A 57,671-nucleotide genomic window follows, 5' to 3' on the forward strand; every position below is an offset into this window, starting at 1 on the left:
ACAAAAGCTAGCAAAAGAATTGGACCTGAAACGAGATTAAGACTTCTTGAGAAGCTTAAACAAGTAAATGTGAACATTGTTACGGACCACAAGGTAGAAAGAATACTTCCAAACAGTATTATCGTGGAGGACTTAGTTTCAGGGGAACGCTCAGAATTGGAATCAGAGTATGTCATTGTAGCTATGGGGGTAGAGGCATATAACCCATTAGAGGAAACATTAAGAAATCAGATGGAAAATGTGTTTGTATTAGGGGATGCAGCAGGTTATAGTTCCCTTGGTGACGCAACCCGTGACGGCTTTGAAAAAGCATATTTCCTTGAATCCATCGTTACAAACAGCAGGCAAGAAGAGGTATCGCAAACAGTTTAATTTAGAAAAAAGCAACAATCTTTTTTAACAAGTATAATCGGAGTGCTTTAGACATGGTATAATTATATTCCTTGGCAGGGGCATAAAAAAAGAAGCAAAGGTCAGATAAGTGACCCTTGCTTCTTTTTTGTAATTATGGGGAATGCTTTTATTGAATACCCAAGGGGACGGTTTCACCATATAATCAGCCAGGAGGAATTAAAAGAATGAATGATTCGCAAAAGATAGTATTTCCTGAAGGATTTTTATGGGGTGGTGCAACGGCAGCGAACCAGATAGAGGGTGGATATAATGAAGGGAACAAGGGCTTAAATATTGCCGATGTTCTGCCGGGCGGGAAAGAGCGCCTTAATATTTTAATGTCTGCTGGTTTTAACTTTGAAATCAACCATGAAAAATACACATACCCAAATCATGAAGCCATTGATTTTTATCATCGTTACAAAGAAGATATCGCTTTGTTTGCCGAAATGGGCTTTAAAGTGTTTCGAATGTCGATAGCTTGGACAAGGATTTTTCCAAATGGTGACGAGCCGCAGCCAAATGAAGAGGGTATGGCTTTTTACGATGGAGTTTTTGATGAGTTACTAAAGTATGGAATTGAACCGATAGTAACGATTTCTCACTATGAAATGCCTCTGCACCTTGTAAAAGAATATGGGGGCTGGAGGAATCGACAGGTTGTTACTTTCTTTGAAAAATATGCCAATGTTATTCTTACGCGATATAAGGATAAAGTGAAATATTGGATGACCTTTAATGAAATCAACGGTGCCTTGAAGATGCCCATTATGAGCATGGGCTTTTCACCTCAAAATGAAGAAAATCGTTACCAGGAGACTTTCCAGGCATTTCATCACCAGTTTGTTGCTAGTGCTATAGCAGTAAAGTCCTGCAAGGAAATCATCCCTAATGCAAAAATCGGCTGCATGATTCTTTTTGCACCTGTTTATTCTTACGACTCCAATCCAGAGAACATTATCTTTGCCTTAAAAGAAGAGGAATTGTTTAATTATTTCTGTGCTGATGTTCATGTGCGCGGTGAGTACCCAGCCTTCATTAAGCGCTTTTTTAAGGAGAAAAATATCGAATTAGCGATTCAAGAAGGTGATTTGGACATTATCAAAGAAGGTACCGTTGATTATATTGGGTTGAGTTATTACATGTCCCGTACGGATAAACAAGAAAAGTCTGAAGGGGAAAAAGCACAAGGAAATATTGTTGGCGGAGTAAAAAACCCATTCTTGAAAGCTAGTGACTGGGGCTGGGAGATTGATCCGGTTGGTTTACGAATCAGCTTAAACAAGCTTTATGGAAGATACCAGGTTCCGCTATTTGTAGTAGAAAATGGCTTAGGGGCGTACGACCAAATGGAGGAAGATGGTTCAATCAACGATGACTACCGAATTGAGTACCTCCGCGACCATGTGAGGGCGATGGGAGAGGCAATAGAGGATGGCGTGGAACTGATGGGTTATACAAGCTGGGGATGTATAGACTTAGTCAGTATGTCAACCGGTGAAATGTCCAAGCGCTATGGATTCATCTACGTCGATAAGAACGATGACGGAAGTGGAACACTAGAACGCAGAAGGAAAAATTCATTCTATTGGTATAAAAAAGTGATTGAAAGTAATGGGGGAATCCTATAACATTCCGCCACGAAAAAAACTAAAATAAATCCATTCATAATGAATGGTCTGGTTTAGTTTATTCATATAAGGCAGAAAGTTTAAGGTTTTATGAACCTTTTATATAGTGTATTAACCGAACAGTATTTTTACATAAACCTGAAAAAAGGACTGACCATAAAGTATTAGTTACTAAAACCTTGGGTCAGTCCAAATCTATTAGAATAATAATTGTTGATTAATTATCCCTTGTAGTAGGGTCTTCAATCCTATTAGTTGATTCTGGAATGGCATCATAAATCGCAGGATCTACATCATGAATTGATCCGTCGGCAAGTCCTTTAAATACTTCAAATAATGGTATTTTTACTGTTTCCTTCAACATACCAGCTTGTTTTTGTCCTAGTGTTTGGCTTTGTCCTTTGATTTCAATCAGCATGATGGCTGCATCATTTAAAGCAAACGCTCCAAGTGCTGTCCCTGGAAGGTTAACGTCAGGGTATTTTTGAATGGCGCCATAATGTGAGTTCCCTCGTTGAAGAGCAAGGTTGGCCAGTGCGTTAACTTGTTTACCTAGTTTTAATACGTCCGCATCCACTTCATATTGATTTCCTGTGAAAGGATCCGTGTATGGATCTGCCACAACAGCAGCTACTTGAACAGGAACGGATCTGTTGTCTTCATCAGATAGAGTATTAAATCCACGGTGGTGAACATCAACAAAAACATCAGGTTTAAAATCTTTAAAAACTTGTGTAACCGTTCGTGCTTCGGCTGTTACATAAAAACCGCCATAATTGCTGTTATTGGTTGCTCTATTATTCAGGAATGCAGCTACTTCAGTTGGATCTTCATTTTCCACCCTAAAATCCAAATTTGGATTGTAGTCTCGGTTTTGGTCGTAACCTGGGATTCCATACACCACTCGGCCATCATTTGCTTGCCCTCTTTCACTGCCATCTGCGTTATAGTACCAAGGCGCCAATGTGCCTGCAGGTAGAGTTATATTTTCTGGAAGCCATGTTTGGTGTGTATAACGGGTAGGGTACCATTTTCCTTCAAATGTATTATCTGATCCTTCTGGATTAATTCTAGGCATAATCCAAATAGACACGTTTTCCAGGATTTTATCGATTTCCTGCCCGCCGCTTGATAGTTTTTGAATAATATCAATGGCAGCTTCTGTCCCAATTTGTTCGTTACCATGAATTTGCGTCGTAATTAAAATTCTTTTTTTGTTAGGATCGGCATCACCAAATTTAACTACATACAAAGGATCTCCTTTATCCGCTTCGGTCTGATATCCATCTAATGTATGGTTAGAATATCCGACTACTTCTAACTTCATTTTCCCTTTAGAGGCTGCTTCTAGTTTCTGCAGAGTTTTGGTTAGTTCCTCATTTGACATGTAGCTAGACAAAGAGACATTTTGTTCCCCCTCAATATAGGGTCCGTTTGGATTTGATTGGGGTCCAGCCAGTGCGGTAGTTGAAAGTGTCATGGTTAATGCCATTGCCGCTGGAATAACAGCCTTTGAAAACCTTTTCATAATAATTCCCTCCAGTATGTAGTAGCTACCATTTTTACTATTTCGATTATAGAAATAAATGGTAGTTATTAAGTATATTACCAGAGGAGGGAGTCTGTATTAACTGAAAAATTACTATATTTAGAAAAATGAATCAATAGAACTTGTCTACCATTTTGTTTCATACCATATTACCTAATTTTTCCTTTTGTCCAAATGGGCTTTTAATCCTGTTTTCGTAATTTAGCAGTTAGGATTTTAGCTATTGTTGTTCTGTAAGGTGTCTTTATCTTTTATAGATTGATAGATATTTGTTGCTAAATGAATATTAAATAATGGTTGACTATCATTTAAGTCCGTTAATAGAATTTCTTCAATTCGTTTTAAACGGTAGCTTAAGGTGTTTGTATGAATATGTAAAGTATCAGCTGTTTTCTTGATGTTTTGATTTTGGTCTAAATAGACAATCAGAGTGCTTAACAATTCTCCTTTTCTAGATTGTTCATATTGAATAAGAGGGCCTAATACTTCTTGGATAAAATCAAGCAATTCTTCCTTTGAATTTTGTAAAATAAACCTCTGAACGCCAAGGTCTGTGTAACTAAGAATTCTATGATCAAATTGATAGTTTTTGAGAAACTTTATGCATTTGGTCGCTTCAACAAATGACTCATGGACTAGAGTAAGCCCTTGCTTCATTCTTCCAATACCAATTGATACATCTATCTCCCTATATTTATTTTTAATCTGCACCTGTAATTTTTTTGCAAGTTCTTTTATTTCAGCAACAATATTCGAAGAAACTTTTGAATGCATGGATAGAAGAGCAACTATTTGATTTTCATCCCTTACTGCCGTTACTTGAGAGTTCCCCCCAAGTATGGACATATTGACCATATGGAGTAAATTTCTTATTACATAATCTCCAAAAACCTTTTGCTCGTTTAACTTATCTTCAAAATTAATAATAAGGGCAACATAGTTCCAGTTAGGGTCAAAGTTTAAATTCTTTGCTTTCTGAATGAGTACTTCATCCATCTGTCCTGTAAAAAGCTTCGTCACGAATTCCCCTCTTAAACGCTGCTGTGTTTCAAAAACAGCTTGCTCCTTTACCAGTTCAAGTGAAATGACTGTACACGCATGTTCAAGAGCAGCGATATCCACTTCATTCATTTTTTTTTTAGAAAGGATAATCAGCCCGCCTAAAGACTTTAGTTTGGACCCAAGCGATAATACAACTAGGTGATAGGTGTCATCATTTATCGTTATTTCGGAAACGGTATGTGAGTTTTCTAGTGTTAGAATAATTTGCTTTGCATACGCTTTCATATATTCGGTCATTTCAACAGAAAATGACGGATGACAGGCAGAGGCCTTAAGTTCTCCTATCTCGTCAAAGAGCAGCAGATGCTGTCCAATTGTTTTATGTATTAAGTTCATAATCGATTGAATTCCTTCTCCATTTACAACAAGATTGGATAGGTTTCTATGTATTTCAATGGAATGGGAGAGCTTTCGAACCATTAGTTCCTTTTCGTTATAAAGACTCGATTTTTCCAAGGCAACCGCGGCCTGATGACCAATCGCTTCTAAAAGATGAATGTCCTCTTGCTTAAACTGCAAAGATTGTTCAAAAGAGTCAAGTGTAATTACCCCGATACACTTTCCATTTTGTAAAATAGGTGAAGAAATGACAGAAGTAAAATGAAAGTTACTCGGAATAGCCCGATCTAATAAATCTCGGTTATATGAAGTTAATGTAGAAAGTGCCTGTTTAACCTCTACCTCATCCCAAAAAATCAGGCACTTTTTTGCTGCAAAAGCCATCCCCGTCATGGATTCACCGCTAACTAGTTTAATTTGCCTAAAAATATGTGGATAAAATAATCCTTGAGCTGATTTTGCGATGAGTCGATCCTGGTTTTTGTCAAAAATCCATATAGAGCCTCCTCCAGCGGCTTCAACGACAGATATTGTTTCATTCATGATGGATTCAAAAATGGTATCAATATCTAATTTGGAATTGATAACGTTGGACACATGGATTAAGGACTTTAGCTGCCTATGAGTTAATGTATCTTGCATCATCATCATCCTTCCCTACGCAAATAATTTTTACATTTTGCTCCATTTTTAGTTTTTTGTGTAAAAGTCACAAATTTTCCATACAAATATTCATGGAAATGAACATAGCATTATACTCCTATTAGTTATATTCTGATTATATGAAAATTTCGAAAGTATTGATAGGGGGTCAGCCAAAGAGTTTTAGGAGAGAGTGAGATTTACTACAAAAAACGGTCATTAAGAGTAATTTTGATTTTAAAGATTTTTTTACTAAAAAAACAGAATATTTGGAAAGGGGTTGTAGATAAATGAATTTTGATTTAACGAAAGAACAAGAGATGATACGCAAATTAATTCGAGATTTTGCTGATGCAGAAGTTGCTCCGGGAGCAGATGAACGTGATCGAACGGGGGATTTCCCTAAGGAAATTTTTTCAAAATTAGCGGATTTAGGAATCATGGGGCTTCCTTTCCCTGAACAATATGGGGGTGGAGAAGCAGACACCATCAGCTTTGCCATTGTTGTGGAAGAACTTAGTCGTGTGTGTGCATCAACAGGAATTACATATTCAGCACATATTTCATTAGGAGGGGCTCCACTTAATTTATTTGGTACCCACGAGCAAAAAGAGAAATACTTAACACCAATTTGTACGGGAGAGTCCTTCGGAGCATTTGGATTGACTGAACCGAATGCAGGCTCCGATGCGGGAGGAACGCAAACAACAGCAGTTCTTGATGGCGATGAGTGGATCATTAACGGCTCCAAATGTTTTATTACAAATGCAAGCTATGCCAATCATCTTGCAGTGACAGCGGTAACGGATCGCTCAAAAGGAATCAACGGTATCAGCGCATTTATAGTTCCTACTAATGCTCCAGGATTCACTGTAATCGACAACTACGAAAAATTGGGTCTGCATGCCTCAAATACCACAGAACTTATCCTAGAAAATGTAAGAGTTCCTAAAGAAAATCTCTTAGGAACAATTGGAAACGGTTACAAGCAATTTTTAGCTACACTTGATGGCGGTAGGATTGGAATCGGTGCCATGGCTGTAGGTATTGCACAAGGAGCTTATGATAAAGCTCTTCAATATGCAAAAGAAAGAAAACAGTTTGGAAAAAGTTTATCCAACTTCCAGGCAATCCAATTTAAACTAGCAGACATGGCAATGAATATCGAATTAGCACGGAATATGGTTTTCAAAGCAGCTTGGTTAAAGGATCAAGGACGATCATTTAAAAAAGAAGCAGCATTCGCGAAATTATTTGCTTCAGAAATATGCATGCGTGCCTGTGATCAGGCTGTTCAAATTCACGGCGGATATGGATATATGAAGGAATATCAAGTTGAGCGATTCTTCCGAGATGCGAAACTTTTGGAAATTGGTGAAGGAACATCTGAGGTTCAACGAATGGTCATTGCGAAACAAATTGGTTGTTAATATATGTAGTATTAACTAAAAATTGTAAAGGGGTCATGATATGGATATCAGTGGAATTTTACAAGTTGTTTCAAATAGCAAACTCATTTATCCTTCAGAAGAAAAAGTGCGCTCAACCTCCATTGGGAGTAACGATGCTTTCCAAGAACTTCTTACCTTATCCCAAGAAGATCCTGCGGCCTTTTGGGATCGTGCAGCACGTGAACTTGATTGGTATGAACCATGGAATGAAACCATTAGCGGGCAGCTTCCCGATTTCCGCTTTTTTTCAGGCGGTATTAGTAACCCGAGTGTAAATTTACTTGATCGGCATATAAAAAATGGTGCAGGAAACCGGACCGCTCTCATTTGGGAGGGGGAAAACGGGGACACGAAATTTTACACGTATAATATGCTTCTTGCTGAAGTGAATCGATTTGCGAATGTTCTAAAATCATTTGGTGTAAAAAAGGGTGATTGTGTAGCTATTTTTCTTCCAAATCTAGCTGAATCCATTATTTCCGTATTAGCCTGTTTTCGAATTGGTGCCATTTACAATACGATTTTCTCAGGTTATTCTGAAAAATCATTGACGGATAGACTCATTAATTTCGAGCCCAAAGTATTGATTACGGCGGATGCAACTGAACGACGGGGTAAATGCATTCGTTTAAAGGAAAAAGTCGATAATGTTGTACCAGCTATAGCTTCTATCGAAGCAGTTATTGTTGTAGATCGATTAGGTTCAGAGGTTCAAATGAAAGAAGGCCGGGATTACTGGTGGCACGAGCAGACAAATGCACAAAGCATCCTCTGTGAACCTGAGAGAATAGAAGCTAATGAGAGTGGTATCGTGTTTTATACAAGTGGTACGACTGGTAAACCAAAAGGTGTCGTGCATTCCGGTATGGCTTTTGTCATTCAGAATTACATATATGCGAAGTATCATATGGATCACCGTAATGACGATGTCTTCTGGTGTACTGCGGATATTGGCTGGTTAACCATGCATATTTGGGGGATTACAGGTGCCTTAGCGAATGGTGTCACAACCGTTGTCTTTGAAGGGGCAGTTGATTATCCAACAAAAGATCGTTTTTATCAGATCATTGAAAAATACAGGATAAATAAACTGTTTACTGCTCCAACGGCATTAAGAATGTTAAAAAGTATGGGAGAAAAGGCATTAGAGAAATTTGATTTATCTTGTCTCGATGTCATTTCCCTTGTGGGTGAACCTTTCGATCCAGAAACCTGGCATTGGACCTATGACGTTTTAGGAAAAAAGAAGGTATATATCAATAATACGTGGGGTCAAACCGAAACAGCGGGATCCCCAATAGCTGGAGCAGCTTGGCTGACGCCAATGAAACCGGGTGCCGCGGGTACTGCCTTTTTAGGTGCTATTATGGATGTAGTTGACGAAGAAGGCAATCCAGTTAAACCTGGCAGGTTAGGAAATCTGGTTATTCGAAAACCATTTCCAATGCTATGCCGAACTCTTTGGAAAGAACCTGAGCGCTATTACGCATCTTATTTTAGCCAAGTAGAAGGAAGCTACTATGCCAGCGACCTGGCATTAATAGATGATGATGGATATTTATGGGTAGTTGGCCGTTCTGATGATGCCTTTAATGTAGCAGGACATCGTTTAAGTACCATGGAGATGGAAAGCGCTGTACTAGAAATTCAGGGTGTAGCTGAAACGGCAATCATAGGAATCCCTGACGAAATTAAAGGAGAAGTTCCGCTAGTATTCGTCCGTCTCGCTGATGGCTATCAAGAATCAGAAGAATTAAGACAACAAATAAATGACCAGATTATTCAACAAATTGGTAAGATTGCAGCTCCAAAATCCATTGTTTTCACTGATATGCTGCCGAAAACAGTCAGTGGAAAAATCATGCGCCGTCTATTAAAGGAAATTGTTGTATCAGGAAAGGTTCAAGGGGACATTACAGGACTAGAAGATCCAGCTACCGTAGCACAAATACAAAAACTACTTGCTGATAAAGCATCCGTTAAATAGTTGGTAATAGAGCCAGTTATTTGTCAGAAAATGATTGGCAAATGACTGGTTCCATTTACTAGACTAGAAGTTAAAGATAATCTTAAAGAAGTGTTGCAAAATAAATGTATAGAATTTTACATATCTCCTCAACAGTAAAAGGTTAAAGTTTTCTAATGAAGCTAATGACCATTGAACCTATTATGATAACAGATAGAAAGGGTGAAAGGCATGTTCAAAAAAGTTTTAATTGCTAATCGCGGTGAAATTGCTGTTCGTGTAATCCGTACATGCAAAGCCTTAGGGATTACAACGATTGCAGTTTACTCAGAAGCCGATAGCGATGCTCCACATGTAAAAATGGCAGATGAAGCCTATTTAATTGGAGGCTCTCGGGTTGCAGAAAGCTATTTAAATATCGATAAAATTCTAGAGGTCGCTAAGGGGACAGAAGCGGAGGCAATCCACCCGGGATATGGCCTGCTTTCTGAAAATGCCGAATTTGCCCGCCGTTGTGAGGAAGCTGGCTTTGTATTTATCGGGCCTTCTCCAGAGGTTATTTCTAAAATGGGAAGTAAGATTGAATCACGAAAAGTGATGGAGGAAGCAGGTGTACCTGTCGTTCCAGGAATTACCTATCCACTGGCAGATGCAGAGGAAGCGGTAGAAGTGGCGGATCGTATCGGTTACCCCGTTATGCTGAAGGCCTCCGCAGGGGGTGGCGGTATTGGGATGCAGGTGGTCCATAACGGGGATGAAATCCGAAAAGCTTTTTCGGGGAACCAAAAGCGGGCTACTGACTTCTTTGGAGATGGAGCGATGTATATCGAAAAATTCGTTGAAAATCCAAGACATATTGAGATTCAAATCTTAGCGGATGGTTTTGGTAATACAGTATACCTTTGGGAACGTGAATGTTCGATCCAGCGCCGTCACCAAAAAGTCGTAGAGGAAGCCCCATCATCGTTTATTACTGAAGTAACGCGTACCAAGATGGGTGAGGCTGCAGTAAAAGCGGCCAAATCAATTGGGTATAAAAATGCAGGAACCATCGAGTTCTTAGTGGATGAAGAGCAAAATTTCTACTTTCTTGAAATGAATACTCGTTTGCAAGTGGAGCATCCAGTTACGGAAGAGATTACAGGTTTAGACTTAGTTGAACAACAATTGCAAATTGCTGCAGGGGAAGCTCTTCATTTTACTCAAGAAGCGGTAAAACGTGAGGGGCATGCAATAGAGGTTAGAATTTATGCGGAGGATCCTAAAACATTTTTCCCTTCACCTGGAAAAATAACAAATTTAGAGCTGCCGAACGGACCTGGAGTTCGACATGAATTAGCTATTCACGGTCAATCCGTAGTCACTCCTTTTTACGATCCAATGATTGCTAAGCTAGTTGTTAAAGGCAGCAATCGAGAAGAGGCAATAAATCGACTGCAAGCTGCATTAGCTGATTATCATATTGAAGGGATTAAAACAAATATCCCAATGCTGAAAGAGGTTATTGCTCATTCGGCGTTCCATTTAGGTGATACGACAACAGACTTTGTTAGCAAGTATATTATAACCCCAAAAACAAAATCGCAAAAATAGGAGGAATAAACATGAGTGAAATTATTGCAAGTATGGCAGGTAGTGTATGGAAGGTATTAGTTAAAGCGGGAGACCAGGTAGAAGAGGGTCAAGATGTTGTGATTTTAGAATCGATGAAAATGGAAATTCCGATTGAAGCTGAATTCTCTGGAACGGTAAAAGAAGTAAAAGTGAATGAAGGCGATTTTGTAAATGAAGGCGACGTCATTGTAGAAGTGGAATAAAGCCCTTAAAAAAGGTGGTAAGGAGATGTGACAATGAAGTGGCCGGAAGGTGTAACGATAAAAGAAGTTGGCCCTCGTGATGGGCTGCAAAACGAAAAAACGTTTATTTCAACTGAGGATAAAATCACTTGGATTAATCAATTATCTGAAAGTGGACTAAAACATATTGAAATTACCTCTTTTGTTAATCCAAAATGGATTCCGGCACTATCAGACGCAGTTGCTGTTGCAACTGGCATTAACAAAGTGCCTGGTGTCACCTATACAGCACTTGTTCCAAACCTTCAAGGTTTGGAACGGGCGTTACAAGCGAACATTGATGAAGTTGCATTGTTTATGTCAGCAAGTGAGACTCATAATCTAAAAAATATCAATAAAAGTATTGACCAGACTTTCCCTGTATTAAGAGATTTGGCCAAAGAAACAATTTCAGCAGGGAAATTCAGCAGAGGTTACGTTTCCACTGTTTTTGGCTGTCCATATGAGGGTCATGTTGATATAGAAGCGGTCATAAGAGTTTCCGAAGCATTATTTGAAATGGGGATTGCGGAGCTGTCTCTCGGGGATACAATAGGTGTCGCAAATCCAAAGCAAGTCCAAGAAGTTTTGGATGTCTTATTAAAAAGATTTCCAGCAGAAAAGTTAGCCATGCATTTTCATGATACAAGGGGAACAGCATTGGCTAATATCTTAGTTTCGTTAGAAATGGGGATTACCACTTTTGATTCTTCCCTTGGCGGATTGGGGGGATGTCCGTATGCACCTGGAGCAGCAGGAAATGTAGCGACAGATGATTTACTCTATATGCTTCACGGGATGGGCATCCACACTGGGGTTGATCAGGAAAAGTTACTTCATGCATCCCAATTCATTCAGGAGAAGATTGGCAGAACATTACCTAGTAAAAGCTTCCAAGCCGCAAGTGCTCAACGGAGTGGAGAGCTTGGAAAAAGCGTGTGAGGAAGGTGAGACCATGAGTAAATCCATATTAGTGAATAAGATGGAAAACGGAATCGTGATGATTTCGTTAAATAGGCCAGAAGCTGCCAATGCTTTATCAATAGAGATGTTAGAGGGTCTTCGCGACACACTTCTTACATGTAAATATGATCGAGCAGTCCGCTGTATCGTCATTACAGGTGCTGGGGAGAAAGCTTTTTGTGCAGGAGCTGATTTAAAAGAAAGAGCTGGAATGGATAGTGTACAGGTAAGGAAGACGGTTGCTTTAATCCGCGAAAATATCAACTCTCTAGAATCATTACCGCAACCGGTCATAGCAGCGGTGAACGGCGTTGCTTTTGGCGGAGGAACTGAACTAGCGCTCGCTTGTGATATCCGCATTGCCTCTGAAACTGCGAAACTTGGTCTTACGGAAACATCACTGGGTATTATACCTGGTGCCGGTGGAACACAGCGATTACCAAGATTAGTAGGAAAGGGACGTGCCAAAGAGCTCATTTTCACTGCTAGAAGAATTGATGCAAACGAAGCCCTTGAGATTGGATTAGTAGAATATACGGTCCCTTTTGCAAGCTTAATAGATAAAGCATTAGATATTGCACGACAAATTGTTCGGAATGGTCCAATTGCCGTTACACAAGCAAAGTTCGCAATCGATAAAGGCTATGATGTTGACCTAAATACCGGTCTAGCAATCGAGCAAAATGCTTATGAAGTGACCATTCCGACAAAAGATCGTTTAGAAGGATTACAGGCTTTTAAAGAGAAACGTACTCCAACTTATATTGGAGAATAAGAATATACATGAATCGAGGAGGAAAAATGACTGTGGATATGAAACCTCTCCAAGAAACTTTAAATGATAGAGTCGAACAAATTAAAAAGGGAGGACCTCCCAAATATCACGAGAAAAACCAAGAGCAGGGAAAACTGTTCGTCCGCGATCGTTTATCATTATTATTCGATTCTGAGCTTGAACTAGAGGATGGTCAATTTGCAAACTTCATGGCGGGGGATCTTCCTGCAGACGGAGTTGTGACTGGGATGGGCAAGATTAATGGCCAGACGGTCTGTGTGATGGCCAATGATTCAACAATCAAAGCCGGTTCTTGGGGTGCTCGTACGGTTGAGAAAATCATTCGAATCCAAGAAACAGCAGAAAAACTTCGAGTGCCATTATTATACTTGGTTGATTCGGCTGGAGCGCGGATAACGGACCAGGTGGAAATGTTCCCTGGGCGTCGCGGTGCAGGAAGAATCTTTTACAATCAAGTAAAACTTTCAGGTAAAATTCCTCAGATCTGTATTCTGTTTGGACCATCTGCTGCGGGTGGAGCCTACATACCAGCTTTTTGTGACATTGTCATTATGGTTGATAAAAATTCATCGATGTACCTGGGTTCACCAAGAATGGCTGAAATGGTTATTGGTGAAAATGTAACCCTGGAGGAAATGGGCGGCGCTCGCATGCATTGTTCGGTTTCAGGCTGCGGTGATGTTCTTGCGAAAAATGAGGAAGAAGCCATTTCAATGGCTAGAAACTATCTTTCTTATTTTCCTGCCAATTTTTCAGAGAAACCGCCAGTTCGTGAGGCAGTGGATCCTAAAGAATTGAAGAAACCATTAGAAGAGCTGATTCCGGTTAATCAAAATTCACCTTTTAATATGCATGATCTAATTGGTGGAATTATTGATGAAGGCTCCTTCTTTGAGATAAAAAAACTATTTGCGGGCGAGCTTATTACCGGACTTGCACGCATGGATGGAAAACCTGTCGGAATTATTGCCAATCAGCCGCGTGTGAAAGGCGGGGTATTATTCCACGATTCAGCAGATAAGGCCGCAAAATTTATTAACCTTTGTGATGCCTTCCATATTCCACTTTTGTTTCTAGTTGATGTGCCTGGTTTTATGATCGGTACAAAGGTAGAAAGGGCAGGAATCATTCGCCATGGTGCGAAAATGATTTCAGCAATGGCTGAAGCAAGTGTTCCAAAAATCTCGGTTATCGTACGTAAAGCATATGGCGCAGGTCTTTATGCAATGGCTGGCCCTGCGTTTGAACCGGATGCTTGTCTTGCTTTGCCTTCAGCATCCATTGCGGTTATGGGACCAGAAGCAGCAGTTAATGCCGTTTATGCGAATAAAATTGCAGCACTGCCTGAAGAGGAGCGTGCCGCCTTCATCGAACAAAAACGTGAGGAATATAAAGAGGATATCGATATTTATAATTTGGCTTCCGAAATGGTCATTGACGGTATTATCCCAGCAAACTCATTACGTAAGGAACTTATAAATCGTTTTGAGGCCTATTCTTCAAAATATCTCATCTTCTCAGAACGAAAACACGCAGTATATCCAGTCTAAATAGTAACAAAAACCGAGGGGACGTTTCTCATGGCCACAAATGGCCGGGAGAAACGTTCCCTTGGTTTTATTGTTTATACTGCTCCAGCCTGCTGAAATATTCGATAAGGAATTGATAGAAATTCTTTTCGGATGGTGCAATGTCTCGGTGTTTCGGAGTAATGACCCCAACTGTCCGCATGGCTTTTGGCATTTCTATGGGTACCTTGACTGTGAACCGGGGGACAGAGTCATAGAAAGTACTCTCTGGTAATAGGCTAACGCCGATTCCTGCGGAAACAAGTCCTTTTAAAGCATCCATATCCTCTCCTTCGGACGCAATGTTCGGCTCGAATCCTGCCGCATGACAAGCATCTACAGCAATCTTTCGAAGGACATAGCCATCTGGAAATAAGACGAATCGATCTGTTCGCAAGTCACTTAAATAGAGACTTTTTCGATCGGCCAAGGGGTGATGCTCAGGAAGCAAGACAACGATATTTTCCATAAATAAAATCTTAGTCTCAAGATCTGGTTCCTTCAACGGAACAGGGCCCAGAAAAGCTAAATCAATTTCACCATTTTTAACCGCATTGATTAAGTAGGCATAGGAACCATGCCGCAAATGGAAATTAACATTTGGTGCAACTTTCTTATAAGCCGAAATAAGATTTGGGAGCCAATAGATGGAGAGACTCGAAGGATACCCAATATGAAGCGTTCCTCCAAGTGGATTGAGATATTCTTCTACTTTTTCCTTTCCCTCTTCTAATGTTTTTAAAGCACCTTTTGCAAATTCTAAAAAAATATTTCCGACCTGTGTAATCTTAATATTCCTGCCGACTCTTTCTAATAACTTAACCCCCAGCTCCTCTTCCAGTTTGGTAATTTGATAGCTTACTGCTGATTGTGCCACGTTTAGATTTTCAGCTGCCTCTGTAACATGCTGCCGTTCTGCAACTTCGATTAAATAACGTAATTGACGAAGCTCCAATGCTATTCCACCTTTCATTGATATAAAGATTAGATTGGTTTGATATAAATTATATATTGTTTGTATCAATTAGAAAACCTAAAATAGTTCATATAAATATTTGACCAATTTAACCAATAGGGAGAGATTTGAAATGACGTATCATCAACTACCAAAAGCACAAGGTCTCTACCGTCCAGAATTTGAACATGATGCCTGCGGAATCGGCTTGTATGCTCACATAAAAGGGAATGCCACACATGATATTGTGGCAAAAGGACTAAATATGCTTTGTAAATTGGATCATCGCGGCGGACAAGGGAGTGACCCGCTTACAGGCGATGGCGCGGGACTTATGGTTCAAATACCAGATCAATTTTTCCGCCAAGAATGTTCAACCATAGATTTACCTGAAAAAGGAAAATACGGTGTGGGGATGCTGTTTTTCTCAAAGGATGATACTGAACGGGAGAAAATAGAAACATATATTAATAAAATGGTCGAAAAAGAGGGACAAAGGGTGCTTGGCTGGAGAACAGTCCCAGTCAACGCAGAACCGATAGGGGTAACGGCACAGGAAAGCTGTCCGGTCATTCGCCAGTTGTTTGTTGGTGACAACGAAAATAGTACGGATTCATTAGCGTTTGAACGAAAATTATACGTCATTCGTAAACAAGCAGAAAAATGGGCAAAGGAATCAGAATATCGTTTTTACTTTGCTAGTCTTTCGAGCAGGACGATTGTTTACAAAGGACTGTTAACGCCTGATCAGGTGGATCAGTTTTATTTAGATTTACAGGATGAGAATTTTGTCTCTGCGTTTGCATTGGTGCACTCACGCTTTAGTACAAATACCTTTCCGAGCTGGGAAAGAGCACATCCTAACCGATATTTAATTCATAATGGAGAGATTAATACACTTCAGGGAAACATTCAATGGATGAAGGCACGGGAAAGTGAATTTGTGTCAGAGGTGTTTGGAGCGGATTTGGAAAAAGTACTGCCAATCCTCGATACAGATGGAAGTGATTCCTCGATTCTAGACAATGCGCTTGAATTCTTGGTTCTTGCCGGCCGAAAGCCAGCACATGCAGCAATGATGCTTGTACCAGAGCCATGGTCTGATAATCCTCATATCACAGAGGAAAAGCGAGCTTTTTATGAATATCACAGTTCACTAATGGAGCCATGGGATGGACCGTCCGCGATTTCTTTCACGGATGGGAAACAAATCGGTGCGATTTTGGACCGGAACGGCCTGCGCCCGGCTCGTTATTATGTTACTGAGGATGATTATATTATTTTTTCCTCAGAGGTTGGCGTTATTGATGTAGAGCCAGAAAAGGTATTGTACAAAGAGCGCCTGCGCCCAGGAAAAATGCTATTGATTGATTTAGAAGAAGGAAGAATCATTTCAGATGACGAGATCAAATCACAGTTAGCGAGTCAACAGCCGTATCAGCAATGGCTAAATGATCAGCTTGTTCGATTGGTGGAAAGAGAAGAGGCAGAGGAAGAGATTCCTGCTGATTTACTTGTCCTTCAAAAAGCGTTTGGATATACGTATGAGGATATTCAAAAATACATCCTTCCAGCAGTGACTGAAGGCAAGGATCCGCTTGGTGCGATGGGAAATGATATGCCTCTTGCTGTATTATCTGACCGGCCGCAAAACTTGTTCAACTACTTTAAGCAATTATTTGCCCAAGTAACCAATCCACCGATTGACTCGATTCGTGAAGCCATTGTTACTTCCACCATTTCCTATTTAGGAGCAGAAGGAAATTTACTTCATCCATCAGCAGAAAATTGCCGTCGGATTCAGTTGGAGACACCAATCCTAACCAACAGCCAGCTTGAAGAACTAAAGACGAACGGATTATTTAAAAGCCATGTAATCGACATCCTGTTTACAGAGGATTTAGAAAATAGCCTTAACGAAATTTGCCGCCAAGCAGACAAAGCCATTGCAAGCGGGGCAAGCTTAATTATCCTATCTGACCGGAATATGAATGCAAACGAAGTTGCCATCCCGTCGTTATTGGCAGCGAGCACCCTTCATCAAAACTTGATTCGTGAAGGATTAAGAACGAAGGCAAGTATCATTATTGAAACAGGGGAAGTAAGAGAAGTTCATCATTTTGCTGTGTTGTTTGGATATGGTGTTGATGCCATTAACCCTTATCTAGTGTTCACTACCTATCAGCAAGCTGCCCGGGAAGGAACGATCCCATTCACTTATCAAGAAGCAGTGAAGAAGTATATCGATGCCATGACGGAGGGTGTTGTAAAGGTCATGTCCAAGATGGGGATTTCAACCGTGCAAAGCTACCGTGGTGCACAGATTTTTGAAGCAGTTGGAATCAGTTCAGATGTCATCGACAACTACTTTACTGGAACAGTTTCCCAGCTTGGTGGAATTGGTTTAGACACGATTGCTCAGGAAGCGAAGCTGCGTCATGGTGAAGCTTTTACTGAAACAACTGACAAGACTTTAGAATCAGGCAGTAACTTTCAATGGAGACATGACGGGGAACACCATGCCTTTAATCCAGGAACCATCCATACTCTACAATGGGCTTGTCGCAACGGTGATTATGAATTATTTAAGAAATACTCGGCACAAGCAAATGAGGAAAGACTTGGGTTTTTACGCAACTTATTCTCCTTTAATGGAAAACGTACAGCTATACCGATTGAAGAAGTAGAATCGGTTGATTCGATTGTCCGCCGCTTTAAAACGGGTGCGATGTCGTTTGGATCCATCAGTAAAGAAGCCCATGAAACATTAGCGATTGCCATGAACCGATTAGGCGGAAGAAGCAACTCAGGTGAAGGCGGGGAAGATTCAAGCCGCTCATGTTTAGATGAAAATGGTGACAACAGAGGAAGTGCCATTAAACAAGTTGCATCAGGCCGTTTTGGTGTAAAGAGTCATTATCTTGTTAATGCCAAAGAGCTCCAAATTAAAATGGCACAAGGCGCAAAGCCTGGTGAAGGCGGGCAGTTGATGGGTACAAAGGTATATCCGTGGGTTGCGGATGTTCGAGGGGCAACGCCGGGAGTCAGCTTAATTTCACCGCCGCCGCACCATGATATTTACTCGATCGAGGATTTGGCGCAGCTGATTCATGATTTGAAAAATGCCAATCGTGAAGCCCGAATTAGCGTAAAGCTTGTTTCAAAAGGTGGTGTCGGAACCATTGCTGCTGGTGTAGCAAAAGCAGTAGCCGATGTGATTGTGATCAGTGGTTACGATGGTGGAACGGGTGCATCGCCAAAAACGAGCATTCAGCACACTGGATTGCCTTGGGAGCTTGGGTTAGCAGAGGCACACCAAACACTTATGCTGAATGGATTACGTGACCGGGTTGTGCTGGAAACAGACGGGAAATTAATGACAGGTAAGGACGTTGTGATGGCAGCCTTGCTCGGAGCCGAGGAATATGGCTTTGCAACTGCACCGCTAGTAGTGCTTGGCTGTGTCATGATGCGTGTTTGTCATTTGGATACATGTCCGGTGGGAATTGCCACCCAAAACCCTGAGCTTCGCAGAAAATTCTCAGGTGAAGCTGATTATATTGTTAATTTTATGCGTTTTATTGCACAGGAAGTGCGTGAGCTTATGGCTGAGCTTGGATTTAGAAGTGTTGAGGAAATGGTTGGCCGCGTAGATGTGTTAACGGTAAGTGAGCGGGCAAAAACACATTGGAAGGCACAGCATTTAGATTTAACGTCGTTACTTTATAAGCCTGAAGGACACCGTACCTTCAAAACTCCACAAAATCATAAAATTAACGAATCACTGGATATTAAACACATTCTTCCGGCCGTTCAACCAGCATTACAGCAGGGGACACCTGTAAATCTAAGTTTCCCGATTTCAAACATCAATCGTGTGGCAGGAACCATCGTTGGAAGTGAAATATCCAAACGCTATGGTGAAGAGGGCCTTCCGGAGGATACCATTACCTTACGATTTACGGGTTCTGCCGGACAAAGCTTTGGTGCCTTTGTACCAAAAGGAATGACGCTAGATCTTACCGGGGATGCGAACGATTATGTTGGTAAAGGCCTATCTGGCGGAAAAATTATCGTCAGAGCAGATGAGCAAACGAAGATAGCTTCTGGAGAAAACGTCATTGCTGGTAATGTGGCCTTTATCGGGGCAACAAGCGGTGAAGCTTATATTAACGGACGTGCAGGCGAACGTTTTGCGGTTCGGAATAGTGGCGTTAATGTGGTTGTTGAAGGAGTTGGCGACCATGGCTGTGAGTATATGACGGGCGGACGTGTTGTTATTTTAGGTGATGTTGGCAAAAACTTTGCAGCTGGTATGTCCGGAGGAATTGCCTACGTCTTAGCTGAAGACAAGGATACATTTAAACATTTATGTAATCAAGAACTGATTGAATTTGAATCGGTATCAACCGCTGCCGATCAGGATGAGCTAAAACAGTTAATCCAAAACCATTTCCATTACACTCAAAGTGTAAAGGCTAGCTGTGTTCTTGAAAACTGGAAAAAGTGTGTGAGAAAATTTGTCAAAGTCATTCCGAAGGATTATAAACGGATGATTCATTTGATTGAAGAGCAAAAATTAGCAGGACTAACGGAAGAAGAAGCAGTCATGAGTGCCTTTTTAGCGAACTCCTCTGCAAAACCAATAACACTTAAACAGCAGGAAGCTGCAAATCGCTAAGAAAGGGGAGAGGAACAATGGGGAAACCAACAGGGTTTATGGAATATTCCCGCGAAAAAGTGGGAGAAAGAAATCCGCTGACACGACAAAACGATTGGAGCGAATATACGGTTCCTTTTTCTGATGAAAAGTTACGTATACAGGGGGCGCGGTGCATGGATTGCTCCATCCCCTTCTGCCATACCGGAATGGAGATTCAAGGAGCAACATCAGGCTGTCCGATTCACAACCTAATCCCAGAGTGGAATGATTTAGTGTACCGCGGCCGTTGGAAAGAAGCACTCGACCGGCTGATGAAAACAAATAATTTCCCTGAGTTTACAGGCAGGGTTTGTCCGGCACCATGTGAAGGTTCATGTACGTTAGCTATTTCCGACCCAGCGGTTACAATTAAGAATATTGAACAAGCGATCATCGATAAAGGCTTTGAAAACGGATGGATTACTCCAAGGATTCCAAAGTCACGAACTGGAAAAAAAGTGGCGGTTATCGGTTCCGGCCCTGCTGGTTTGGCAGCAGCCGATCAGCTTAATCAGGCAGGCCATTCCGTAACGGTTTTTGAGCGTGCTGACCGTCCTGGTGGTTTGCTGATGTACGGCATTCCGAACATGAAGCTTGAGAAAGAAGTTGTAGAACGCCGGATTCGTTTATTGACACAGGAAGGCATTGACTTTGTTACCAATACAGAAGTGGGTAAAGATATCACTACCGCTGAACTTCAAGCACAGTACGATGCGGTCATCCTTTGTACAGGAGCCCAAAGGCAGCGGGATTTAGTGATTGAAGGCCGTGAAGCAAAGGGAATTCACTTTGCGATGGATTATTTAACTCTAGCAACAAAAAGCTTATTAGATTCGAACTTTGAGGATGGTCAATTTATTAATGTAGAAGATAAAGACGTCATCGTTATCGGTGGCGGAGACACAGGTGCTGACTGTGTGGCCACAGCGCTTCGCCAAAAAGCCAAAAGTGTCGTTCAGTTCGGCAAGCATCCGCAATTACCTAGTGCACGTACTTCAGATAATTTATGGCCAGCATATCCGAACGTTTTTACCATGGATTATGCTTATAAGGAAGCAGAAACCAAATTTGGGGAAGATCCTCGCCAATACTCGATTCAAACAAAGAAAATCGTTGCCGATGCGAAGGGGAATCTTAAGGAGCTTCACACCATCCAAATGGAGAAGCTAAAAGATGAAGAAGGTCGGTATTATTTTAAAGAAATCCCAGGAACTGAAAAAGTATGGCCAGCTCAGTTTGTGTTTATCGCAATCGGCTTTGAAGGTACTGAACAGCCATTGTTAGGACAATTCGGTGTGAAAGCAGTCAACCAAAAGGTTGCTGCCAAGTACGGTGAGTTCAAAACCAACGTTGAAGGAGTGTTCGCTGCAGGCGATGCCAGGAGAGGTCAGAGCCTCATCGTTTGGGCGATCAACGAAGGCAGGGAAGTTGCACGGGAAGTTCATAACTATTTGATGGGATAGCAAAACAAGACGGATTCTCCTGGCCAAAAAAGGTCAGGAGAATTTTGCGCAAAAAAGAAAAGAAATAGTTTCAGACACCATTGTGCCAGCATTTTGAATTTATCAGGGAACAGAAGCAGCTCAGGTTTGATAAATAATGATAAAGTTTGCAAATTCCTCGCAGTCTCTATCGAAAGTGAGGAATTTTGTACTAAAGCCCAAGGGGGAACTTGTTAAATATGAGAATATAAAAAAAACAATTTACTTTGTGACCAATCCAGCATAACATTAAGTTAATAGTCTGTTTACAACTCATATAAAGAATATAAGAATGGAAGGAGTTAAATTGAAAATGGAACTAGATCCTAAAAACCCGATCCCACTTCATATTCAATTGAAAATTGAACTTGAAAAACATATAAAGGAAGGACATTATCAAGAAAAGATTCCTAGTGAAAGAGAACTAATGGATGCATATAAAGTAAGCAGAAGTACGGTAAGAGAAGCGGTTTCTCATTTAGTCAATGATGGAATTCTTGAGAAAATTCATGGAAAAGGTACTTTTATTTCCGTTAAACCAATACAGGATTGGTTAGGAAGTTTAAGCAGCACAACAGAAATCATTAATAGAATGGGTATGAAGCCTGATGCCAGGTTAGTTACGCATGGGGTTGTCAATCCGCCAAGTGAAGTTCAAAAATTAACCGGCTTTGAAGAGGCTTATTATATTAAACGAGTTCGTTATGCAAATCAGATCCCTATCGCTATTGAAATTCAATATTACCCTGTTGAAATTGGCAAGCGGCTTGCTCAGCATGATATTCAAAAAGGGACCTTATTTGATTTGCTGGAACAAAATCTCAATATAAAACTTTCGGAGGCTGAACAGATTATAACCAGCAGTCAACTTTCAAAGGAGGATGCTGATTTATTAGGTGTTGAGGAGTCCCAGCACGTATTGCTGACTGAAAGACTATTAACCGATGAACAAGGAGATTTAGTTGAATACTACCTAGCATTTTTTCGTTCAGATATGTATTCTTTTCGCATCAAATTGAGTAGAAAGAATAGCTAGAGTAATACTTATGAATTATATAAATAAAAACTATTATGATTTTTAATAAAATTATTTTATTGAATATATTGAAAATTATAAATATGTGTGTTTTAATCGGAATAAGAGATTTTTATCCTCCAACTGGTACGGACGTCGCGACGTTGTGATTAGTAAAGATCTAATCCCAAGGATGAAAAACTTTATAATTAAAAGATTGGATGTGAACGTATGAAAATTGGTGTACCAAAGGAAATAAAAAATAATGAAAATCGTGTTTCCATGGTTCCTGCCAGCGTGGCTGCTTATGTTTCATCTGGCCACAGTGTTTTTATTGAAAAAGACGCAGGTATTGGAAGCGGGATTACAAATGAAGAATATGAAAAGGCGGGAGCAACGATTGTCCTAACTCCCCAAGAAGCATGGGCTGCAGATATGGTGGTAAAGGTAAAGGAACCCCAAACAGAGGAATTTAAGTATTTCCGTAAAGGACTAATCTTGTTTACGTATCTCCACCTAGCAGCTGAACCTGAGTTAACAAAGGTTTTATTAGAAAAAGAGGTGGTTTCAATTGCTTATGAAACCATTCAGCTAGAAAATGGCTCACTTCCTCTCCTAACTCCAATGAGCGAAGTCGCAGGTAGAATGTCTGTTCAATTAGGAGCCCAAATCCTAGAAAGAATTAATGGCGGTAAAGGTCTTTTACTGGGAGGAGTTCCTGGCGTCAAACCAGCTAAAGTGGTCATTATCGGCGGCGGGGTTGTAGGAACGAATGCAGCAAAAATGGCGATAGGTCTTGGGGCAGAAGTTTCAATTTTGGATGTCAATCCTGAGCGTCTTCGCCAATTAGATGATTTATTCTCTGGCAGAGTAAAAACGATTATGTCCAACAGCTATAATATTGCTCAAGAAGTAAAATCTGCCGACCTATTAATAGGTGCTGTTCTTATCCCAGGTGCAAAGGCACCACAGCTTGTGACCGAAGAAATGGTAAAACAAATGGAAGACCGATCCGTTATTATCGATGTTGCAATCGACCAAGGGGGATCGATTGAAACCATTGATCATACAACCTCTCATGATGCGCCTACATTTATGAAACACGGTGTCTTGCATTACGCTGTTCCTAATATCCCAGGTGCAGTATCAAGAACCTCCACCTATGCGCTCTCAAATGTCACCTTACAATATGGACTGCAAATTGCGAATAAAGGAATAGAGCATACTGCTTTATTCAATACAGCACTAGCAAAGGGCTTTAACACTATTGAAGGAAAAGTCACTCATCCTGCTGTCGCTTCTACGTATAACTTACCTTTCACACCAATAAAAGATGTATTTCACAAGAACTTACAGACAACTAAATAATAAAGGAGGCATTTGTCGATGAACAAAACAGACATTCTGGATCATGAAAAGTTGGTAAACCAGGATAATGAGCATTTATGGCATGCGATGAGCCGCCATGTTGAAGGCGGGAAGCCAATGATTGCGGAATCAGGTGAAGGAGCCTGGTTTACAGACCTTAACGGAAATCGTTATATGGACGGGGTCTCAGGACTCTGGTGTTTAAACTTAGGACATGGCCGTAAAGAAATTGTCGATGCGGCAGCCGAACAAATGATGAAGCTTTCCTATTTTCCGCTTACACTCAGTCATACACCAGCAATTGAACTCTCTGCAAAAATTAGCGAACTTCTAGGGGATTCCTACAAAACGTTCTTTTCAAATAGCGGTTCGGAAGCAAATGAAACCGCATTCAAAATTGCCCGCCAATATCATAATCAAAACGGAAATCCGAGTAAGTATAAGTTTATTTCCAGATATCGTGCCTATCATGGCTCTACGTTAGGAGCCTTAAGTGCGACTGCACAAGCAAATCGCCGGGTGAAGTACGATCCGGGGGTACCAGGTTTCCTTCATGTACCGCCGCCCTATAGCTATCGAAGTCCATTTGGGGATGAAGTGAAGGATGTGGATAAAGTAGCTGCTGATATGATCGACCAAATGATTACTTGGGAAGGTGCGGAAACAGTAGCAGGCGTTATCATGGAACCATTTATTTCTGGGGGTGGAGTGATTATCCCTTCTCCTAAATACCTGCAGCGTGTAGCAGAAATATGTAAAAAACATGATGTTCTACTCATAATGGATGAGGTGGTATCCGGATTTGGCCGAACGGGGAAAATGTTTGGTTTTATGCATTCAGATGGAGTTCAACCCGACATTGTTACCATGGCAAAAGGTTTAACAAGTGGCTATTTACCACTTGGTGCTACAGCAGTTAAATCTCATATCTTTGAGAAATTTAAGGACAAAGGTGCTGATAATCACTTGCGCCACGTCTCTACCTACGGCGGACACCCAGCCAGCTGTGCCGTAGGGTTGAAAAATATTGAAATCATCGAACGCGAAAATATTGTTGAGAGAGTCGCAGATTTAGGTGATAAGATTTTAGGCAGATTAAAAGATTTGAATGACCATCCACATGTTGGTGAGATACGTCATTCCGGATTTTTATATGGAATTGAAGTGGTAACAGATAAACAGTCAAAAGAACCTGCTTCTGACGAATTAATGACAAAAATTATTGGAAAGTGTAAAGAAAAAGGCTTAATTATTGGCCGTAATGGGGATACAGTACCAGGATTTAATAATGTCATCATTGTTGCACCACCGCTTTCATCAACTGAAGATGACCTAAATTTCCTAGTCGAAACAGTAAAATATGCTTTCAATCAAATTTAATTAGAAAAGGTTGTGTTCATAATGGCAAAAGTAGAAAAGGATTTACAAGCAATGAAAACAAAAAAAATAAAAATGACTCCTAGCGAAGCGATTGTTGAAACGTTATTAGCGGAAGGTATTGACCAAATGTATGGGATTTTAGGCTCAGCTTTTATGGATATGCTTGATCTACTCCCAGCTGCCGAAATTAAATTTATTCCAGTCCGCCATGAACAAAGTGCTGCCCATATGGCCGATGCTTTTACAAGAATAACAGGAAAAGCAGGGGTTGTTATTGGTCAAAATGGACCAGGGATCACCAATATGGTCACATCTGTTGCAGCAGCCACCCATGCCCATACACCAATGGTTATTATTTCACCATCCGCAGGAACAAGAACAGTTGGCTGGGATGGATTCCAGGAATGTGATCAAGTTTCTGTTTTCGATAAGATCACAAAAGCCGTTGTCCGCGTTCCACATCCAAGCCGTGTTGCGGACTGCTTAAGGACTGCATTCCGCTTAGCATATGCGGAAAGAGGCCCAGTTCTTTATGATATTCCAAGGGATTATTTTTATGGAGAAGTAGAGGACTATATTTTACAGCCTTATCAATATCGGGTAGAGAAGAAAGGCTTTGGTGATTCAAGGGCGATTGATGAAGCAGTTAAAATTCTCCAAAATGCAAAAAATCCAGTGATTATCTCTGGAAGAGGGGCTGTCGATGCCGATGCAGTCCCAGTTGTCCAAGAACTAGCGGAGTATTTATCAGCGCCTGTTGCTGTTTCTTATATGCACAATGATGCCTTTCCATGTAATCATGAGCTTGCCGTAGGGCCAATTGGTTATATGGGATCAAAGGCTGCGATGAATACATTGAAAGATGCTGATGTCATTCTAGCGGTTGGAACAAGATTATCCGTATTTGGTACGCTTCCTTGTTATGATATTGACTATTTCCCTAAAGAAGCTAAAATCATTCAAATCGACATCAATCATCGTAATATCGCAAGAACTCACCCTGTAGAAGTGGGAATCTTAGGGGATGCCTTCGATGCGAGCAATGAAATTTTGACTCGCTTAAAGGTAAAAGTGCCATATCTTCCACGAAATGAACAACGGGTTCAAAAAGTCGCAGCTGAAAGGAAAAACTGGGAACAAGAGCTTGTTGATTTAGCGATGGTGGAAGGTAAACCGATGAATCCGCGGCGCGCCTTACTGGAAATTTCACGTGTACTGCCTGAAGACGCGATTGTTTCATCCGATATTGGAAACACGTCTTCTACTTCCAATTCCTATTTGAAATTTACTCAGCCGCGAAAGCATTTAGCCGCTTTAACATTTGGTAACTGTGGATTTGCTTACCCAGCAGCTATTGGCGCAAGGCTGGCTGCCCCTGATTGCCCAGCAGTTGCGATTGTCGGTGATGGTGCATGGGGAATGAGCTTGCATGAAGTGAGTACAGCCGTTGAACAAAAGCTCCCAATCATTGCGTGTGTCTTTAATAATGGAGCATGGTGTGCAGAGAAAAAGAACCAAGTAGATTTCTATAATAATAGATTTGTAGGTGCTGATATCGAAGGGCCGAATTTTGCAGAAGTAGCAAAGAGCATGGGAGCCAACGGGGTGCGCGTTGATAATCCTGAAGCACTGAGAGAGGCTTTGCAAACAGCATTAAAATCCGATAAACCAACAGTCATTGATATCCAGGTAGATGGAACGCAGCTGGCACCGCCGTTTAGAAAGGATGCCTTACAATTACCAACAAGATTATTACCAAAATATGCTCACTTAGATCATCGTAATTGGTAAGAACAGACAAAAGGAGTTTAGTAGATCAATACTAGACTCCTGCTTTTTGTAAATAGGAGGAGTAGGGGATGAAAGTAGATCATTTATATAAAATTATGTATCGATAAAAGGGGGCATGTATTTGGAACAGGAAAGAGTTCAACTCGAGAAAAGCTTTAAACCACAGTGGATTTGGGCAATTGCTTTAGGTTCAGCAATCGGGTGGGGATGTTTTATACTGCCAACAGAATGGATGGGTAAAGCTGGGCCCTTAGGAGCAATTATTGGTCTCTTAATTGGTGGACTTTTAATGATGTTAATTGCAGTCAGCTATGGGATTTTAATAGAAAAGCTTCCGGTTTCAGGAGGAGAATTCGCCTATGCTTATGTTGGTTTCGGCAGGATACATGCGTATATATGCGGATGGTTCTTAACGCTTGGTTATATTTGTATCGTTGCTTTAAACGCATCAGCACTTTCCCTGCTAGGGAAATTCATCTTGCCCTCGATTACAAATGTAGTATTTTTATATGAAATTAACGGCTGGCAGGTTTACCTAGGAGAAGTAATCATCGCTAGTCTTGCATTAATTCTCTTCGCCTATTTTAATATCAAGGGCGCATCCCTTTCAGGACAAATTCAATATGTTTTTTGTATCATTCTAGTGTTAGGGGTCTTATTATTGACAGCTGGTATGATTTTACATCCTGACACAAGCCTATCAAACCTAACTCCTTTAATGAAGCCAGGAATTCCAGCTTTATCAGGTATCATTGCAATCGTAGCTATTGCACCATGGGCCTATGTTGGATTTGATAATATTCCACAAGCCGCGGAAGAATTTAATTTCCCGCCAAAAAAGGCATTTTCTTTAATCATTTACTCACTTATATTCGCAGCATTTCTATACACATTTATGATCATAGCCACCGGTGTAGCCGTTCCATGGCAGCAATTAGTTGAAGGAAAGCCAATCTGGGGAACGGGAGATGTCGTATCGAGCACCCTTGGCGGATTCGGAATGTTATTATTAGCCGTTGCGATGTGCATGGGTGTGTTTACTGGTCTAAATGGTTTCTATGTTTCCTCAAGCCGCTTGCTATTTGCCATGGCGAGAGCAAAAATATTACCTGATTCTTTTGCAAAGCTTCATCCAAAATATAAGACTCCACATTTAGGTATTATTTTTACAGCTGTTTTTTGCTTAGTTGCACCATGGTTTGGCCGTCCAGTCCTATTATGGATTGTCGATATGTCTGCAACAGGTGTAACGATTGCCTATTTTTATACCTGCTTTACTGCCTATAAAGTCTTCAAGTGGAGCGAAAAAGATAAAGGACTTCTTACAGGTGAAGATGGAGAGGGACTTGTATCACCGGTAAAGAAATTCATCTGTCTTATCGGAATCATATCCAGTCTATCCTTCTTAGGACTATTATTAATCCCATTTTCTCCATCAGCATTAGGGACACCTTCACTAATAGCATTACTTGTTTGGACTCTTTTAGGTATTGCCTTTTATTTGTACAAAAGGAAGGAATACCAGAGTATTCCAAAAGACAAGCTCGATTATTACATCATCGGGAAGGCGCTTACAAATGAGGGTGATATTCCCCGTCAACCTGGTCAATCAACATTCGATATTAAATCTTAAATTTAGATCCATTTGTACCTGTTATAAAAAAATACTGTTAAGCAAAAAAAGGAGATATTATATGAATCTCCTTTTCCTTTTGAATCTATTACCATGTGATTGCTTTATTAAACTATTTAATAAATCCTTTTATAGAATCAAAGAAATACAGGGGAGAAACCATGATACCCTAAATATATAAAGGATGGAGGGATTAGAATGGGTGCTGAAAAAGTCCAAGAATTGCAGCATATAGAAGTCCAGCCAAAAAGAAGGTTAGATTATAAGGGATATGGAATAGGAATATTCCTCACATTTAGTTTAGCTATCTTAGCTGGATTAATAGCAAAATTACCTTTGTTCTCGATTATGGGAATCATGATTATTTCAATTCTTCTTGGAGCACTTTGGAACAATACAATACCGTTACCAGGCTCAATAAATGTATCCTTAGGAATCCAATTCAGTAGTAAAAAATTATTGCGTGCAGGTATTATTCTTTTAGGGTTCCGGTTAAATTTGTTTCAAATCGTTGATTCCGGGGTTTCGATCATCATCATTGATATCCTGGTGATTGCCTTTACCATGATGTTCATATTAACCCTTGGAAGAATTTTTAAAACCAATAAAGAGTTAACTATTTTAGTAGCAGCGGGAACAGCCATTTGTGGAGCAGCAGCTATTGTAGCCGTTGCACCGTTAATAAAAAGTAAACAAGAACAAACAGCGGTTGCTGTCTCCTGTATTGCCATCCTAGGAACAATAGGCGCTTTGTTATTTATCTTTCTATTTCCATTCTTACCACTGACCGATACGGAATATGGTTTGTTAGTGGGGGCTACATTGCATGAACTGGCCCATGTAGTGGCTGCATCCGTTCCTGGCGGTGAGCTTGGAAGTGAAACAGCCATCCTTGTTAAGCTTGGGAGAGTATTACTTTTAATTCCAGTTGCTTTATTAATAAGCTTTTTTATGAATAGAAAAAATGTAAAGCAGGAGAGAAATTCAAGAAAACTTCCGATTCCTTGGTTTATCTTCGGATTTCTACTCATGAGTTGTATTAACACCTTACAGTTGATTCCCGATCACATTATCAACTTACTTCTGCTACTCAGCATCTATTTCCTTGCGATGGGCATGGCAGGACTCGGATTGAGTATAAAATGGTCAGATTTTAAAAAAGTGGGTCTGAAACCTATTGTTGTGGCAATCCTAGGGTTCGTTGGACTCCTTTGCCTTTCTCCGTTATTATTATTTCTATACCGATTATTTTAAGGTAACTCCATTTTTTTAGGTTTGAAAAGACTGCTAATACGAGGGGAAACAAATGAATTTAGATTATTTAAAGGTATTTTATGTGGCTGCTAACAACAAAAGTTTCTCACAAACAGCAAAAGATTTGCATATTTCTCAATCAGCTGTAAGCATCCAAATTAAGCAGCTTGAGGAACAGTGGGAATGTCAATTAATCGAACGGACAACGAAAAAAATGGCGTTAACTCCAGCAGGAGAAATATTATATAAACAGGTTAAAAATTTATTTTCAATTATTAATGAAACAACCAATGAACTGAAAGAACTAAAAGGAATGGTTCATGGAGACTTAAAGGCGGGGGCAAGTCTAACGATAGGTGAACATGTCCTTCCATTTGTTTTGGCGAAGTTTAATCAGCTATATCCATTAGTGAAGATTCACTTTAGTATATACAATTCCGGACAAATTATTGAGAAACTTAAGAACCAAGAAATTTATGTTGGATTTATAGAATCAATGCTATCTTATCCAGCTATCAAACAAGTGCCCTTTGCCGAGGATGAGCTGATTGTTATAGCGCCTCCAAACCAAAGCTTCACAGAAAAAGATTATGTTTCGATTCATGAACTGCTGGAACTACCCTTCATTATTCGGGAGAAAGGCTCTGGTACACGACAGGTTATGGAGGATATCTTAAGGAGAAATCAAGTCGATCCTGCTAATTTAAAAATTATATTAGAGCTTGAACATACTGAAGCGATTAAATCTGCCGTTGAAGCTGGTTTAGGAATATCCATTTTATCTAAATCAGCCGTTAAAAAAGAGCTGGAATTAAAAACACTCCGGCGGCTTAAAATAGAAGAATTCCGTTTGCTTCGGAATTTTTATATGGTTTACGATGAAGAAGCATTGCCATTAACAGGTAAAAAACTGATTGAACTCATGAGTGGACTTTATGTACCATCTCATGAGAAAAGTGCCAAGGACCATTATGGAATATCTAATGGTTTGAAAACTTCTTCTAACCTAATAGATTTTTAATATTAAAAAACCGCAAACGGAGTATTTCACTCGTGCGGTTTTTTGATTTGCTATTTTAGTAAGAAAAATCCATTTACCGTCCCCTTGGTGTTATTACCTTTAGTAATAAAAGTATAACCTTTACTTTGTTGGGTATTTAAACAATGTTATTTTAAGTAGAATGAATTCAGAAAAGAAAGAAAGTTTTGAAAGAAGGTCCCTTCATAAATGAAATTTATAAAGGAGGTTGAGTAACAGGTCGTCATTACATAAATTGAATCCTTATAACATGCAAATTACCATCCAATTAATTCCTCGTTTTTGTTCAGAGATTTTAGTAAGCCCTTTCGAAATAAAAATCTTTTGTTAAAAAGGAGAATAAAACATGCTAAAAGTTTTACGTAAACCTATCCTTTCTGGATTAGCTTTAGCCTTATTAATACCTGTTGGATCGACAGTTGGTGCCGCAGCAAATATCTCAAATAAACCAAGTATTAGCGGATTAACAGCACCACAATTGGACCAAAGATATAAAGATTCTTTCACCATTGGTGCAGCCGTGGAGCCATATCAATTATTAGATGCAAAAGACTCACAAATGGTAAAGCACCATTTTAATAGTATCGTAGCAGAAAACGTGATGAAGCCTAGCAGTTTACAGCCAGTAGAAGGCCAATTTAACTGGGAGCCGGCAGATAAACTTGTTAAGTTTGCGAAAGAAAATGGAATGAACATGCGCGGTCATACCCTTGTCTGGCATAGCCAAGTACCAGATTGGTTCTTCAAAGATGAGAATGGTAAATCAATGGTTACTTGGCAAAATGGAAAACAAGTGGTGGCTGATCCGGAAAATCTTGAGGAAAACAAGGAACTTTTATTAAGCCGATTACAAAATCATGTTCAAGCAGTTGTATCACGTTATAGTGATGATATTAAATCTTGGGACGTTGTCAATGAAGTAATCGACGAATGGGGTGGACATCCTGAAGGTTTACGTCAATCTCCATGGTTCCTAATTACCGGAACGGATTATATTAAAGTTGCTTTCGAGACAGCCAGACAATATGCTGCTCCAGACGCTAAGCTTTATATCAATGATTACAATACAGAAGTAACACCAAAAAGAACATACCTTTATAACCTAGTAAAAAGTTTAAAAGAGCAAGGTGTTCCAATTGATGGGGTTGGGCATCAGGGTCACATTCAAATTGGCTGGCCATCTGAAAAAGAAATTGAAGATACAATTAACATGTTTGCCGATCTTGGGTTAGATAACCAAATAACTGAGCTTGATGTCAGCATGTATGGCTGGCCAGTTAGGGCGTATCCTTCTTATGAATCTATTCCAGGACAGAAATTCATCGATCAAGCAGAGCGATATGATCGTTTATTTAAGCTATATGAGAAATTGGGCGATAAAATCAGTAATGTGACATTCTGGGGAATTGCCGATAACCATACATGGTTAAATGACCGTGCAGATGTTTATTATGATGCAGAAGGTAACGTAGTAACAGACGCAAATGCACCATATGATAGAGTAGAAAGAAGATCAGGAAAAGATGCACCATTTGTATTTGATCCGGAATACAATGTAAAACCAGCCTATTGGGCGATTATCGACCACAAATAGCAACACCAAGGGGGCGGTTCTCCTGGCCAAATTGGCCGGGAAAACCGTTCCCTTGGTCTTCTTCTTTACTTACTATCCGCCACGTTAGATGATTCATCGGGTCTTTGCCCATTCTGTAAATCGGCAATTGTCAGACCAAAATCCATTTGGAAATGTGGATAATCTCTAAAATCTTTCCAATCACCGCCCCACTCGAACCCTAATGACTTAGCTATTTTCACCACCTCGGACCAATCGGCCTTTCCATTTTGATTACGATCATATTGACGATCCCAAATAACGTCTCCTGAAGGAGTTTCAAGTGCAAAATCAATCGCGAGCCCATAATTATGATAGGATTCTCCACCTTTTGCATTCGTGACAACATTGCCCTCTGTTGTACGTCCTTGTTCATAAATGGTGTTCTGCTCTTCTATACTGCGGAAACCGTCAGTAATTAAAACGACAATTCCTATCTTTGCTGCTTGTTGAACTAATTGATCGCTACGTTCCTTTACAACGGGATGGAGTTCGGTCGGTAAGGGTACATCTTTCTTCTGTTCAATGCCTGTTGCTTTAGACGGTGTCGTTTCGTTTTCTCTAAATATTAAAATAGTACTAATCCCTATAGCAATTAGAAATAGGAACAACTTAATCAATCTTCTATTCATGGTGCCTCTTCCTCTTCCTCTATTTCTATCAATTACTTCTATTCTTCAATAGTAACCTTAAACATTTCTTAAATAGTATAAAACTAATATGTTAAATAATAAACAAAAACCTAGGGAATAGTTCTCCTGGCCTAAAATTGCCAGAGGAACCGTACCCTAGGTATGTCTAGAAACAATTTCACAACTAGTTTATAATATAAGGATGTCCAAAAATGGGACAATAGGAGTCTATTCTATTAAATTATGAAGATTTAAGCAGGTGAGTACAATCGACATCATTGAAACACGGGTGAGAGGTTTTATTGAGGATATTCAACACCCTAAACAGAAGAAGAAGATAAATATTAACGATTTGGAACTTCAGCTGCGTAAGCTATTGGAGGATTATTTTGAGATGGACGGGTATTCTTTGTTTTACCATGCCATTCAAACATTGGAGGCTGAGGGACAGCTCATCCCTATTCTAAATAATCAATATAATGGAAGAACTCCAGCGCTTAAGCTATTTTATTGGGTTAATATAAAAGTTCAGGAAAACAAATGGGATCGTCTTGCGATGATGAAATTAAGTGATCTGTTTGATTTTTCCTATTATGAACGGCATCCTGAATGGCAGACACAAGACGAATGGGATCGCATCCAGAATGTATATACATTTTTACAAACTAGCCAGGAACGAGAAATAGTGTCATTTGAGGAAAGAAGTCTAGAGCTCTTTGGTCATGAAAAATTCTTATATGATGGTGATAGCTTTCCTGAGGGGAAAGGATTTTTAGCTAGAATTGGAGTATCAGAAGAGCAGCTTAAAATGGTGAACTACGGGGAGCCATTTGTATTTTGGATGAAACAAGGGAAAGAGATAAAAGATATTCAGCGAGTCCTGATTGTCGAGAACCTATCTTTCTTCCATACTTCCATTAAATTATTAGAATCCAATCAACTCGATTATGAACCTGAACTGATTATTTATGGGGAAGGAACGAAAATTGAAAGAAGCTTTTCTTTTTTCTTCAGAATGTTTCCACACAACAACTATCTTTTCTATTACGCGGGTGATCTAGATGCAGCGGGATATGGGATTATTAGCAGGCTGGTAGAAAAATACCCGGATTGCTGTATTCAGCCTGCCTTGAAAATCTATCGTAAAATGCTAGAGTGCATAGCTCAAAGAAATGATCAAAAACAAGGTCAAACACAAAACATTAAATACCGTGATGCATTCTTTCAATGGTTTACGGAAGAAGAGCAAGCACTATTACAACAATTATGGCAGGAAAATAAACGGATCCCGCAAGAAGTCTTAACAATTGAAACATGGAGGAGATGGCAGTGAACGAATCATGGGAAGGCTTCGCCCAGAGAATGCAACGATTAAATCCACTGTTTGAGCTTGGCAGGGGAATGGAAGTAGGAGAACTGAAACCTCATATCCAATCCATTCTCATGCAGGTACTCCTCACCATTTTTTATAGAGAATTAAATGATGATGATCACAGGCGGAAATCAGATATCAAATATATGGTTGAAGACTCTATCAAACAAATGAAGCTTCTAGCAGACGACAAGCAAATTGAACGGATTACAAGCGGTCTGTTGTATCAGGGAAAGGAAGAGTACAGCAAACCATTTGAGGCATTATATTACGATGAAATCAGACAATCCTGGGAGACTCAGGTCTTTCGCTATGTCACGATGGATGAATTATATACGAATTTAGAGATGGGTGGTTCTATTGTTTATAAACTCACTGATGTCTCACAGGAAATGATTTTTATGAGCAGGGAAATGGCTGAGGAATTCTCCATCACCATTGAACAACTATATAGTATGCAGCTGATTAAGAATGGTAATTTTCGAAAAGCTACCCGAAACCTCGATCACCTCATTTCACGCGTGAACCGCTTAATGGCAAATGAATTCTCTTTTCAAAAGGAAATGATCAACAATCCCAAAATCTTATTGATTGATGAAGAATGGCAAAGGGCAGACAATCGTGGTGAAATTGAAAAGCAATTTGAAGAAGAAAAAAATCACTTTCGTACGATTACCAGTATGATCGATAAAACGAAACGCAGAAATGAAGAAGATGATTCCATTCAGAAAGAATTAATTCTTCTCCAAGAGAAAATTGGACATACAAGGCAATTGCATGATCGTTTTGCGAAGCTAGTCATTCAAAATATTTCCTATGAGATGAAATTAAAAGCGGAAAATCCTTCACTATTTTGGGAAACTAGCCTCGTTTCATTTCGCGAACATTTTTATGAAAATTTGTTTATGAAGGAGGGAGTTCAAAGTTTTACGGAAATAGAAAGAGTTCTTTCTCCGTTATTTTCACCGAAGAATGAATTTATTTTGCCACTCGATTGGATCTGGGGTGAACAAGAATTCGATGAAAAACAGATAACCGAGACGGTAGTCGAAGAGGAGGCAGAAGAAAGTATTACCCGACTGCGAGTGACTAACTGGGATTCTGTTATTAAGGCATGGAGTTATGTATTTCAATTTTTACAAACGAACGGTGAATTTTCATTAAAGGATTTAAAAGAGCTGCCATTAGAAGTACAGGATTTATGGTTTGAGGAATCTGAAACAATAGATTTGTGGATGATGTTCGATAAAAAGCCGTTGAAGGTTCAAGTACTGCATCGAAAGGAAGAAACCTTAAGCGATGAGAGGGAAATTCTTCTTTCTAAACTAATGAAAGAATACCCGCAATTTCAAGTGTTTGAAGGCTCAAAGATTTTTACCAAGTTTGACCATCGAGCGGAGCCGCATCATTGGTATCAAATGAAAATCACCCCATTTAAGATCTGTGTACAGGAGGGAAAATGATGAATGCAGAAAGTATTAAAAAGGCATCCGCTGTCTATTTTACTCTATTAAAAGATAAAGTAATCGACGAAAATAGTGAACACTTCCAGACATATTTTGATCCGGATGTGAGACAGACGGTTCTTTTATTAGCAGACGAATCCGGTACATATATCATTGAAGCACCTAAACGCATCCATTTAGTTGTTCAGCCAACCGGCTCCGTCTTTGCAACGAATTTTACCCATTTGAAAGATAAGCATAGGCAAGTGGAAACGAAAAAACACTTTCATCTTATTAGTATTGTTATTATGTCTTTTTTAGCAGCCATCGATCGCAATCAGGCTGCGAAAATCCGCACGAAGCGGGAGGGCATTAGCTACTATGCACTAGAACGGCAAGTCAATGATCTTATCATGAAATGGGAGAGTATTCTTAAAACTCAACCGACCTTCGGGGAAGAAGAACGAATTGATATGAAGGAAGTTGTGACCACATGGAAATACATGGAGGTCGATAGTGATGATTTTGGACTAAAAAAAGGAAATCGGCGAACCCGCATCGGTTTAATTGCTGGGGCTATGCGTTTATTAGAAACAGAGGGGCTGATCGTGATTCTTGATCGGGACGATATCGCTAAGGTGATTCCTAAGAGTGAGCTTTTTGAGCGAATTGAATACTTGTATCATGATTATGATCGTTATGAACTATTCAAAAAGTTAATGACTGCGGAGGAGAATGAGCATGCCGAAAATCAATCGAATTAGAATTGTCAACCTGAAGTATGATGGCATGCAAAAGCAATATAAAGATACCACGTTTAATTTCCATAATGAGGAGACCTCAACAAATGGGCTCATTGCGATGATGAATGGGGGCGGAAAAGGTGTGTTCCTGCAAACGATTTTCCAAATCCTTAAACCTGGAACCTCGTGGGGAAAGCAGAACAATCGCTATTATCAGCAGTTCTTTTTTAATAATAAAGAGCAATTTATTCCCTATACCTTTCATGTTCTTATTCAATGGGAATTGGACGGTGCAGACCGTCGCCATCTGATCACAGGAGGTATGTTTTCAGCTGAACAGCGGATTTCAATGAGTGAAGAAGGTGGAAATGAAAATAAGACCTTGGAACAGGAAGCAAAGATCCTCCCCAATATTACCTTTTACACAAGAGAATTTGAGCGTAGAGAAGAGGCAGCACTTGAGCATATTCCACTTTATGAAAATGATGAGGCTGCTGATAGTGAAAGCTTGAAGGACTATCTAAAATGGAATGGATTTGACGTTTACCGAGATACGAAGAAGCACTATCGCATCCTTGATACATACGGAATTAACCGTAAAGACTGGGATATTATGAAGGATATTAACAAGGATGAAGGCGGTGTTGGGAAATACTTCGAGGGCGCTGAGGATGACCATTCCCTGTTCCAAAAACGAATCATTCCTACTGTGAGTCAAGTCTTACATCGAACCGAACATCAAAAGGACGATCTGGTGGAGATTTTCAAAAGTCAGGCAAGTATCGCTAAGGACTTGCCTGTTCTATTAAAAAGAGAGCAAGCCCATAAAGAGTTTTTAGAAGATATTGTTCCATTCGAAGAGCACTTAGCTAAAGGAGTGGAACATAAAGAAATCGTCCATGCAAGTACACAGACAGGAAGACAACTCCTTGGTGCGCTGAAGCATTTGAAGCAATCGGAAGAGGAAAGTTTACTAGCTATCGAGAAAGATATGGAAAAATTAATCATAAGGCAAGCAGAACTTCGCTTTCAAAAAGATAATTTAGAGTTTGCAAAAGCTCACCGAGAGGTCATGGATTGGGAAAAGAAATTAGTAGAGGAAAGAGCTAAACATACTTCTTTACAAGAGATTGTTAAAGTGAAGCAGGAACGAAAAGAACAATTGGTCTTTCTAGCTTTATTAAAAGAGTGGAGTGAAAATGAACAAAGTATCACCTCTCTGTCACAACAGATTGCGACATTGGAACAAAATAGCGGCTTAGAGCAAGTGAATCAAAGAATGTCTGAAATCAAAGTAGAAGCTAGAAAAGAGTGGGACGAGTCCTATCAATCCATCCAAGATGGTGTTAAACAGTACTTGGGGTATCAAAAATATTTAAAGAAAAAAGCAACAGAGCTCGCGCAGCAAGATAAACAAAAGACAAAAGACATTGCCCAGCTTAGTACTGAAATTGATTTTCTTTATAAACAAATGCATAACTTTGAGTCTATGGAAGCGGCACTCATCCAAACATTTGGCGACCGCTTAAGCTATGACTTTAAGGGCTTGAACGAGGCTATTCTTAAACAAATTGAAGATAAAAAAGCTAGAGTAGTAGAGTTGCATGCAAAAGATAAACAATCTAGTGAACTGCAAAATCAGCTTGCTGCTTCACATGGTACGCTCGTCCAATCGATTCAGTATTCAGAAGAAAAATGTGAAGAACTAAGCGCAGCAAATGAAGTGCAAAAGCAAAAAGAAGCAAAACTACTAGATAGGCTTCTTGGTATATTAGATGACGTCACTGCACCATTTACACCTTCTCTTTTATCAAAGTATAGCTTACAGATTGAAGAAACACTGAACCATAACCGTCAGCAAGCTGAACAAATGAAAAAAGAACTTTGGGAAACACAACTCGACCACTCCTTAAACGATGAGCCTTTCTGGGTCGCAAATAAAGACGTGAAAGAATTAAAGGAATGGATTGATGAAAAGACTGGGATTGATGTGTTTTATGGAACTCAATTTCTTCAATCCTTAGGGACAGAGGATATGGCGAGCTGCCTAATGTCAAATCCGCTTCTTCCATACGGTTTGGTCGTAAGTGGGCAGCAATGGAAAAAAATAAATCATCAGGTTCTTTCAGGCAGGATGTTTAAAAGTCCTGTTCCGATTTTCTTGCGCGAGGAAATGAATAGTGAACATCAACAACTATCCTTTGTAATCATTAACGGAACGGAGAAAGAACTTTTATCGAATAAAAACCAATTCACGGACTGGAAAATAAAGATTGCTAAACAAATAGAAGAAAAGAAAGATGCTCTCCTTGAAATTGAAAAAACAGAAATCTCATTACGTCGAATTTTAAAAGAAATTGATCGTTTTTTATCTGGTGAGCTTGCTAGTGATCTTGAAAAAGCTTGGAACCATGAGCTAAACGCTCTATCTTCCAAGAAAACGAAATTACAGGAAATCAAAACACAAGTTGATAAAGAAAAAGAATTACAGCTTGGGATAAAAGAACAGCTGGAAAAGGCAAACGGCAAGATAGAAAAGCTGACAAAAGATGTAGAAACATTAGAGGCTTTTGATCAAGAAAAAACGCTTCACCAAGAAAATAAACGGGTCAAACTTGAGAAGGAAAAACAAAAGGAAGCCTTGACTATTCAGCAGCAAGAAATAGGAAAAGAATATCAAACTATCGTTGATTTGCAAAACCAGTGGAATCAAACGTATGTTGAATGGAAGCTTACAACTGAACAAAATATCAAGGAGATATCCTTCTTTATTGAAGAAGCCGTTTTTCCTCCTGACCAAAAAGCGGACCAAAGCGAAGAGGTTCCTCATCTATCGCTGCATTTACTACAAGAGATAAACGGAAGTATCGAAGAGCTAAAGCAGCTGCAAAAATCTAAAGAAGAACAGGCTAAAGAATTACTCGTTCTACAAGCAAGAAAAGAAACCGAACAGAAGCAGCAAAAGAAATTAGAAAAGAAACTCACAACTCATAATGAAGATTGGAAGGATGCTCCGGAACCATCTGAACCAATCAGTATCTTAGAAAATATGCTGCAAACTGCACAGAAGGAAGCAAAGGCAGCGGAAAAAGAAGAACGGGATCAAGGAACGGCTGTAACCGTCGCCGAAACGTCCTTAAAGCATGCAGCGGAACAACGTGGAAAGTCAGAGAAGAAAGTCGAGAAGCATGAAAAACAGCCAGAAGAATGGGTAGATCTTGACTTAGTGGTTAAAGAAGTAGAAATAAAAGACCAAACAAAGTTAACGAAAGAGGAAGTAAAGCAGGCGGAGAAACGCAAAAAAGAAACTGAAAATCATATTACTGGTTATGAAGGAGATCTCCTAACACTATCCGTCATCCTAAAGGAAGAAGCGGGAGTATTTACGAATGAGGATGTAGAACAAATTAAGAGTCAAGGAAAAGCAAGTATCTTATCCTGGTGTGAAAAACATCAAGCTATACAAGAAGAAGGCCAAGAGAAGCATGCGAAAATCGATCAATCATTACGAAATTTAAAGCTGACAATTGAAGGCAAGGATTGGGAGATTCGCTTTAAAAATGAAGTATTAACAACACTTGACCATATGGATACAAGGCATTATACGCATATCCAAAGCGTTGTTAAAAATATGAAGCGTTTTTCACAAAGTGGATTGGAGCAATTGGAACGCGATAAGGAAAGAGCAGAAAAGGCGCAAAACTTCTGGGCTAGCCGTGCCAGCATGAAAGTGATGAGCATTTCAGAGGCAATTCGTTCAATGGTTTCAAAAATGAAGTTGAAAAATGAACGAGGGTCCTTTCCGCTCGTCCAGCTTAAAGAAGACATCTTACCTAAAAAGCCTGAAGATATCGAACCATTGCTGAAGCAGCATTTCGTAGCTGCAATTAATAAAATAACCAAACAATTTGATCTAATCGATAATCATAATCGAGCATTAGATGAAGAAGTCAAACAATTGATTAGTGATGAACAAATTTTGTTTGTTTCACTAAGAAATAGGTATCCTGAACTGCTTGTCTATAACATGCGAACGGATAATGCCTTTATGTACGGAAAACCGCAAAGAGAACATTATTCAACCTGGCAGACGATTAATCAAGGTTCTAAGACGAAATCAGATGGCAGCGGAGGGCAAAAGCTATCAGCCCGAATGGTGATGATGATGATGTTACTATCTGTTAAAAGTGAAACCGACCAAAGCTGGGTTCCATTAGTCTGTGATAATCCGTTCGGACAAGCAGCCTCAGCACATGTCCTTGATCCAATATTTGCCGTTGCTGAAAAACTGAAGTTCCAATTCATCGTCGTTACTCCGCCGGAACTGGTGAAAACGGAAATCAGCCAAAGATTTGACGCCTATTATAAATTAGACTTCATTCGTGAAAAAGGAAAAGAAATTGTTTCCGACACAATTGTTCCCGCATTTCGGATATATCAAGGCGAGGAAGTTACTCAATAAGGTTATAAAGGATTTCAACATAAAAATCTCACTTTCTATATAGAAGGTGAGATTTTTTGTTTTAGAAGGCACCTTAGATGGTCAAGGAAGGTAACGTGCACATTATATTGAAAAGATAGTTTGTAAGATTTTTATGAAAATAATATTAAGAAAAACAGGAAAAAAAGGCTATGTAATGTCGATAGAAATTGCCGTTGATTGGAAGAAATCCGAATTATTGTTGTGAATTTTTTCTTCAACTAAATGGAATGGCCTATTATATATGAACCATTTAATGCAAACCATATTATTTTTCTATTTACAAACTTCATAATTTTTTAATAAATCCTAGTTATAATCAAAAACGTGGTGAAAATATGTAATTTGAGAGGGGATAAATCATGACTAATTTGGACGAAATGATTAGGAAGTTTAACGAGCAAAATTTGAAAAAGAATATAGATCGCCGCAGTTTTCTTCATGGAGCCGGCAAGATCGCTGGGCTCTCACTTGGGCTGACCATTGCTCAATCATTGGGAGGATTTAAAGTAGATGCAGCTCCGAACTTCAGCGAATATCCTTTTACTCTTGGTGTTGCTTCCGGCGATCCTCTGTCTGACAGTGTTGTATTATGGACAAGGTTAGCTCCGGATCCATTAAATGGCGGCGGAATGCCAGCACATATCGTTCCCGTTAATTGGGAGCTTTCCACTGATGAAAACTTCCGAAACATAATCAAAAGAGGCACGGAACATGCTTCCCCTGATCTCGCACATTCAGTTCATGTAGAAGTGAGCGGCCTACAAGCGAATAGTGTTTATTTTTACCGTTTCAAGACCGGAAATGAAATAAGTCCTGTTGGAAAAACAAAAACCTTACCGGCAGCAGGTGCCAACGTAGCAAGCATGACGTTCGCATTCGCTTCTTGTCAGCAGTATGAACACGGCTATTTTACTGCGTACAAGCATTTGGCGAAGGAGGATCTGGATCTTGTATTCCACCTTGGCGATTACATATATGAATACGGTACGAACGAGTATCTTTCATCAACGGGCAATGTCCGTGCCCACAAAGGCGATGAAATTATCACAATTGAAGATTACCGTACTCGTCATGCCCAATATCGTTCTGATGAACACCTCAAGGCTGCACACGCTGCATTCCCGTGGGTTGTTACTTGGGATGATCATGAAGTTGAAAACAATTACGCAAATGTCATTCCAGAAAAAGGCCAGTCTGTTGAGGCATTTATAAAGCGTCGTGCTGCTGCGTACCAGGCTTATTATGAGCATATGCCACTCCGCAGGTCGTCATTGCCCCACGATGGCGGCATGCAATTATACCGGGATTTTACCTATGGTGATTTGGCAAACTTCTATGTTCTCGATACACGTCAGTACCGAGATGACCAGGCGAATGGTGATGGGTCGAAAGCTCATACACCGGAATCCTTGGATCCAAAGCGCACTCTTCTTGGAACAGAACAAGAACAATGGCTCATTGGCAATCTAGGAAACTCAAAATCTCATTGGAATGTCCTTGCCCAACAGATTTTCTTTGCGCAGCGCAAATCGGGAAGCATCACAGCACCTAAATTCAGTATGGATTCATGGGATGGATATCCGGTGGCACGTCAGCGAATCACTGATTTTGCTGCTGGCAGTAACATCAACAATGTTATCGTTCTTACTGGAGATGTGCATGCAAGCTGGGCTTCTAACCTTACCACTGATTTTAACAATCCAGAGGCTCCGATTTTTGGAGCAGAGTTTGTTGGAACATCGATTACTTCAGGAGGAAACGGATCTGATTGGCGTGCAGACACGGCCAAATCTTTGGCGGATAACCCGCACATTAAATTCTTTAATAATTACCGCGGTTATGTTCGCTGCCAGGTCACTCCAGAACAATGGCGTGCAGATTACCGTGTCGTTCCTTTTGTGACTGAGCAAGGAGCTGATATTTCAACAAGAGCATCATTTGTTTTTGAGAAAGACCAGAACGGGCTCAAAGGAATAGCGGCTACTACAGTCCCTATGGGTATACAAATGTCTGCTGAAGTGGAAGAAGACCGCCACCGTGCCCACGCTCGGGCGCACGAAAAGCAAATGGAGAAAAAGCGCAAACGCGAAGCCGTTACGAATTAATTTTGTTAGAGTAGAAAGAGTGCTGGTGGAATTACCCAGCTCTCTTTTTTGTATAGTTATTAAAAATTATTCAAGAATTCACTAATAATGGTCTTTTCGCTTGCAGCCTGATGTGGAAGTACGACTAGCAAAAGTGAAGGCGATTATAAGACAAAACCAGATGTTAACGTTAACAATTTATTTACAATGTTTTTCAGATTTGTTAGACTGAAAATAAAGAGTTTTGTTAACGTTAACATTTTATATTAGGATGGTGCAAAGTGGAAAAATTTATGGATGAAAACTTTTTATTAAAAAATAAAACCGCTATCTCTTTATTCCATGATTACGCAAAAGACATGCCAATTATTGATTACCATTGCCATTTAAGTCCGAAGGAAATCTATGAAAATAAGAAATTTAAAAATATTACGGAAGCCTGGTTGTATGGTGATCATTATAAATGGAGAGCAATGAGAGCCAACGGAATATCCGAAGAATATATAACAGGGAATTCCAGTGACTATGAAAAGTTCCTTGCATGGGCTAGAACCGTACCTATGACAATAGGAAATCCATTATACAATTGGACTCATTTAGAATTACAGCGGTTCTTCGGTATCTATGATTTGTTAAATGAACAAAGTGCACCAGTAATTTGGGAAAAAGTAAATACCAAACTTAACGAAGAGGGATTTAGTGTAAGGAATTTGATTGAAAAGTCAAAAGTCAAGGTTGTTTGTACTACAGATGACCCTGTAGACAGCCTTGAATACCATCTAAAGTTAAGAGAAGAAAATTCATATTCAGTCAGTGTTGTACCAGGTTTCAGACCTGATAAAGGATTAGAAATAAACCGTGAAGGATTTATGGAATGGGTCGCTAAGCTTGAGAAATCTGCTGAAATAAATATTGTGACTTATGAAGATTTCCTTGCTGCGCTTGAAGCTCGAGTGCAATTTTTCCATTCTGCTGGAGGCAGGGTATCGGATCATGCTTTAGATTCTATGGTATTTGAAGAAACAACCTTCGAAGAAGTGAATGAGATTTTTTCAAAGAGATTATCGGGCAGCAGTATTTCTCTTCAAGAGGAAAAGAAGTTCAAAACGTTCACGTTAATCTATCTTGGTAAGCTGTATTCCGAACTAGACTGGGCCATGCAGTTCCATATTAATGCTCACCGTAACAATAATACGAGGATGTTCAAGATTCTAGGTCCTGACACAGGCTATGATTCTATGAATGACGACCAAATAGCAAAGCCGTTAGTCCATATTCTGAACGCACTGGAGAAGGATAACCAGCTTCCTAAGACGATTATTTATTCATTGAATCCTGGAGATAACTATGTAATCGCAAGCATCATAAATAGTTTCCAAGACGGTAAGACGCCTGGAAAAATTCAATTCGGTACAGCATGGTGGTTCAACGATACAAAAGAGGGCATGCTTGAACAGATGAAGGCATTGTCCACAGTTGGTCTTTTCAGCCGATTTATCGGTATGCTTACTGACTCAAGAAGTTTTCTATCTTATACAAGACATGAATATTTCCGAAGATTGGTTTGCAACTTAATCGGCGAATGGGTGGAAAACGGCGAGGCACCTAATGATATAGAGTTACTAGGGCAAATTGTTCAGGGGATTTCCTATTACAACGCCAAAAACTATTTTGACTTTCAGGAAGCAGAAACCGTTGAGTACATCTCTTAAAAGCAGTAGCTAAAAAGTTTTATAGCTGGAGAGGCAGCAAGGATAAGGTATAATGAACTTAATTATTCTTTGCAAAAGGCAGGTCAAGACAATGGTTACTATAAAAGATATTGCAAAATTGGCCAATGTATCTCATACAACTGTATCAAGGGCGCTAAACAACAGCCCTTTTATTAAAGAGCCAACGAGGAGGAAAATACTTGATATTGCCTCCCAGCTAAATTATACGCCTAATTACAATGCAAAAAGTCTGGTCATGCAAAAGTCGCATACGATTGGTTTATTTTTAACAAGTATTAGCAATGGCACATCGCCAAGCTTCCTTGCAGACACAATTAAGGGAGTAAACAGTACCATTAGCCAAGAATATAACCTTTTTATTCGGGGTATCGATGATTATCAGGATTATTCGGGTATTAATTTGCAAAGATTTGACGGGATCATTTTAATGAGCCAAAGTGTACGGGATCATTCTTTTATTTATCATGTACTCCAAAAGAAAATTCCCCTCGTCGTGCTTAACAGAGAAATTGAAGAAGATTACATCATCAACATTCTCTCTAACGATACAGAGGGATCGAGACAAGCTGTGCAGTATTTAATAGATTGCGGTCATACAGATATCGCAGTCATTGAAGGAATTCCAACCTTTAAATCAACGCAAATGCGTAAGGACGGTTATCTTACTGCGCTGATTGATAATGGCATTACGATTCAGCCGGACTATTCCGTGAGCGGAAATTATGATATGGAAAGCGGATATCAGGGAATGGAAAAATTACTGTCCTTGAAAAAGCCTCCAACAGCCGTTTTTTGTTCCAATGACGACATGGCCATTGGTGCAATGAATGCTGTGTTTGCTAGTGGGTTGAATGTCCCGAATGACATTTCTATTGTTGGATTTGATGATATTGGTTTCGCCCAATATACAACACCAAAGCTAACAACGGTAAAGCGGCCCTTAGAAAAAATCAGTGTACTGGGTGCGGAAAAAATCCTTTCACTCGTAACTGGCCAAGAAGAAAAAGCCGAAAAGGTTTTTGCCAATACAGAATTAATCATAAGAGATTCTGTTAAGAAGAGAGGTTAGTTTTTACCTTTCTTTATGAACAAAAATGTTAACGTGTGCATAATGGAAAGGGGAAAAGAATAGTGCAAAGACTTAATAATAAAATTTATCAAGAATATACCTCCTATCCCGAGAAGGTACTTCAGTTTGGGGAAGGTAATTTTTTAAGAGGATTTATTGACTGGCAAATCCATGTTCTTAATGAGAAGACAGATTTCAATGGTAGTGTCGTGGTTATTCAGCCGCGAGGCAATAACAAGATTGAAAGGCTAAATAAACAGGATGGACTGTTCACCCTTTACCTACAGGGCATAAAAGAAGGTCAATTGGTAAATCAGCATCAAGTGATTGAGTCAATCAGCAGGGGTATTAATCTATTTACGGATTACCCGGAATATATCAGGCTTGCAGGGACAGAAGATCTCCGTTTTATCGTTTCTAATACGACAGAAGCTGGGATTGTGTTTGACCCAACCGACCAGTTGGAGGATCGGCCGCAGAAGAGTTTTCCAGGGAAGCTGACAGCGTTCCTCTATCACCGTTTTATAGCGTTTGCAGGTGATAAAAGGCGCGGCTGCATTATCATTCCCTGTGAACTGATTGAAAGAAACGGGGAAAAGTTGAGGAAAATCGTATTGCAATATGCAAGCAAATGGAGCCTTGGGGATGAATTTATTAAATGGGTAGAGAACGCTAATACTTTTTGTTCAAGCCTTGTAGACCGGATAGTACCTGGATTTCCAACCGATTCCTATAAAGAAAAAACCGAACAACTTGGATATGAGGATGAATTGATGGTGGTAGGGGAGCAGTATCATCTTTGGGTCATTGAGGGACCGGAATGGATAAAAAATGAGCTGAAAGTTGAGGGAACAGGGCTAAACACACTGATTGTCAATGATTTAACCCCATACAGGGTACGGAAAGTCAGGATTTTAAACGGTGCACATACAGCGATGACTCCGGTTGCTTACTTATCCGGATTAAGCATGGTGGAAGAAAGTGTTAATAATGAAGAAATCGGCCGGTTTATAAGAGAAATGATCGAAGAGGAAATAATCCCAACATTAGAGGGGCCGAAAACAGAGCTATGCAGCTATGCAGATGATGTGATTAACCGTTTTGCTAATCCATATATCAAGCATTATTTAATGAGCATCGCATTAAACTCCATTTCTAAATTTCAGACAAGAAACCTGCCCGCCTTATTGGATTATGTTGAAAAATATCACAGCCTGCCAAAACGAATGGTTTTTTCATTAAGCTGCCTGCTTTATTTTTATCGAGGAAAAAGAGGAAATGACGGAATCGAACTTCAGGATGATCTGGTAAATGTGCAATTCTTTAAAACTCACTGGGAAGAATTTGAGCAGCATGAACTTACTTTGAAAGAACTCGTGAACGAAATCCTGGCAGAGAAAAGGTTATGGGGGATGGATTTGACCTCGATTCCAAATCTAGATCGTACCGTCAGTGCAAACCTCCTTACTATCTATGAAATGGGAGTGAAGGAAGCTCTGAAAGAATTGTTTGAAACATCTATATAGTAGGAGGTCGCTATTAATGAAGGATTTTCTTCAAATTACTGAAAATGATAATATTATTCTAGCACTAAGGAACTTTAGGAAAAATGAAACCATTCATCTTAATGGCAAGAATATACAAATAAAAGAAGACGTCACCCGCGGCCATAAAATAGCGGTAAAAGATATATATGAAAATGAGGATATTATTAAATACGGCTATCCAATCGGGCATGCACTCGGTGTGATTGCAGCTGGTGAACATGTTCATACCCATAACACAAAAACGAATTTATCAGGAACACAGGAATACCATTACGAGTTTAAGGAATCTCAGAATCTATTTCAAAATGAAAATCGGACATTCCAGGGATATCGCCGGGAAGATGGGAATGTTGGAATTCGGAATGAATTATGGATTGTACCTACTGTAGGATGTGTGAACGGAATTGCCGAAAAAATTATCAAGCGGTTTGAGCGTCATGTTGGCGACATTAGCCCGTTTGACAATGTCCTTGTCTTAAAGCATAACTATGGATGTTCCCAGCTAGGAGATGATCATGAAAACACAAAGCAAATACTGATTAATGCTGTAAAGCATCCCAATGCTGGCGGTGTTCTTGTTTTAGGTCTTGGCTGTGAGAATAATGAGCTGCCTGAGTTTAAAAAGGCGTTGGGTGAAGTGAATGAGGAGAGAGTGAAATTTCTGATTTCCCAAGCTGTTACCGATGAAATCGAGGAAGGTTTTAAACTGGTCATGGAAATCTATGAAAATGCCAAAAATGACAAAAGGGAGTCCGTTCCTCTGTCAGAATTGAAGATTGGTTTAAAATGCGGTGGATCCGATGGATTTTCTGGCATTACAGCCAATCCACTTCTTGGTAGATTCTCTGATTATTTAATTGCACAGGGAGGAACAACTGTCCTTACTGAAGTCCCGGAAATGTTTGGAGCCGAAACGATATTAATGGAACGTGCTGCAGATGAAAAGATTTTTGAAAAGATTGTTGATCTAATCAATGAATTCAAGGAATATTTTTTGCGTCATAATCAACCTGTTTATGAAAACCCTTCACCAGGGAACAAGTCTGGCGGTATTACGACACTAGAAGACAAATCCCTTGGGTGCACACAGAAAGCGGGCACGAGCACCATTGTCGATGTCTTAAAATATGCTGATACACTTAAAACAAAAGGGTTAAATCTCTTAAGTGCCCCAGGTAATGACCTCATTGCTTCCACGGCGCTTGCAGCCGCCGGCTGCCAGCTGGTTTTATTTACGACAGGGCGGGGGACCCCGTTCGGAACCTTTGTTCCAACAATGAAAATTTCAACTAATACACAAATCTACGAAACAAAACCACACTGGATTGACTTTAATGCGGGAACCTTATTGGATGAGGGAGTACTGCCAGAACAAGTGTTAAATGACTTTGTGGAGTATATTGTTCAAGTTGCCAGCGGCGAATTTGTCAATAATGAGAAAAATGACTTTAGAGAGATTTCGATTTTTAAGAGTGGAGTTACGTTATAATCAGAGACTTAACAGATCCCTTTTGAGTAGACAGTCATACAGTCTTTCAAAAGGGATATTTTTTTGTTTATATAGCGCAAATTAACAGGGCAAAAAAAGATGCCAGGCTTGATTCCCTTAGCATCTAATTACGACTATTAATCCCTTTGCAGACCACTAAATTTGTAATTGCTTTAATTCATAAAACTTCCCTCTATTAGACATCAATTCCTCGTAGGTACCAAATTCTACACATCGACCATTTTCGATCATTGCTATTTTATCTGCATTACGAATTGTCGAAAGACGGTGGGCCACGATAAATGTAGTCCGGCCGTGACATAAACTATTCAAAGCTTCTTGAATTTTTTTCTCAGAATGGCTATCCAATGCAGAAGTGGCTTCATCTAAAATAATGACCTTCGGGTTTCGAATTAAGGCTCTTGCGATTGATACCCGTTGCCTTTGACCACCTGAAAGCTTATCCCCATGTTCTCCAATCCTCGTGTTCAATCCTTCAGGAAGCTTCTGTATAACATCCCAGAGGTTTGCAGCAAGGAGGACCCTTTGTAGTTCTTCGTCTGTTACAGATGGCATACCATACGTGATATTTTGAAGAATGGTTCCAGAGAACAGAATAGTTGATTGAGGGACTACTGCTAAATGCTGTCGAAAAGATCTTAAATCAATGAAGGACATATCATGGCCATCTAAAAGAATTTTTCCATCAGTAGGTTGAATAAACCCAATGAGTAAATTCAGGATGGTTGATTTACCCGAACCAGATTCTCCGACAAAAGCGACCGTTTCTCCTTGTTTGACCTCTAAGTTAATATCTTGGAGGATCGTTTGATCGCTATTAGGATACCTGTAACAAATCTGTTGTAAGGAAAAATTTCCATCTACTTGTTTAATTTTTGGTTTATTCTCATGATTTTCTACCTCACCAGCCGTTAATATTTCGCCAATGGAGTTTACTGATTCCAAGCCCTTAGCGATAGTGGGTATTAATGTTATCATACTAGAAACAGAGTTTACTACTGTTGTAAAGTATGTTTGATACATCACCACTTCCCCTGGAGTAATGGAACCACGTAAAGCCAAAATACCAGTGAAAACTAAACAAATAATTTGAAAAAGTTGAAAACTAGCCCAACTAACAGAACCAAATACAGATTGAATGATATCTAATTGAAACCCTTTTGTTAATATTTGTTGGAATCGATGATTTAAACGGCGTACCTCTTGTTTCTCTAACGCATGCGCACGGGCAATGGGTACTAATTCTATCATTTCAATCACACGCGCAGAGGTTTCTTCCATTTCTTGACGAAATTCAGAATTTGAGGTTCTGATTTTTTTACGGAAGACAACAATAATAAGTGCAGATATCGGTACAGTTAAAATAAAAAATAGAAATACAGTAGGGCTGTTATATAACGTAATGGCTAAGGCCAATAATAGATTGACAATAATATTTAAACTACTGACAAACACTTGTGAGGAAAGTGTCTGGACAGCTTCTACATCTCGCATAATTTTAGATTGAAGCCTTCCAGACTGCATCTCTTTTTGATAGGGAATTGAAAGTTCTTGCAGCTTTTTAATAAGCGAGGCACGCAAACCCGATTCCACACTGCGAATCGCATAACTATGCAATTTAGTATGATAATAATTTGTTACGATGTTTTGAAGTACTAATATAAACATAATGATCGCATTAAGATATATGGTTTGAATACCACCACCTTCCTGGATAGTAGCGGCATTGATCACATTCGCGATTACGATCGGCATTACCCAAGCAGGGATATGTTTGATGATAAAGAAAACTGCAGAATAAAATATTCTTAAGTAGTTTCCTTTATATAATCCTACTAGCACCTTAAAGGAATTTTTCTGATTTTTGTTATAGATTTGCTGTACAAATGAATCCTCCATTGATTCAACTCCCTATGTAGGCTGAGAAAGATGGTATTTTCACTATTTTAGTAGCTTCCTTAGAGGTAAATCACTTTGTTGGATTGCTTCAATAATTAATTGAGCCACTTTTTTCGCACCTTCTTCATTGAAGTGGGTGTTGTCTATAATCCCCTCAGGATAGTTTTCGGATTGACCCGGAGGTAAATGCAAGTAGTATTTTTTTGACTTCTCATTACCGATTTTCCCCATAAACTCGGTGGTGATATTATGTATGTCTAAAATGGGTACATGGTTTTTTGTAGCAAATTGAATCATGGCTTGAGGGAAATCTCCAATTGACATGGCATCAATACTGTCATTTTCAAACTTTCGGCGAGTGACGGAAGTTAATAATAGTGGATAGGCATTTTTTTGATACGCCGCCTGAATGAATTGAAAAAGATTATCTTGATAATCTCCATAAGGGTGCGTTCCACGTTCAGGGTCTTCTATTTTTTGATCATTGTGGCCAAATTGGATGATGAGGTAATCTCCGGGGTGAATGCTTTGTTCAATAGCAGCTAAATGACCCTCATTTATAAATGATTTTGTGCTTCTGCCGTTAATGGCACGATTTTCAATCTTTACATTCTCTTTAAAGTACGATTGAAATGCTTCCCCCCAGCCTGTTTCTGGACGTTTTACTGGTAGTTTTATAGCAGCCGTAGAATCTCCTGCTATATAAATGGTTATTTGATTTTCCATTCGTATTTGCTCCCGTTTTTAAATTTTCTTTTTACTCTATGATAAAAGCATATGTACACGTTAACATTTTTATGTTAAAACAAAAGTAGAACTAATTTTGGTTTCTTTATAGAGGATATGGTTATATTGTGCGGAGAAATGTTAACGTTAACATTGTATAATCAAAATGTTTTAGTGTCAATGCATATACACATACAATGATAAAATGCTAGGTTACATAGTCTTGTAAATGTGGTAATTGTAGTTTAATATAACGTAAGCGTTATCAAATTTTTGAAAATTGCATTTTTTAAATATATTGAAAAACAGTTTACCGAAGGGGTGATTTTTTGAAAAAAGCAAGAGTGTTTTACAAACTATTTATCCCGTTTTTCTTATTGGGTATAGGACTTGTCATTGGATTTAGCATATTTATCTATAATTCAACGTATCATTCCGTTGAGGAAAGCTTCTTGAAGGATAAGAAAAACTATACTAAACAAATTCTTCACAATGTTGAACAAAAAGTAAGAACAATCGAGTATGGATATACGGCTTACAGCGCGACATCTAATTTTGAAGAAATCTTTAAAAATCCGTTGTCAGGCAAAGATTTTGATATATACCGGGATATCAAAAAAGAGATGAGTTACATAGAAATGATGGGGATCGAAGGCAGTAATAATAGTTTAGTAAGCTTGGAACAGAACTGGGGAATCATTAACGGTTCTTTAAGAACGCTAACAACGGAAGAAATTACTGAATACAAAAATACATATATTAACAATGATATCAATAGCCTATTTTGGAAACCTATAAAATCTGGAATCGAAATGGTTATGACTTTACCGATGTATAAGAGGGAAAAGTTCGCTTTAGGAATTTCCTATATTCCTAGAAGAAGTATTGATCAGATTATAGGTGACCAAAATAATATAGTAGAAATTTATAATAAAAAAAATCAATTACTTTATTCGAGCTTGATGAAGAATAAAGAGGTGAAAAAAGGTAGTTTTCAAGATTTTGAAGCTGTCTCTAAGGAAGTCGGGCAAAATGCCAACGTGTTAGCAACAGATGATGGAAAAAAATATGTCTATATGCAGTCTGATTATAATCGTTGGCTTTATTTAGTGGAAATCGATGAAAATGAGATTGGCAGCATTATTCATAATACAAGAGTAGGCCTTTTTATTGTCTCAGCCCTATTAATTTTTTTGGTGGGTATTATTTCATATTTGCTGGCCTTATCATTCACACGACCGATAAAGAAGATACAGGAAAAACTGGACATTCAGGGAGTACATAAAAAACAAAATGAACTTTCCTTTTTGGCTGATTCAATTGATAAGATAGTCGGACAAAATGAACTGTTAACCGCTAGTCTGTCTATTCAGAAACCTCAATTGGAGACATTATTTGTTTTAAGCCTTTTTAGAAAACGAATTTCTGAAGATGATGTGATGAATCGGTTAGAGCAATTTGGCTACCATTTTGAAGGGGATAAGGTGTTTTATACAGGTTTGATTCAAATCGACAACTTTGATGATCAACAAGTTGGCGATAAAAATCTATTATTATTGGCTATTAATAATATAGTAGGAGAGATTGTTCTTAAGGATGAACGTCTTAATCCAATCGTTTTAAATGATGAAATGCAAGCAACGATCTTTATCTTAGATAAAAGCGACGAAGAACCTGAGCGCCGGATCATGAAGTACTATGAAGAAATCCAAGCAGCGGTGAAAAAATCGATGAATATCATCATTAGTGTTGGGATTAGCCCGATTTATGAATCGTTAATCGATAGTAAAAAAGCGGTAGATTTAGCAAAAGAATCGCTGCATTACCGAGTAAATGTTGGACCGGAGTCGATTATTTTCTATAATGATATCTCTTCGATGTTAAATGATGCGTCCATTTCAAAATTCCCTGTCGAGTTACTCAATGAGTTATTGAATACGATTCGTTCTGGTCATGAGGAAGATGTCATGAACATGGTCGATTTGCTGGTTGAAGAAATTTTTCGTTTAAATAAAAATCCCATTAGCTTAGGCGTTACCTTAATTCGAGTTATTAATGAGCTCGTGCAATTAGGACAACTATTAGGTGCTGAATCAAAAATCTTTGAAAATATAAAGAAATTGTATCAAGCTGCCATGAACGCCTATTATCCAGAAAAGATTAAGGAAATGTTGATTAACGATTTAATTAAACCCGTCATTATAAGCACTCATGATAAAACAGAAAGAGGATTTAAATCCTTATCTGATAAAATCGTATACATTGTACAAACGGAATATGATCAGGAAATTTCCCTGGATATTATTGCAGATCGATTGCATTATAATCCTAACTATTTAAGCAATGTATTTAAAAAAGAGTATGGTGAGAATTTTGTAGATTATCTAATGAATTATCGCTTACAAATGGCACAAAGTTTGTTAAAAGATACCGATTTGGCTATTAAAGAAATTGCTGAACGCTTACAGTATCGGAATTCTCAAAACTTTATTCGATTCTTCAAGAAGAAATTGGGAATGACCCCTGGTGATTATCGTAAGGAATATATGCATTAGAATGTTTTTTCACCAAAAAAAAGCTTCTGCTATAGAAGCTTTTTTTGATTGATATATATTTTATCCTTTTACAGATCCCACTAATGCACCTTTGACGAAGTATTTTTGAACAAATGGGTACGCAATTAACATTGGAACAGTGGCGATTACGATAACAGCCATCTTAATCGTTTGAGCAGGCGGTACAACATCTACTGAGGACCCTTCAGCTTGCATACCACTAGATACGATGACAATTTGACGTAATAATACTTGTATCGGCCACTTGATAGAATCATTAATGTAAAGAATAGCTGTCATATACGTATTCCAATAGGTGACCGCATAGAACAAAGAAATAGTAGCGATTGATGGTAATGCCAGCGGCAGCATGATTTTAACGAAGACACCAAAATCTGTGCAGCCATCCATTTTTGCCGATTCTTCTAAACTATCAGGTAAGGCTTGGAAAAAGTTTCTCATAATAATTAAGTTGAAGGCGTTTATTGCGACTGGCAATATTAGTGACCAATAAGAATCAATTAAACCAACGGATTTAACAACTAAGAAGGTAGGAATCATTCCACCGCTGAAAAGCATGGAGAAAACAACAATAAAATTAATGGAATTTCTCCCTATTAGATATTTTCGAGATAAGCCGTATGCCATTAATGCTGTGAGTACCATACTTACTAAAGTACCTATACCGGTTACTCCAATGGAAACCGCTAATGACTTAAAGAGGGTAGGCGTTGATAAAATATAGCGATAGGCATCCAGAGAAAAAGTTCGTGGAAATAAGATGAATTTTCTTGCCACCACTTCCTGAGTGGATGCAAATGAACTTGCGATCACATTGACAAATGGAAGAAAACAAACAAGGGCAATCAGGATTAGGATGGTACCATTTATAATGGGAAAGATTAGACCTCCTTTGGTTTTTTTATTCTTTTTCGTTTTCTTCATATAAATCCTCCTCGCTTCCAAAATAGAAATCTATTTATCTTTTAGTAAGATAAACCAACCTTATCATCACATCCAAATTCCGTATATAATCAATATCCCACTATTGAATTAGCAATAAGGATAGCGGTTTCATGATAAAAAAATTGCGCTAAAAAGGGATAATCACAACTAGTTAAAAACTATCATTATAGTGGATACCATGTTCAAGAACACTGATACCAAAGGGTTTTGTAAGCGTAATCATAAAATGATTATGTACGTAATTTTTCATTTTCAGTATGCTTAGAGCAAGAAAGGAAAGCAAAATGATAAGAGGAGGAAGGAAATGGAAGGTGCTGTGAATCAAAATAATCAACCCTTGCCCATTTTGACTGCAAGGCAGCAAAAAATCAAAAAAAGACAAAAAATCTTAGCGGGATTAAAAACGAATAAAATCTTATATCTCATGATTTTCCCTGGAGTACTTTATTTCCTTATATTTAAGTACTTACCGATGGCGGGTCTCATTATTGCTTTTCAAGACTATCAGCCATTCTTAGGGATATTAGGAAGTCCATGGGTCGGTCTCAAACATTTTATTCGTTTATTTACGGAACCTACTTTCTTTATGTTATTAAAGAATACATTGATCTTGTTTGCTTTAAATCTAGTAATCTTTTTTCCATTACCGATCATCGTAGCTCTCATGCTGAATGAAGTGAAGAATAGATATTTTAAAGCAGGAATTCAAACCCTAATTTATATCCCTCACTTTATGTCTTGGGTAATTATTGTTTCCATCTCATTTATCTTTCTGAATGTGGATGGAGGTATTATTAATGAATTTTTAGCATTAATAGGATTGGAGAAAATCAGCTTCTTAACTGCACCTGATTGGACAAGGACCGTGTACATCGCACAAATTATCTGGAAAGAATTAGGCTGGTCAACGATCATTTATCTAGCTGCGATTACCGCAGTAGATACTCAATTATATGAAGCAGCTGAAATGGATGGTGCTGGTCGTCTTCGAAAAACTTGGCATGTGACATTGCCTGCTATTCGTCCTATTATTATCACACTATTAATCTTGAAAATTGGAAGCACCCTTGATCTAGGTTTTGAGCATATGTATCTTTTACTTAACTCATTAAACCGTAGTGTTGCGGAAATTTTTGACACCTATATATATACAGCTGGTTTAAAGAATGGTCAGTTAAGTTTCAGTACTGCAGTTGGATTATTTAAAGGTCTTGTTGGATTGGTATTAGTTATTCTTGCAAATAAATTAGCGAAGAAATTTGGAGAAGACGGCGTGTATTAGAGAAAGGTAGGAGGGGATATCATGCTGAAATCAGTGGAAAGGTTGAATCACGTTTTAACGATCATCCTTAACTTAGCATACGTGAATTTTTTATGGATACTCTTTACCATTTTTGGATTAGGCATATTCGGTATTGGCCCCTCCACTTATGCCTTGGTTAGTATTTGCAGGCAATGGGTTCGTGGCAGCCATAGCCTGCCGGTATTTAAAACCTTCTGGAAATATTACAAAGAGAGTTTCAAAGAATCTGTCATTATCAGTTGGATATATCTTATAGGCGGCTTTGTATTAATCGTTGATTTAATGCATGTAGCCAATTGGTATGTTAGGGTCGCATTATTTGTAATCAGTTTTATCTATTTATTATCACTCGTTTATATCTTTCCAATTATGGCTCATTATAATTGGAAGGGAATTTTCTTTAAAATGAAGATGTCTCTACTATTCGGTTTTTCCTGTCTACAATATACACTAGTATTATTTTTAGTTACCGGTGTAATTTATTGGGCAGCAACTACTTTTTTTCCAGGGGTTTTAACCTTTTTAGGTATTAGTTTCTTATTTTATTTGATTACCTGGACAGCTAATCAAGTGTTTACAAGAATGGAAACGATGGATGCCAAAGAGCTAGAAGATAAAAGTATTTACCACAATGCAAAGGAGAATTGGGATGAAAAAACAAAAGGTATCAAAGTTAGCCAGTGTTAGTTTAGCAGGTGCGCTTCTATTAGCGGGGTGCAACAGTACAGCTTCTACCGACAAAAATTCATCAAAGGCAGACGACAAAAACAGTACAACAGAAATTTCTTGGTTAAACATTCTGCATACGGCTTCTCCGCCGACCGATACAGTGTTAGACCAAATCGAGAAAAAAACAAATACAGAAATTAAATTTTCTTGGATCCCTGATGCATCAAAAGAGGAACGTCTCAATACAGCATTAGCTTCGGATTCGTTAGCAGATATTGTTACTTTAACCATTTTGGAAAATTCCTCTGTCCGTAATGCTTTGAAATCAGGGATGTTCTGGAATGTTGAGGATTATTTAGATGAGTTTCCTAACTTAAAAGATATTTCAAAAGACATTCGTGTTTCTGCCTCTATTGAAGGTAAGCTTTATGGCATTCCGTTCCAAAAAGATTTAGCTCGAAATGGTGTCGTTCTTCGTAAAGATTGGTTAGATAAAGTAGGTTTGGCTGT

Annotated in this window: 39 protein-coding genes (2 of these 39 running past the window's edge); 32 read left to right on the forward strand and 7 right to left on the reverse strand. The window is 39.1% G+C overall.

From position 1 onward, the window contains the following. A protein-coding gene (locus MLOOGBEN_RS06965; protein ID WP_179157521.1) for an oxidoreductase crosses the window boundary here: on the forward strand, positions 1-372 show its 3' end. It extends 1,620 nt beyond the left edge of the window; only the last 372 of its 1,992 coding nucleotides appear in the window; its start codon lies beyond the left edge, outside the window; its stop codon occupies positions 370-372. A 206-nt stretch (positions 373-578) separates the two neighbouring features. After that, positions 579-2,024: a glycoside hydrolase family 1 protein gene (locus tag MLOOGBEN_RS06970; RefSeq protein ID WP_179157522.1), complete on the forward strand. Its 1,446-nt coding sequence runs from the start codon at positions 579-581 to the stop codon at positions 2,022-2,024. A 217-nt stretch (positions 2,025-2,241) separates the two neighbouring features. On the opposite strand, the gene MLOOGBEN_RS06975 is transcribed toward MLOOGBEN_RS06970, so the two are convergent. Both MLOOGBEN_RS06975 and MLOOGBEN_RS06980 read right to left on the reverse strand, forming a co-directional pair. Then, a complete protein-coding gene (locus tag MLOOGBEN_RS06975; protein WP_179157523.1) occupies positions 2,242-3,552 on the reverse strand; it encodes a M14 family zinc carboxypeptidase in 1,311 nt (436 codons plus the stop codon). A gap of 237 nt (positions 3,553-3,789) precedes the next feature. Further along, positions 3,790-5,616, reverse strand: a complete 1,827-nt coding sequence (locus MLOOGBEN_RS06980; protein WP_218781079.1) for a helix-turn-helix domain-containing protein — start codon at positions 5,614-5,616, stop codon at positions 3,790-3,792. 290 nt (positions 5,617-5,906) lie between these two features. Between MLOOGBEN_RS06980 and MLOOGBEN_RS06985 the strand changes: the two genes are divergently transcribed. The 7 genes from MLOOGBEN_RS06985 (at position 5,907) to MLOOGBEN_RS07015 (ending at position 14,177) form a co-directional block, all read left to right on the forward strand. Next, positions 5,907-7,046 carry an acyl-CoA dehydrogenase gene (locus MLOOGBEN_RS06985; protein ID WP_179157525.1) on the forward strand — a complete coding sequence of 380 codons (1,140 nt, stop codon included), beginning with the start codon at positions 5,907-5,909 and terminating at the stop codon, positions 7,044-7,046. Positions 7,047-7,086: 40 nt separating this feature from the next. Continuing rightward, positions 7,087-9,054, forward strand: coding sequence for an acetate--CoA ligase (locus MLOOGBEN_RS06990; RefSeq protein ID WP_179157526.1), 1,968 nt, complete (start codon positions 7,087-7,089; stop codon positions 9,052-9,054). Between the two features lie 210 nt (positions 9,055-9,264). Next, entirely contained in the window at positions 9,265-10,626 is a 1,362-nt protein-coding gene (locus MLOOGBEN_RS06995) for an acetyl-CoA carboxylase biotin carboxylase subunit (protein ID WP_179157527.1), read from the forward strand. A gap of 11 nt (positions 10,627-10,637) precedes the next feature. After that, on the forward strand, positions 10,638-10,850 hold the full coding sequence (locus MLOOGBEN_RS07000; RefSeq protein ID WP_179157528.1) for an acetyl-CoA carboxylase biotin carboxyl carrier protein subunit: 213 nt from the start codon (positions 10,638-10,640) through the stop codon (positions 10,848-10,850). A gap of 33 nt (positions 10,851-10,883) precedes the next feature. Beyond that, on the forward strand, positions 10,884-11,810 hold the full coding sequence (locus MLOOGBEN_RS07005; protein WP_179157529.1) for a hydroxymethylglutaryl-CoA lyase: 927 nt from the start codon (positions 10,884-10,886) through the stop codon (positions 11,808-11,810). 13 nt (positions 11,811-11,823) lie between these two features. Continuing rightward, on the forward strand, positions 11,824-12,606 hold the full coding sequence (locus MLOOGBEN_RS07010) for an enoyl-CoA hydratase (RefSeq protein WP_179157530.1): 783 nt from the start codon (positions 11,824-11,826) through the stop codon (positions 12,604-12,606). A gap of 38 nt (positions 12,607-12,644) precedes the next feature. After that, positions 12,645-14,177, forward strand: coding sequence for an acyl-CoA carboxylase subunit beta (locus MLOOGBEN_RS07015; protein WP_179157624.1), 1,533 nt, complete (start codon positions 12,645-12,647; stop codon positions 14,175-14,177). A 67-nt stretch (positions 14,178-14,244) separates the two neighbouring features. Here MLOOGBEN_RS07015 and gltC read toward each other — a convergent pair whose 3' ends face one another. Then, positions 14,245-15,150, reverse strand: a complete 906-nt coding sequence (gltC, locus tag MLOOGBEN_RS07020; RefSeq protein WP_179157531.1) for a glutamate biosynthesis transcriptional regulator GltC — start codon at positions 15,148-15,150, stop codon at positions 14,245-14,247. Between the two features lie 133 nt (positions 15,151-15,283). Here gltC and gltB point away from each other — a divergent pair, with 133 nt between their 5' ends. From gltB to MLOOGBEN_RS07070, 10 genes are all read left to right on the forward strand, one after another. Next, on the forward strand, positions 15,284-19,831 hold the full coding sequence (gene gltB, locus MLOOGBEN_RS07025; protein WP_179157532.1) for a glutamate synthase large subunit: 4,548 nt from the start codon (positions 15,284-15,286) through the stop codon (positions 19,829-19,831). Between the two features lie 17 nt (positions 19,832-19,848). Continuing rightward, positions 19,849-21,315, forward strand: coding sequence for a glutamate synthase small subunit (gltD, locus tag MLOOGBEN_RS07030; protein WP_179157533.1), 1,467 nt, complete (start codon positions 19,849-19,851; stop codon positions 21,313-21,315). Positions 21,316-21,646: 331 nt separating this feature from the next. Then, entirely contained in the window at positions 21,647-22,369 is a 723-nt protein-coding gene (locus tag MLOOGBEN_RS07035; protein ID WP_179157534.1) for a GntR family transcriptional regulator, read from the forward strand. A 210-nt stretch (positions 22,370-22,579) separates the two neighbouring features. Next, entirely contained in the window at positions 22,580-23,716 is a 1,137-nt protein-coding gene (ald, locus tag MLOOGBEN_RS07040; protein ID WP_179157535.1) for an alanine dehydrogenase, read from the forward strand. Between the two features lie 18 nt (positions 23,717-23,734). Continuing rightward, the gene (locus MLOOGBEN_RS07045; protein ID WP_179157536.1) at positions 23,735-25,096 is read left to right on the forward strand and encodes an aminotransferase; all 1,362 of its coding nucleotides are present in this window, start codon (positions 23,735-23,737) and stop codon (positions 25,094-25,096) included. A gap of 21 nt (positions 25,097-25,117) precedes the next feature. Next, complete coding sequence (gene xsc / locus MLOOGBEN_RS07050; protein WP_179157537.1) at positions 25,118-26,887, forward strand: sulfoacetaldehyde acetyltransferase; 1,770 nt, start codon at positions 25,118-25,120, stop codon at positions 26,885-26,887. A gap of 115 nt (positions 26,888-27,002) precedes the next feature. After that, positions 27,003-28,520: an APC family permease gene (locus MLOOGBEN_RS07055; RefSeq protein WP_179157538.1), complete on the forward strand. Its 1,518-nt coding sequence runs from the start codon at positions 27,003-27,005 to the stop codon at positions 28,518-28,520. Positions 28,521-28,718: 198 nt separating this feature from the next. Further along, complete coding sequence (locus MLOOGBEN_RS07060; protein ID WP_179157539.1) at positions 28,719-29,774, forward strand: YeiH family protein; 1,056 nt, start codon at positions 28,719-28,721, stop codon at positions 29,772-29,774. Between the two features lie 52 nt (positions 29,775-29,826). Next, positions 29,827-30,795 (forward strand): selenium metabolism-associated LysR family transcriptional regulator, encoded by a 969-nt coding sequence (locus MLOOGBEN_RS07065; RefSeq protein WP_179157540.1) that lies wholly within the window; start codon positions 29,827-29,829, stop codon positions 30,793-30,795. Positions 30,796-31,159: 364 nt separating this feature from the next. Then, positions 31,160-32,407: an endo-1,4-beta-xylanase gene (locus MLOOGBEN_RS07070; protein ID WP_179157541.1), complete on the forward strand. Its 1,248-nt coding sequence runs from the start codon at positions 31,160-31,162 to the stop codon at positions 32,405-32,407. 65 nt (positions 32,408-32,472) lie between these two features. Here the strand turns inward: MLOOGBEN_RS07070 and MLOOGBEN_RS07075 are convergent, their stop codons facing one another. Then, positions 32,473-33,057, reverse strand: coding sequence for a M15 family metallopeptidase (locus tag MLOOGBEN_RS07075; protein WP_179157542.1), 585 nt, complete (start codon positions 33,055-33,057; stop codon positions 32,473-32,475). 259 nt (positions 33,058-33,316) lie between these two features. Here MLOOGBEN_RS07075 and MLOOGBEN_RS29690 point away from each other — a divergent pair, with 259 nt between their 5' ends. The 9 genes from MLOOGBEN_RS29690 to MLOOGBEN_RS07120 all read left to right on the forward strand — a co-directional run bounded on the left by MLOOGBEN_RS29690 (position 33,317) and on the right by MLOOGBEN_RS07120 (position 49,022). Further along, entirely contained in the window at positions 33,317-34,390 is a 1,074-nt protein-coding gene (locus MLOOGBEN_RS29690) for a Wadjet anti-phage system protein JetD domain-containing protein (RefSeq protein WP_179157543.1), read from the forward strand. Beyond that, the gene (locus MLOOGBEN_RS07085; protein WP_256988930.1) at positions 34,381-35,892 is read left to right on the forward strand and encodes a hypothetical protein; all 1,512 of its coding nucleotides are present in this window, start codon (positions 34,381-34,383) and stop codon (positions 35,890-35,892) included. Before MLOOGBEN_RS29690 ends, MLOOGBEN_RS07085 begins: the two co-directional genes overlap by 10 nt. Further along, complete coding sequence (locus MLOOGBEN_RS07090; RefSeq protein WP_179157545.1) at positions 35,892-36,638, forward strand: DUF6063 family protein; 747 nt, start codon at positions 35,892-35,894, stop codon at positions 36,636-36,638. Before MLOOGBEN_RS07085 ends, MLOOGBEN_RS07090 begins: the two co-directional genes overlap by 1 nt. After that, positions 36,616-41,079 carry a coiled-coil domain-containing protein gene (locus tag MLOOGBEN_RS07095; RefSeq protein WP_179157546.1) on the forward strand — a complete coding sequence of 1,488 codons (4,464 nt, stop codon included), beginning with the start codon at positions 36,616-36,618 and terminating at the stop codon, positions 41,077-41,079. The genes MLOOGBEN_RS07090 and MLOOGBEN_RS07095 overlap by 23 nt, the downstream gene beginning before the upstream one ends. A gap of 380 nt (positions 41,080-41,459) precedes the next feature. Beyond that, entirely contained in the window at positions 41,460-43,205 is a 1,746-nt protein-coding gene (locus MLOOGBEN_RS07100) for an alkaline phosphatase D family protein (RefSeq protein WP_179157547.1), read from the forward strand. 260 nt (positions 43,206-43,465) lie between these two features. Further along, on the forward strand, positions 43,466-44,896 hold the full coding sequence (uxaC, locus tag MLOOGBEN_RS07105) for a glucuronate isomerase (RefSeq protein ID WP_179157548.1): 1,431 nt from the start codon (positions 43,466-43,468) through the stop codon (positions 44,894-44,896). A 91-nt stretch (positions 44,897-44,987) separates the two neighbouring features. Continuing rightward, positions 44,988-45,986 (forward strand): LacI family DNA-binding transcriptional regulator, encoded by a 999-nt coding sequence (locus tag MLOOGBEN_RS07110; RefSeq protein WP_179157549.1) that lies wholly within the window; start codon positions 44,988-44,990, stop codon positions 45,984-45,986. Positions 45,987-46,048: 62 nt separating this feature from the next. After that, positions 46,049-47,512, forward strand: a complete 1,464-nt coding sequence (locus tag MLOOGBEN_RS07115) for a tagaturonate reductase (protein WP_179157550.1) — start codon at positions 46,049-46,051, stop codon at positions 47,510-47,512. A 16-nt stretch (positions 47,513-47,528) separates the two neighbouring features. Then, entirely contained in the window at positions 47,529-49,022 is a 1,494-nt protein-coding gene (locus tag MLOOGBEN_RS07120) for a UxaA family hydrolase (RefSeq protein WP_179157551.1), read from the forward strand. A 156-nt stretch (positions 49,023-49,178) separates the two neighbouring features. On the opposite strand, the gene MLOOGBEN_RS07125 is transcribed toward MLOOGBEN_RS07120, so the two are convergent. Continuing rightward, the gene (locus MLOOGBEN_RS07125) at positions 49,179-50,942 is read right to left on the reverse strand and encodes an ABC transporter ATP-binding protein (protein WP_179157552.1); all 1,764 of its coding nucleotides are present in this window, start codon (positions 50,940-50,942) and stop codon (positions 49,179-49,181) included. Positions 50,943-50,984: 42 nt separating this feature from the next. Continuing rightward, entirely contained in the window at positions 50,985-51,668 is a 684-nt protein-coding gene (locus MLOOGBEN_RS07130; RefSeq protein ID WP_179157553.1) for a rhamnogalacturonan acetylesterase, read from the reverse strand. A 329-nt stretch (positions 51,669-51,997) separates the two neighbouring features. Between MLOOGBEN_RS07130 and MLOOGBEN_RS07135 the strand changes: the two genes are divergently transcribed. Then, entirely contained in the window at positions 51,998-54,223 is a 2,226-nt protein-coding gene (locus MLOOGBEN_RS07135) for a helix-turn-helix transcriptional regulator (RefSeq protein ID WP_179157554.1), read from the forward strand. A 60-nt stretch (positions 54,224-54,283) separates the two neighbouring features. Here the strand turns inward: MLOOGBEN_RS07135 and MLOOGBEN_RS07140 are convergent, their stop codons facing one another. Next, the gene (locus MLOOGBEN_RS07140) at positions 54,284-55,168 is read right to left on the reverse strand and encodes a carbohydrate ABC transporter permease (protein WP_218781081.1); all 885 of its coding nucleotides are present in this window, start codon (positions 55,166-55,168) and stop codon (positions 54,284-54,286) included. Positions 55,169-55,613: 445 nt separating this feature from the next. Between MLOOGBEN_RS07140 and MLOOGBEN_RS07145 the strand changes: the two genes are divergently transcribed. The 3 genes in view from MLOOGBEN_RS07145 to MLOOGBEN_RS07155 are tightly spaced (at most 21 nt apart) and all read left to right on the forward strand, a layout consistent with a single transcriptional unit that may run on beyond the window. After that, the gene (locus MLOOGBEN_RS07145; RefSeq protein ID WP_373558164.1) at positions 55,614-56,471 is read left to right on the forward strand and encodes an ABC transporter permease; all 858 of its coding nucleotides are present in this window, start codon (positions 55,614-55,616) and stop codon (positions 56,469-56,471) included. Positions 56,472-56,492: 21 nt separating this feature from the next. Continuing rightward, complete coding sequence (locus tag MLOOGBEN_RS07150; protein ID WP_179157555.1) at positions 56,493-57,179, forward strand: YesL family protein; 687 nt, start codon at positions 56,493-56,495, stop codon at positions 57,177-57,179. Next, positions 57,124-57,671 carry the beginning of an extracellular solute-binding protein gene (locus MLOOGBEN_RS07155; protein WP_179157556.1) on the forward strand. It continues 982 nt past the right edge of the window, so 548 of the gene's 1,530 nt are visible here — the first part of the coding sequence; the start codon lies at positions 57,124-57,126; the stop codon falls past the right edge of the window. The genes MLOOGBEN_RS07150 and MLOOGBEN_RS07155 overlap by 56 nt, the downstream gene beginning before the upstream one ends.

The sequence above is a fragment of the Bacillus sp. EB106-08-02-XG196 genome (genome assembly GCF_013396335.1).
GTDB lineage: Bacteria > Bacillota > Bacilli > Bacillales > Cytobacillaceae > Neobacillus.

Coding starts and splice junctions, on each gene's coding strand:
- MLOOGBEN_RS06990 (WP_179157526.1), top strand. CDS start 7,087: ATGGATATCAGTGGAATTTTACAAGTTGTTTCAAATAGCAAACTCATT.
- MLOOGBEN_RS07000 (WP_179157528.1), top strand. CDS start 10,638: ATGAGTGAAATTATTGCAAGTATGGCAGGTAGTGTATGGAAGGTATTA.
- MLOOGBEN_RS06970 (WP_179157522.1), top strand. CDS start 579: ATGAATGATTCGCAAAAGATAGTATTTCCTGAAGGATTTTTATGGGGT.
- MLOOGBEN_RS07150 (WP_179157555.1), top strand. CDS start 56,493: ATGCTGAAATCAGTGGAAAGGTTGAATCACGTTTTAACGATCATCCTT.
- MLOOGBEN_RS07130 (WP_179157553.1), bottom strand. CDS start 51,668: ATGGAAAATCAAATAACCATTTATATAGCAGGAGATTCTACGGCTGCT.
- MLOOGBEN_RS07075 (WP_179157542.1), bottom strand. CDS start 33,057: ATGAATAGAAGATTGATTAAGTTGTTCCTATTTCTAATTGCTATAGGG.
- MLOOGBEN_RS07070 (WP_179157541.1), top strand. CDS start 31,160: ATGCTAAAAGTTTTACGTAAACCTATCCTTTCTGGATTAGCTTTAGCC.
- MLOOGBEN_RS07035 (WP_179157534.1), top strand. CDS start 21,647: ATGGAACTAGATCCTAAAAACCCGATCCCACTTCATATTCAATTGAAA.
- MLOOGBEN_RS06995 (WP_179157527.1), top strand. CDS start 9,265: ATGTTCAAAAAAGTTTTAATTGCTAATCGCGGTGAAATTGCTGTTCGT.
- MLOOGBEN_RS07015 (WP_179157624.1), top strand. CDS start 12,645: ATGAAACCTCTCCAAGAAACTTTAAATGATAGAGTCGAACAAATTAAA.
- gltD (WP_179157533.1), top strand. CDS start 19,849: ATGGGGAAACCAACAGGGTTTATGGAATATTCCCGCGAAAAAGTGGGA.
- xsc (WP_179157537.1), top strand. CDS start 25,118: ATGGCAAAAGTAGAAAAGGATTTACAAGCAATGAAAACAAAAAAAATA.
- MLOOGBEN_RS07085 (WP_256988930.1), top strand. CDS start 34,381: ATGGCAGTGAACGAATCATGGGAAGGCTTCGCCCAGAGAATGCAACGA.
- MLOOGBEN_RS07060 (WP_179157539.1), top strand. CDS start 28,719: ATGGGTGCTGAAAAAGTCCAAGAATTGCAGCATATAGAAGTCCAGCCA.
- MLOOGBEN_RS07110 (WP_179157549.1), top strand. CDS start 44,988: ATGGTTACTATAAAAGATATTGCAAAATTGGCCAATGTATCTCATACA.
- MLOOGBEN_RS06975 (WP_179157523.1), bottom strand. CDS start 3,552: ATGAAAAGGTTTTCAAAGGCTGTTATTCCAGCGGCAATGGCATTAACC.
- MLOOGBEN_RS07120 (WP_179157551.1), top strand. CDS start 47,529: ATGAAGGATTTTCTTCAAATTACTGAAAATGATAATATTATTCTAGCA.
- MLOOGBEN_RS07045 (WP_179157536.1), top strand. CDS start 23,735: ATGAACAAAACAGACATTCTGGATCATGAAAAGTTGGTAAACCAGGAT.
- MLOOGBEN_RS07065 (WP_179157540.1), top strand. CDS start 29,827: ATGAATTTAGATTATTTAAAGGTATTTTATGTGGCTGCTAACAACAAA.
- MLOOGBEN_RS07055 (WP_179157538.1), top strand. CDS start 27,003: ATGTATTTGGAACAGGAAAGAGTTCAACTCGAGAAAAGCTTTAAACCA.
- MLOOGBEN_RS07145 (WP_373558164.1), top strand. CDS start 55,614: ATGATTTTCCCTGGAGTACTTTATTTCCTTATATTTAAGTACTTACCG.
- MLOOGBEN_RS06985 (WP_179157525.1), top strand. CDS start 5,907: ATGAATTTTGATTTAACGAAAGAACAAGAGATGATACGCAAATTAATT.
- ald (WP_179157535.1), top strand. CDS start 22,580: ATGAAAATTGGTGTACCAAAGGAAATAAAAAATAATGAAAATCGTGTT.
- MLOOGBEN_RS07125 (WP_179157552.1), bottom strand. CDS start 50,942: ATGGAGGATTCATTTGTACAGCAAATCTATAACAAAAATCAGAAAAAT.
- MLOOGBEN_RS07100 (WP_179157547.1), top strand. CDS start 41,460: ATGACTAATTTGGACGAAATGATTAGGAAGTTTAACGAGCAAAATTTG.
- MLOOGBEN_RS07140 (WP_218781081.1), bottom strand. CDS start 55,168: ATGAAGAAAACGAAAAAGAATAAAAAAACCAAAGGAGGTCTAATCTTT.
- MLOOGBEN_RS07090 (WP_179157545.1), top strand. CDS start 35,892: ATGAATGCAGAAAGTATTAAAAAGGCATCCGCTGTCTATTTTACTCTA.
- gltB (WP_179157532.1), top strand. CDS start 15,284: ATGACGTATCATCAACTACCAAAAGCACAAGGTCTCTACCGTCCAGAA.
- MLOOGBEN_RS06980 (WP_218781079.1), bottom strand. CDS start 5,616: ATGCAAGATACATTAACTCATAGGCAGCTAAAGTCCTTAATCCATGTG.
- MLOOGBEN_RS07095 (WP_179157546.1), top strand. CDS start 36,616: ATGCCGAAAATCAATCGAATTAGAATTGTCAACCTGAAGTATGATGGC.
- MLOOGBEN_RS07010 (WP_179157530.1), top strand. CDS start 11,824: ATGAGTAAATCCATATTAGTGAATAAGATGGAAAACGGAATCGTGATG.
- MLOOGBEN_RS07005 (WP_179157529.1), top strand. CDS start 10,884: ATGAAGTGGCCGGAAGGTGTAACGATAAAAGAAGTTGGCCCTCGTGAT.